At 42.9% G+C, this 57,671-nt stretch carries 57 protein-coding genes and 3 pseudogenes (2 of these 60 cut by a window edge); 38 read left to right on the top strand and 22 right to left on the bottom strand.

What is annotated here, in order from left to right:
* The 16 genes from ACFODW_RS05015 to ACFODW_RS05090 all read left to right on the top strand — a co-directional run.
* On the top strand, window positions 1-775 hold the 3' portion of the coding sequence (locus ACFODW_RS05015; RefSeq protein WP_390303898.1) for a lipopolysaccharide biosynthesis protein. The gene continues 557 nt to the left of window position 1, outside the view; only the last 775 of its 1,332 coding nucleotides appear in the window; its start codon lies off the left edge, out of view; it ends in the stop codon at window positions 773-775.
* A complete protein-coding gene (locus tag ACFODW_RS05020) occupies window positions 772-2,067 on the top strand; it encodes an oligosaccharide repeat unit polymerase (RefSeq protein ID WP_390303900.1) in 1,296 nt (431 codons plus the stop codon). Before ACFODW_RS05015 ends, ACFODW_RS05020 begins: the two co-directional genes overlap by 4 nt.
* A complete protein-coding gene (locus ACFODW_RS05025; RefSeq protein ID WP_390303902.1) occupies window positions 2,067-3,173 on the top strand; it encodes a glycosyltransferase family 4 protein in 1,107 nt (368 codons plus the stop codon). Before ACFODW_RS05020 ends, ACFODW_RS05025 begins: the two co-directional genes overlap by 1 nt.
* A gap of 14 nt (window positions 3,174-3,187) precedes the next feature.
* A complete protein-coding gene (locus ACFODW_RS05030) occupies window positions 3,188-4,324 on the top strand; it encodes a DegT/DnrJ/EryC1/StrS family aminotransferase (protein ID WP_390303904.1) in 1,137 nt (378 codons plus the stop codon).
* 8 nt (window positions 4,325-4,332) lie between these two features.
* Complete coding sequence (gene wecB / locus ACFODW_RS05035; protein ID WP_390303906.1) at window positions 4,333-5,442, top strand: non-hydrolyzing UDP-N-acetylglucosamine 2-epimerase; 1,110 nt, start codon at window positions 4,333-4,335, stop codon at window positions 5,440-5,442.
* Window positions 5,424-6,140 carry an N-acetyltransferase gene (locus ACFODW_RS05040; RefSeq protein ID WP_390303908.1) on the top strand — a complete coding sequence of 239 codons (717 nt, stop codon included), beginning with the start codon at window positions 5,424-5,426 and terminating at the stop codon, window positions 6,138-6,140. The genes wecB and ACFODW_RS05040 overlap by 19 nt, the downstream gene beginning before the upstream one ends.
* A 6-nt stretch (window positions 6,141-6,146) precedes the next feature.
* Complete coding sequence (locus ACFODW_RS05045; RefSeq protein ID WP_390303910.1) at window positions 6,147-7,388, top strand: glycosyltransferase family 4 protein; 1,242 nt, start codon at window positions 6,147-6,149, stop codon at window positions 7,386-7,388.
* An 18-nt stretch (window positions 7,389-7,406) separates the two neighbouring features.
* Window positions 7,407-8,021 carry a sugar transferase gene (locus tag ACFODW_RS05050; protein WP_390303912.1) on the top strand — a complete coding sequence of 205 codons (615 nt, stop codon included), beginning with the start codon at window positions 7,407-7,409 and terminating at the stop codon, window positions 8,019-8,021.
* A complete protein-coding gene (locus ACFODW_RS05055; protein ID WP_390303914.1) occupies window positions 8,014-8,640 on the top strand; it encodes an acetyltransferase in 627 nt (208 codons plus the stop codon). The genes ACFODW_RS05050 and ACFODW_RS05055 overlap by 8 nt, the downstream gene beginning before the upstream one ends.
* A gap of 74 nt (window positions 8,641-8,714) precedes the next feature.
* Window positions 8,715-9,878: a hypothetical protein gene (locus ACFODW_RS05060; protein WP_390303916.1), complete on the top strand. Its 1,164-nt coding sequence runs from the start codon at window positions 8,715-8,717 to the stop codon at window positions 9,876-9,878.
* Window positions 9,879-9,917: 39 nt separating this feature from the next.
* Entirely contained in the window at window positions 9,918-11,063 is a 1,146-nt protein-coding gene (locus ACFODW_RS05065) for an aminotransferase class I/II-fold pyridoxal phosphate-dependent enzyme (RefSeq protein WP_390303918.1), read from the top strand.
* A 142-nt stretch (window positions 11,064-11,205) separates the two neighbouring features.
* Complete coding sequence (locus ACFODW_RS05070) at window positions 11,206-11,364, top strand: hypothetical protein (RefSeq protein WP_390303920.1); 159 nt, start codon at window positions 11,206-11,208, stop codon at window positions 11,362-11,364.
* Between the two features lie 37 nt (window positions 11,365-11,401).
* A complete protein-coding gene (locus ACFODW_RS05075; RefSeq protein ID WP_390303922.1) occupies window positions 11,402-12,760 on the top strand; it encodes a glycosyltransferase family 2 protein in 1,359 nt (452 codons plus the stop codon).
* 65 nt (window positions 12,761-12,825) lie between these two features.
* On the top strand, window positions 12,826-13,773 hold the full coding sequence (locus tag ACFODW_RS05080) for an LCP family glycopolymer transferase (protein ID WP_390303924.1): 948 nt from the start codon (window positions 12,826-12,828) through the stop codon (window positions 13,771-13,773).
* 94 nt (window positions 13,774-13,867) lie between these two features.
* Window positions 13,868-14,014: a hypothetical protein gene (locus ACFODW_RS05085; RefSeq protein WP_390304016.1), complete on the top strand. Its 147-nt coding sequence runs from the start codon at window positions 13,868-13,870 to the stop codon at window positions 14,012-14,014.
* Window positions 14,015-14,591: 577 nt separating this feature from the next.
* On the top strand, window positions 14,592-15,554 hold the full coding sequence (locus tag ACFODW_RS05090) for a polysaccharide deacetylase family protein (RefSeq protein WP_390303926.1): 963 nt from the start codon (window positions 14,592-14,594) through the stop codon (window positions 15,552-15,554).
* Between the two features lie 278 nt (window positions 15,555-15,832).
* Here the strand turns inward: ACFODW_RS05090 and ACFODW_RS18325 are convergent.
* The 3 genes and pseudogenes from ACFODW_RS18325 to ACFODW_RS05100 all read right to left on the bottom strand — a co-directional run.
* Window positions 15,833-16,107 (bottom strand): annotated as a pseudogene (locus ACFODW_RS18325) (IS5/IS1182 family transposase); the annotation flags it as partial.
* A gap of 300 nt (window positions 16,108-16,407) precedes the next feature.
* A pseudogene (gene istB, locus ACFODW_RS05095) lies at window positions 16,408-17,127 on the bottom strand (IS21-like element helper ATPase IstB).
* Complete coding sequence (locus ACFODW_RS05100; protein WP_390303928.1) at window positions 17,120-17,644, bottom strand: hypothetical protein; 525 nt, start codon at window positions 17,642-17,644, stop codon at window positions 17,120-17,122. Before ACFODW_RS05100 ends, istB (ACFODW_RS05095) begins: the two are co-directional and overlap by 8 nt.
* A 169-nt stretch (window positions 17,645-17,813) precedes the next feature.
* On the opposite strand from ACFODW_RS05100, the gene ACFODW_RS05105 reads away from it, so the two are divergent.
* Together ACFODW_RS05105 and istB (ACFODW_RS05110) are read left to right on the top strand one after the other, a co-directional pair.
* Window positions 17,814-18,263, top strand: coding sequence for a Mu transposase domain-containing protein (locus ACFODW_RS05105; protein WP_390303930.1), 450 nt, complete (start codon window positions 17,814-17,816; stop codon window positions 18,261-18,263).
* 2 nt (window positions 18,264-18,265) lie between these two features.
* Window positions 18,266-19,087 (top strand): IS21-like element helper ATPase IstB, encoded by an 822-nt coding sequence (istB, locus tag ACFODW_RS05110; RefSeq protein ID WP_390303932.1) that lies wholly within the window; start codon window positions 18,266-18,268, stop codon window positions 19,085-19,087.
* A 55-nt stretch (window positions 19,088-19,142) separates the two neighbouring features.
* Here istB (ACFODW_RS05110) and ACFODW_RS05115 read toward each other — a convergent pair whose 3' ends face one another.
* The 3 genes from ACFODW_RS05115 to secA2 form a co-directional block, all read right to left on the bottom strand.
* Window positions 19,143-20,591: an O-antigen ligase family protein gene (locus ACFODW_RS05115; RefSeq protein ID WP_390303934.1), complete on the bottom strand. Its 1,449-nt coding sequence runs from the start codon at window positions 20,589-20,591 to the stop codon at window positions 19,143-19,145.
* 111 nt (window positions 20,592-20,702) lie between these two features.
* The gene (locus ACFODW_RS05120; protein WP_390303936.1) at window positions 20,703-21,581 is read right to left on the bottom strand and encodes an accessory Sec system S-layer assembly protein; all 879 of its coding nucleotides are present in this window, start codon (window positions 21,579-21,581) and stop codon (window positions 20,703-20,705) included.
* Between the two features lies 1 nt (window position 21,582).
* Window positions 21,583-23,967 carry an accessory Sec system translocase SecA2 gene (gene secA2, locus ACFODW_RS05125; protein WP_390303939.1) on the bottom strand — a complete coding sequence of 795 codons (2,385 nt, stop codon included), beginning with the start codon at window positions 23,965-23,967 and terminating at the stop codon, window positions 21,583-21,585.
* A gap of 211 nt (window positions 23,968-24,178) precedes the next feature.
* On the opposite strand from secA2, the gene ACFODW_RS05130 reads away from it, so the two are divergent.
* From ACFODW_RS05130 to galU, 3 genes are all read left to right on the top strand, one after another.
* Window positions 24,179-26,413: a polysaccharide pyruvyl transferase family protein gene (locus ACFODW_RS05130; RefSeq protein ID WP_390303942.1), complete on the top strand. Its 2,235-nt coding sequence runs from the start codon at window positions 24,179-24,181 to the stop codon at window positions 26,411-26,413.
* 20 nt (window positions 26,414-26,433) lie between these two features.
* Complete coding sequence (gene murJ, locus ACFODW_RS05135; RefSeq protein ID WP_390304013.1) at window positions 26,434-27,882, top strand: murein biosynthesis integral membrane protein MurJ; 1,449 nt, start codon at window positions 26,434-26,436, stop codon at window positions 27,880-27,882.
* A 221-nt stretch (window positions 27,883-28,103) separates the two neighbouring features.
* The gene (gene galU / locus ACFODW_RS05140; RefSeq protein WP_390303944.1) at window positions 28,104-29,015 is read left to right on the top strand and encodes a UTP--glucose-1-phosphate uridylyltransferase GalU; all 912 of its coding nucleotides are present in this window, start codon (window positions 28,104-28,106) and stop codon (window positions 29,013-29,015) included.
* 58 nt (window positions 29,016-29,073) lie between these two features.
* On the opposite strand, the gene ACFODW_RS05145 is transcribed toward galU, so the two are convergent.
* On the bottom strand, window positions 29,074-30,129 hold the full coding sequence (locus tag ACFODW_RS05145; protein ID WP_390303946.1) for an LCP family protein: 1,056 nt from the start codon (window positions 30,127-30,129) through the stop codon (window positions 29,074-29,076).
* A gap of 291 nt (window positions 30,130-30,420) precedes the next feature.
* The gene (locus ACFODW_RS05150) at window positions 30,421-31,437 is read right to left on the bottom strand and encodes an LCP family protein (RefSeq protein WP_390303948.1); all 1,017 of its coding nucleotides are present in this window, start codon (window positions 31,435-31,437) and stop codon (window positions 30,421-30,423) included.
* 153 nt (window positions 31,438-31,590) lie between these two features.
* Here ACFODW_RS05150 and ACFODW_RS05155 point away from each other — a divergent pair, with 153 nt between their 5' ends.
* The 3 genes and pseudogenes from ACFODW_RS05155 to ACFODW_RS05165 form a co-directional block, all read left to right on the top strand.
* Window positions 31,591-31,812, top strand: a complete 222-nt coding sequence (locus ACFODW_RS05155; RefSeq protein ID WP_390303950.1) for a DUF1659 domain-containing protein — start codon at window positions 31,591-31,593, stop codon at window positions 31,810-31,812.
* 38 nt (window positions 31,813-31,850) lie between these two features.
* Complete coding sequence (locus tag ACFODW_RS05160; protein WP_390303952.1) at window positions 31,851-32,069, top strand: DUF2922 domain-containing protein; 219 nt, start codon at window positions 31,851-31,853, stop codon at window positions 32,067-32,069.
* A gap of 169 nt (window positions 32,070-32,238) precedes the next feature.
* Window positions 32,239-32,370 (top strand): annotated as a pseudogene (locus tag ACFODW_RS05165) (YvrJ family protein); the annotation flags it as partial.
* Between the two features lie 828 nt (window positions 32,371-33,198).
* Here ACFODW_RS05165 and ACFODW_RS05170 read toward each other — a convergent pair.
* Together ACFODW_RS05170 and ACFODW_RS05175 are read right to left on the bottom strand one after the other, a co-directional pair.
* Window positions 33,199-33,555 (bottom strand): DUF2512 family protein, encoded by a 357-nt coding sequence (locus tag ACFODW_RS05170; protein ID WP_390303954.1) that lies wholly within the window; start codon window positions 33,553-33,555, stop codon window positions 33,199-33,201.
* A 57-nt stretch (window positions 33,556-33,612) separates the two neighbouring features.
* Entirely contained in the window at window positions 33,613-34,311 is a 699-nt protein-coding gene (locus tag ACFODW_RS05175) for a YetF domain-containing protein (protein WP_390303956.1), read from the bottom strand.
* Between the two features lie 235 nt (window positions 34,312-34,546).
* On the opposite strand from ACFODW_RS05175, the gene ACFODW_RS05180 reads away from it, so the two are divergent.
* From ACFODW_RS05180 to ACFODW_RS05190, 3 genes are all read left to right on the top strand, one after another.
* The gene (locus ACFODW_RS05180) at window positions 34,547-34,762 is read left to right on the top strand and encodes a hypothetical protein (RefSeq protein WP_390303958.1); all 216 of its coding nucleotides are present in this window, start codon (window positions 34,547-34,549) and stop codon (window positions 34,760-34,762) included.
* A gap of 463 nt (window positions 34,763-35,225) precedes the next feature.
* Complete coding sequence (locus tag ACFODW_RS05185) at window positions 35,226-35,636, top strand: MerR family transcriptional regulator (RefSeq protein ID WP_390303960.1); 411 nt, start codon at window positions 35,226-35,228, stop codon at window positions 35,634-35,636.
* A gap of 41 nt (window positions 35,637-35,677) precedes the next feature.
* Window positions 35,678-36,985, top strand: a complete 1,308-nt coding sequence (locus tag ACFODW_RS05190; protein WP_390303962.1) for a hemolysin family protein — start codon at window positions 35,678-35,680, stop codon at window positions 36,983-36,985.
* 76 nt (window positions 36,986-37,061) lie between these two features.
* Here ACFODW_RS05190 and ACFODW_RS05195 read toward each other — a convergent pair whose 3' ends face one another.
* Window positions 37,062-38,273 carry an NAD-dependent epimerase/dehydratase family protein gene (locus ACFODW_RS05195; RefSeq protein ID WP_390303965.1) on the bottom strand — a complete coding sequence of 404 codons (1,212 nt, stop codon included), beginning with the start codon at window positions 38,271-38,273 and terminating at the stop codon, window positions 37,062-37,064.
* Between the two features lie 479 nt (window positions 38,274-38,752).
* On the opposite strand from ACFODW_RS05195, the gene ACFODW_RS05200 reads away from it, so the two are divergent.
* Window positions 38,753-38,974 carry a hypothetical protein gene (locus ACFODW_RS05200; RefSeq protein WP_390303967.1) on the top strand — a complete coding sequence of 74 codons (222 nt, stop codon included), beginning with the start codon at window positions 38,753-38,755 and terminating at the stop codon, window positions 38,972-38,974.
* Between the two features lie 131 nt (window positions 38,975-39,105).
* On the opposite strand, the gene ACFODW_RS05205 is transcribed toward ACFODW_RS05200, so the two are convergent.
* Window positions 39,106-40,179, bottom strand: a complete 1,074-nt coding sequence (locus tag ACFODW_RS05205; RefSeq protein WP_390303969.1) for an SDR family oxidoreductase — start codon at window positions 40,177-40,179, stop codon at window positions 39,106-39,108.
* 228 nt (window positions 40,180-40,407) lie between these two features.
* Between ACFODW_RS05205 and ACFODW_RS05210 the strand changes: the two genes are divergently transcribed.
* Window positions 40,408-40,641, top strand: a complete 234-nt coding sequence (locus tag ACFODW_RS05210; RefSeq protein WP_390303971.1) for a hypothetical protein — start codon at window positions 40,408-40,410, stop codon at window positions 40,639-40,641.
* Window positions 40,642-40,706: 65 nt separating this feature from the next.
* Here the strand turns inward: ACFODW_RS05210 and ACFODW_RS05215 are convergent, their stop codons facing one another.
* The gene (locus tag ACFODW_RS05215; protein WP_390303973.1) at window positions 40,707-41,048 is read right to left on the bottom strand and encodes a DUF3953 domain-containing protein; all 342 of its coding nucleotides are present in this window, start codon (window positions 41,046-41,048) and stop codon (window positions 40,707-40,709) included.
* Between the two features lie 385 nt (window positions 41,049-41,433).
* Between ACFODW_RS05215 and ACFODW_RS05220 the strand changes: the two genes are divergently transcribed.
* Window positions 41,434-42,090 (top strand): DUF4396 domain-containing protein, encoded by a 657-nt coding sequence (locus tag ACFODW_RS05220; protein ID WP_390303975.1) that lies wholly within the window; start codon window positions 41,434-41,436, stop codon window positions 42,088-42,090.
* 389 nt (window positions 42,091-42,479) lie between these two features.
* Here ACFODW_RS05220 and ACFODW_RS05225 read toward each other — a convergent pair whose 3' ends face one another.
* The 4 genes from ACFODW_RS05225 to ACFODW_RS05240 form a co-directional block, all read right to left on the bottom strand.
* Entirely contained in the window at window positions 42,480-43,361 is an 882-nt protein-coding gene (locus tag ACFODW_RS05225) for an ABC transporter permease (protein ID WP_390303977.1), read from the bottom strand.
* Complete coding sequence (locus ACFODW_RS05230) at window positions 43,351-44,055, bottom strand: ABC transporter ATP-binding protein (protein WP_390303979.1); 705 nt, start codon at window positions 44,053-44,055, stop codon at window positions 43,351-43,353. The genes ACFODW_RS05225 and ACFODW_RS05230 overlap by 11 nt, the downstream gene beginning before the upstream one ends.
* A 540-nt stretch (window positions 44,056-44,595) precedes the next feature.
* The gene (locus ACFODW_RS05235; protein ID WP_390303981.1) at window positions 44,596-45,354 is read right to left on the bottom strand and encodes a hypothetical protein; all 759 of its coding nucleotides are present in this window, start codon (window positions 45,352-45,354) and stop codon (window positions 44,596-44,598) included.
* A gap of 312 nt (window positions 45,355-45,666) precedes the next feature.
* Window positions 45,667-46,071 (bottom strand): secondary thiamine-phosphate synthase enzyme YjbQ, encoded by a 405-nt coding sequence (locus ACFODW_RS05240; protein WP_390303983.1) that lies wholly within the window; start codon window positions 46,069-46,071, stop codon window positions 45,667-45,669.
* A gap of 223 nt (window positions 46,072-46,294) precedes the next feature.
* Between ACFODW_RS05240 and ACFODW_RS05245 the strand changes: the two genes are divergently transcribed.
* Together ACFODW_RS05245 and ACFODW_RS05250 are read left to right on the top strand one after the other, a co-directional pair.
* Window positions 46,295-47,233: a DMT family transporter gene (locus tag ACFODW_RS05245; RefSeq protein WP_390303985.1), complete on the top strand. Its 939-nt coding sequence runs from the start codon at window positions 46,295-46,297 to the stop codon at window positions 47,231-47,233.
* 313 nt (window positions 47,234-47,546) lie between these two features.
* Window positions 47,547-48,170, top strand: a complete 624-nt coding sequence (locus tag ACFODW_RS05250) for an SGNH/GDSL hydrolase family protein (RefSeq protein WP_390303987.1) — start codon at window positions 47,547-47,549, stop codon at window positions 48,168-48,170.
* A gap of 129 nt (window positions 48,171-48,299) precedes the next feature.
* Here the strand turns inward: ACFODW_RS05250 and panD are convergent, their stop codons facing one another.
* The 5 genes from panD to ACFODW_RS05275 form a co-directional block, all read right to left on the bottom strand.
* A complete protein-coding gene (gene panD / locus ACFODW_RS05255) occupies window positions 48,300-48,719 on the bottom strand; it encodes an aspartate 1-decarboxylase (RefSeq protein WP_390303989.1) in 420 nt (139 codons plus the stop codon).
* 25 nt (window positions 48,720-48,744) lie between these two features.
* Window positions 48,745-49,587 carry a pantoate--beta-alanine ligase gene (gene panC / locus ACFODW_RS05260; protein WP_390303991.1) on the bottom strand — a complete coding sequence of 281 codons (843 nt, stop codon included), beginning with the start codon at window positions 49,585-49,587 and terminating at the stop codon, window positions 48,745-48,747.
* A gap of 21 nt (window positions 49,588-49,608) precedes the next feature.
* Window positions 49,609-50,436: a 3-methyl-2-oxobutanoate hydroxymethyltransferase gene (panB, locus tag ACFODW_RS05265; RefSeq protein WP_390303993.1), complete on the bottom strand. Its 828-nt coding sequence runs from the start codon at window positions 50,434-50,436 to the stop codon at window positions 49,609-49,611.
* Window positions 50,433-51,275 carry a Rossmann-like and DUF2520 domain-containing protein gene (locus ACFODW_RS05270; protein WP_390303995.1) on the bottom strand — a complete coding sequence of 281 codons (843 nt, stop codon included), beginning with the start codon at window positions 51,273-51,275 and terminating at the stop codon, window positions 50,433-50,435. The genes panB and ACFODW_RS05270 overlap by 4 nt, the downstream gene beginning before the upstream one ends.
* 344 nt (window positions 51,276-51,619) lie before the next feature.
* A complete protein-coding gene (locus ACFODW_RS05275; protein ID WP_390303997.1) occupies window positions 51,620-52,066 on the bottom strand; it encodes a DUF6376 family protein in 447 nt (148 codons plus the stop codon).
* 445 nt (window positions 52,067-52,511) lie between these two features.
* Between ACFODW_RS05275 and ACFODW_RS05280 the strand changes: the two genes are divergently transcribed.
* The 6 genes from ACFODW_RS05280 to ACFODW_RS05305 all read left to right on the top strand — a co-directional run.
* On the top strand, window positions 52,512-52,709 hold the full coding sequence (locus tag ACFODW_RS05280) for a cold-shock protein (protein ID WP_390303999.1): 198 nt from the start codon (window positions 52,512-52,514) through the stop codon (window positions 52,707-52,709).
* Between the two features lie 682 nt (window positions 52,710-53,391).
* The gene (locus tag ACFODW_RS05285) at window positions 53,392-54,783 is read left to right on the top strand and encodes an MFS transporter (protein ID WP_390304001.1); all 1,392 of its coding nucleotides are present in this window, start codon (window positions 53,392-53,394) and stop codon (window positions 54,781-54,783) included.
* A 56-nt stretch (window positions 54,784-54,839) separates the two neighbouring features.
* Window positions 54,840-55,406: a DUF4256 domain-containing protein gene (locus ACFODW_RS05290; RefSeq protein WP_390304003.1), complete on the top strand. Its 567-nt coding sequence runs from the start codon at window positions 54,840-54,842 to the stop codon at window positions 55,404-55,406.
* 223 nt (window positions 55,407-55,629) lie between these two features.
* Entirely contained in the window at window positions 55,630-56,718 is a 1,089-nt protein-coding gene (locus ACFODW_RS05295) for a DUF4236 domain-containing protein (protein WP_390304005.1), read from the top strand.
* A gap of 110 nt (window positions 56,719-56,828) precedes the next feature.
* Window positions 56,829-57,389, top strand: a complete 561-nt coding sequence (locus ACFODW_RS05300) for a sugar O-acetyltransferase (protein ID WP_390304007.1) — start codon at window positions 56,829-56,831, stop codon at window positions 57,387-57,389.
* Between the two features lie 167 nt (window positions 57,390-57,556).
* Window positions 57,557-57,671: the start of an SDR family NAD(P)-dependent oxidoreductase gene (locus ACFODW_RS05305; protein WP_390304009.1), read on the top strand. The gene runs 632 nt beyond the window's last position; the window shows 115 of its 747 coding nt (coding positions 1-115); it begins with the start codon at window positions 57,557-57,559; its stop codon lies off the right edge, out of view.

Consider the following 57,671-nt stretch of genomic DNA (forward strand, 5'->3'; position numbering starts at 1 on the left):
TGGGGATAGTTTAGGGAGATTTATTGGGAACCTTCTGGGATTTTATTTAATGATAAAAAGCAATCTGCTTCGAAGCTATCAAGAAGCGAAGTCACTTTTATCGGTGGAGACCATGAAACGGACAGCTGTTTATTTTAAAAAGTTCCCGTTATATTCCATGCCGGCTGGACTAATAAATAGCTTGTCTTCCCATTTGACACCCATTGTTTTAACTTTTGCTTATGATCCAGTAGTTGCAGGTTTTTACTCATTGACTCAACGGGTTCTGGGCATGCCCAGTTCCTTAGTGAGTCAATCCATTTCGCAGGTTTATTTAAATGAAGCGCCCAAGCTCTTAGAAAAAGATATATCACTGGTGAAGAAGTTATATTTGAAAGTCACTAAAAATTTATTGCTTTTTGGTGGTATACCGATTGTATTGCTGGCGGTATTCGGCGAGGGCCTTTTCTCTATGGTATTTGGTGAGAAATGGTCTGACTCCGGTATTTATCTACAGGCATTGGCATTAATGTTTATCGGGCAGTTTACGGTGGTGCCCTTATCACAGACACTGAATATATTGAACAGGCAAAATATTCAATTGCTGTGGGATATCGGAAGGGTGGTTCTATCCATAATCACCATTATTGTTTCGGCTAAATTTTTGCATTTAGGTCCGGCATTAACGTTATTTATTTACTCTGTAAGTATGTTTTTGCTATATGTCGTTCTATATTTTATCTCTCTCTATTTTTTAAATAACAACCAAGTGGCTAGTAAAGAGGAAATAAGATGATTAGTATCTTTGAAATGAAAAAAAAGTATATATTTACCATTATTTTCACAATGGTGTTTAAGGGATTATTGGAGTATGGATACTTTGTGTTTGTACACCCGCTATTTGAATACTCGGGGTTTACGCTGGATGTTTCGGTAGCCAAAATGATTGAATCCTATGTGATTGTACTCATTGTATCGTACCTTTTAGCGATATTGGATGACTATGATAAACCAAGTAAAATCGTCGTTTACATATTATTCTTAAATTTATATTTGCCTATATCTTCACTGTATTGGCTGCAGAATAATTCCCGTGAGTATTACTTGGTAATTTCACTCGCATTTTTACTTATGTATTTCATTATAAGTAAGTCCAAACCGATTGCAATTTTTCGTCTTAAAGAGGGTAGTAACCTTGCACTTATTATTCTTGCAGCCATTACTGTTGTGGTGTATGGCTATTTAATTGCTACCGGCGGTCTACAGAGAATGAATCTAAACCTGTTGAATGTTTACAGCACAAGGGAAGGCTACGCTGAAAGCAGCAACACACTTATCGCTTATTTACTGCCATGGCAGGCACATGTGGTAAATTTATCTCTATTAACATTTGGGTTAATAAAAAATAATAAATACATTGTCTTCGCTATGCTATTTCTACAGGTGTTTATGTTCTCCATGACAAATTTCAAAAGTTTTCTCTTCGCACCGGTAGTCGTAGTTGGATTATTTTTTATAATCAAACAAGGCTATAAGAACTGTTTACTGTTCCTGATGTCGTTTTTGTTATCGTTCTTAATGGTTGTGATGCTTATTCTTTACAAAATAAATGGCGGCATCGTGCTGTTATCCATTTTTTTGAGGAGATTATTCTTTGCACCTGCTGATCTTCATTTTATATTTTATGAGTATTTTGCTCAAATTGATAAATATAAATTGTCTCACTCCATACTATCTTCTGTATTTAATAATCCGTATGGAGTCAGCCCAGTAGTATTAGTAGCAAAAAATGTTTACGAAACTGACTTCAGTCCAAATGTTGGAATCTTCGGAGATGCTTTTTTGAATTTTGGATTAATAGGTATTCTTATCTTTTCAGCTATTCTAGGTCTTGTACTTGTATTCTTTGACAGTGTAGCAAAGCTTGCTCCATTTATTCTTCCAATTTCAATTATCGCAATTCCGTCCATGTCTTTAGTAAATTCTGCAATGTTTACTAGTTTTGCAACACACGGGATATTATTCGCCATATTTGTTACATGGCTTACGAGCTCACTATTTAAGGAACGAGAAAGGAATATAAACTGATGAAAATTTGTCATTTAACTTCTGTACATTCATACACTGATATCCGCATTTCCATTAAAGAATGTACTTCATTAGTTAAAGCCGGATTTGAAGTACATTTGATTGCACCGAATACACAGGAAGAAAATCTTAATGGAATCCACGTCCACGGTGTAATGAATACCTATAAAGGCAGGATAAACAGGGTTAAAAATTTCACAAACGACATCTATCAGAAGGCACTGGAAGTTGATGCAGAAATCTACCATTTTCATGACCCGGAGTTGATTCCCAGCGGATTGAAATTGAAAAAAAAAGGAAAAAAGGTAATTTACGATGTTCATGAAGATGTTCCAAGACAGATAGCTTCCAAACACTGGATACCGAAGTATTTAAGGAAGAGCATTTCTATTGGCTTTGAAAAGTATGAAAACAGGTCGGTAAAAAAATTAGATGCCTTGGTTACAGCCACACCGCATATCGAACAAAGATTTTTAAGCTATTCCTCCAATATTAAGAATGTGAATAATTATCCGGTCATGGAGGAACTTTATATACCCGATTCTGAAACATTATTACGGAAAGAAAAAAGTGTCATCTATGTAGGTGGGATATCCAAAGACCGTGGAAGTGTAAATACGGTTAAAGCTATTGGTAATACGGATGCCACGCTAAAGCTGGCTGGAAGGTTTGCAAATCAAAATGAGAAGGCGATATTGGAAGAGCTTGATGAATGGGAAAATGTGAATTTTCTCGGATTTATTGACCGTAAGGAGATTAAAAGTGAACTGGAGACCTCTATGGTCGGAATAGTAGTTCTGGAGCCAAGAGTCAATTATATCGATTCCCTGCCAATAAAAATGTTTGAGTATATGGCAACCGGGTTACCGGTGATTGCATCTAACTTCCCTTTATGGAAGGAGATCATTGAAGGGAATAATTGTGGAATATGTGTTGATCCGTTAAATGTCGAGGAAATCAGTAAAGCTATCCAGTGGATTATTGATCATCCGGTACAAGCAAAAGAAATGGGGCAAAACGGAAGAAAAGCTGTCGAAACCCAGTATAACTGGGAATCTGAAAGCAGGAAACTCTTAAACTTATATGAGAAATTATCTGAACAATAAAAGGAGCTATGACAATGAAAAGTGAAACTTCGACTATGAAACGCGTTAAAATGCTGGACCTATCGGAGCAATATAAAGAAATGCGAAAAGAAGTGCTGGAAACGATTGATGAAGTGATAAGTTCCTCACAGTTCATTTTAGGAAAGAATGTAAAAAAGCTCGAAAAGGATATAGCTGAATTTAGCAATGTTTCACATGGTATTGGAGTTGGAAATGGTTCGGATGCGATACATATTGCTTTACAGGCAGCAGGAGTAAAAGAGGGAGATGAGGTCATTACAACACCGTTTACTTTTTTTGCAACTGGCGGTGCCATTGCCCGAACAGGTGCAACTCCTGTATTTGTAGATATTGATCCTATTACATTTAATATCGATGCAAAAGCGATTGAACAGGCAATCACAGATAAGACAAAAGCCATCATTCCAGTTCATTTATACGGTCAAATGGCAGATATGCACCAAATCAAGGAAATTTCCGATAAGCACCACCTGGTCATTGTTGAGGATGCTGCTCAGGCAATTGGAGCAGCGTGTCAAGGAAAGAAGCCAGGTGAGTTAGGAACTGCTGCTACTTACAGCTTCTTTCCAACGAAAAATTTAGGAGCATATGGAGATGGAGGTATGATTGTTACTTCAAATGAAGAACTTGCAGAAAAAAGCAGAGTTATTCGTGTCCATGGAAGTAAACCAAAGTACTATCATCATGTATTAGGCTATAACAGCAGACTGGATGAACTACAGGCCGCAGTTTTAAATGTAAAGTTTAAGAAACTACAAGAATTCAGTGAACGGAGAAGGGAAAAAGCCAATTTCTATTCTGAAAAATTGACAGAATTGGTTTCAGACCATGTAACTGTTCCTGTGGAAAAAGATGGGAATTATCATGTTTATCATCAATACACTATACGCGCAAAAAGTAGAGATGAGTTAAAAGATTATCTAAAAGAAAATGGAATAGATTCGATGATTTATTATCCAATGCCGTTACACCTTCAACCGGTTTTTGAACATCTTGGATATAAAATAGACGAATTCCAACATACAGAAAAAGCTACAGTTGAAGCATTATCACTGCCAATGTATCCGGAACTGAAGCAGGAAGATCAAGAATACGTGATTGAAAAAATAGTTGAATTCTATAAAAAGTAGGTGATTCTTTGAAAATATTAACGATTGCAGGAACACGTCCCCAGTTGGTAAAGGTTGCAGCCGTATCACGAGAGTTAAGAAAGCATTTTACTGAAGTGCTGGTCAATACCGGGCAGCATTATGATTATAATATGGCTGGTGTCTTTTTTGAAGAGTTGCAGATTCCCAAACCGGATTATGATTTGGGTGTCGGATCTATGTCACACGGCAGACAGACAGGCAATATGATAATCAAAGTGGAAGAAGTAGTCGAAAAAGAACAGCCTGACGCTATTGTCGTATATGGCGATACGAATTCAACCTTGGCTGGTGCTCTTGTTGCCAGTAAACTACACATTCCTGTCGTGCATATTGAAGCAGGTTTGCGAAGCGCCAATAAAGAAATGCCGGAGGAAATTAATCGTGTCATGACCGACCATGTGTCAGAAATATTATTCGCCCCAACGGACCGGGCGGTGGAAAACCTGAAAAAAGAGAACATTACCAACGGTGTCCATCTGATTGGTGACGTGATGTATGATGCGGTTCTTTACAATATGCGTTTGGCCGAAGAAAGCCATTCATTAAGTGATTATCAGCTGACATCCAAATCATATATCCTAGCTACCATTCACCGTGCCGAAAATACGGATGACAGGGAACGTATGAATGCTATCGTGAATGCCTTTCTGGAACTGGATTCAAAGTTGTTTCTGCCATTGCACCCGAGAACCAGAAAAAAACTGGAATCATTTGGCTTAATGGAAAAACTGAAGGGTGCTTCTAATGTTATTCTTTCCGAACCAATTTCCTATCTGGAAATGCTGTTAATGGAAAAACATGCTGCTGCTATTGTGACAGATTCTGGTGGGGTGCAAAAGGAAGCCTATTTTGCAAAAGTACCATGCTTTACATTACGGAACGAAACAGAATGGGTGGAAACGGTAGAAACCGGTTGGAATCAACTGGTTAACCCTCTACAAGATAATTTAGTAGAAAGGATTTATTCCTTCCAACTAAAAGAATATAGAGAGAATCTTTATGGTGATGGCAATGCGGGCAAAAGGATAACCCTGCTGATAAAAGAATATTTCTCACGGGCTATGGAAGGAGAAGAACTATGGGCAATCCAAAAGTAGGACAAAACGTTATTATTGAAGATGATGTTACCTTCGGCGAGAATGTGACAATTGGACATAATGTGGTTATTTATTCTGGAACAGTGATTGGCAGTGATGTCATCATTCAGGATAATGCAATAATTGGAAAGCAGCCGACAAGAGCTAAAGCATCCATCCTGCCCGATGCGACGAAGCTGCCGGCAGCAAAGGTCGGATCTGAGGTGACTATTGGAACATCCTCTATCATCTATGCAAACTGTGAGCTTGGGGATCAAGTGTTTGTTGCGGACCTTGCAACTATCCGGGAACGAGTGAAGATTGGCGAGTATACCATTGTCGGACGAGGAGTGTCTGTAGAGAACGATTGCACAGTCGGAACACGATGCAAGTTGGAAACAAATTGTTATATCACTGCCTATTCCGAGCTTGGTGATTATGTATTTGTTGCTCCATGTGTGGTAACAACCAATGATAATTATATGGCGAGAAGTAAAGAACGGTTCGATAAGTTTCAAGGTGTAACAATTAAAACGGGTGGCAGAATTGGAGCCAATGCGACGATTCTGCCTGGTAAAGTAGTAGAAGAAGATGGAACGGCTGCTGCGGCAAGTGTCGTAACAAAAGATATAAAGAAAGCCGAATTGGTTATAGGATCTCCAGCAAAAAAATATAAAGATGTAGATGAAAAGCAGCTGCTTCAAAATCAGGAGAGGTAGATTTCAGTGAATATATGGATTTTTAATCACTATGCCGTAGGGCCTAACTCAAGTGGTGGGACAAGACATTATGATTTATCAAAAGAACTTGTCAAGAAGGGGCATTCCGTTACAATCTTCGCTTCCTCATTCAATCATCAAATGTTGAGGGAGGAACATTTACTGCAATCCCGTTCAAAATATAAAGAGTCTAATTATGATGGTGTCAAGTTTATCTGGATAAAAACTACTCCATATAAGAAGAATGACCATAGACGAGTGTCCAATATGCTGAGTTATTCAGATAAGGCATTAAAAATTGCCAAAAGGCAATCAGAACAGCCGGATATTGTAATCGGATCATTGGTACATCCCTTTGCAGCATATACGGGTTATCGGGTGGCCAAACATTTTAATAGCATTTTCTACTTTGAAGAGCGCGACCTCTGGCCACAGACATTAATTGACTTAGGGAAACTGTCAGAAAAGAACCCAATGATTTTTGTTCTAGGGAAAATGGAAAGCTTCCTATTTAATAAAGCAAAAAGGACCATTGTTCTATTTGATAAGGCTGTTGGCTATGTGGAGTCAAAAGGGATTGCTAGGGAAAAGGTGCTTTACCTGCCAAATGGATTTGATACAGGAAGAACAGCGAATGCATTAAGCCCCGCATCCGAGGTAAGTTCCGTATTCGATCAGCTGTCCAATCAGACCGTAGCGATTTATACGGGTGCACATGGAAAAGCAAATAACCTGGATGTCATTCTGAATGCAGCAAAGACAATAAGGAAAAAGGAAATCCCTGTATCCTTCGTCTTGATTGGCAATGGGCCTGAGAAGGAAAGGCTAATGAAACGGGCTTTTGATGAAAACATACAAAATGTATATTTCCTTGATCCCGTAAAGAAAGAAATGATTCCGGAGCTCCTGAAAAGAGCAGATGTTGGATTATTGCCACTATCCAATTCACCTGTTTTTAAATGGGGCATCAGTCCAAATAAGCTCTTTGACTATATGGGTGCTTCCTTACCGGTTCTGCTCCTATGTGATCTGGACGGAACCCCAGTGGAACTGGCGAATGGCGGAAAAGTTATCAAAAATAATTTTGAAGAAGAAATGGTAGCATTCTTTGAAACTACTGAGAAGGATGATTTAATCAAGCTTGGAGCAAACGCAAGGGAATATGTGGAAGAGAATCATGCATGGGAAAAGCTTGCTTTGAAATTGGAAGAGAAAATGACAGAAGACTTACATACTAAATCGATGTAGGCCAAGGAGCAGATGATCATGAAGAGAATATTCGATGTTATGGTTTCCACTATCTGTTTGATAATAGCTTTACCTGTTTTGCTCATCACCTCTGTCGTTATACGAATGAAATTAGGTTCACCAGTCATTTTTAGACAACAGCGTCCTGGCTTGTATGGTAAGCCGTTTAATATTTATAAGTTTCGAACGATGACAGATCAGCGGGATAAAAGCGGGGAACTTTTACCCGATCATGTTCGTCTGACCAAGACAGGGAAAATCATCCGTAAACTTAGCCTGGATGAATTGCCCCAGTTGTTTAATGTTTTAAAGGGTGATATCAGCCTGGTTGGTCCCCGGCCGCTCCTGATGGAATATCTGGACTTATATACAACTGAACAAGCAAGACGGCATGATGTAAGGCCGGGGATAACCGGCTGGGCTCAAGTTAATGGCCGCAATGCTATCAGCTGGGAGGAGAAATTTCAGCTCGATATTTGGTATGTGGACCATCAATCGTTTTGGCTTGATATGAAAATACTGTTTCTAACGGTACTAAAAGTTTTTAAGTCTGAAGGTATCCAGCAGGATGGACAAACTACCATGGAAAAATTTAAAGGCACATCCGAAGAGAAGGTTTCAAGAAATGGATAAATTAATCTTAATAGGTGCAGGTGGCCATAGCAAAGTTATTCAGGATATAGCTAATGCAAGTAATGAATTTGAAACATTTGCAGTGGTCGATGATGCGATCGATGGAACAAATCAAACCGACGGTATCATCTATGCAAATACCAGTTTTATAGACAGCCTGCAGGTAGAACATTTTAAATTTTGCATTGCTATTGGAAATAATGCTACACGAAGGGAAATATTTGCTACATTGGGAATACCTATCGAACAGTACGCAGTATTAATTCACCCAACTGCTGTAGTCAGTAAGTCAGCTGAAATTGGAAATGGTACGGTTGTCATGCCAAATGCAGTTGTGAATGCTGATTCTATTATTGGGAAACATTGCATTGTTAATACAGCTGCAGTTGTGGAGCATGATAATAGAATGGAAGATTATGTTCACATTTCGCCTAATGTGACTCTGTCCGGAATAGTAAGTATTGGGGAAGGTACACATGTTGGTTCTGGAGCTACCGTTATACCGGGAAAAATCATTGGTTGCTGGTGTACGATTGGCGCGGGTGCGGTTGTTGTTGGAAATATAGGTAAACATGTAACAGCAGCCGGCGTCCCGGCTAAAAAGATAGTAAAGAACTAGTGTTACTTTGGGGAAGTGGAGAATTGAAAAAGTGTTTAATAATAGCGTTAGCCTGTGTGTTGTTTATAGGAAGTATGTTGTTTTTAATAAATAGGTCTTCAGAAAAAAAAGCTATACAGGAATTGTATGATAAGTGGTATGCCGAACAGCCCACATGGTCAATTTCTCAATTTCCAACTACATCGTCTGATTACAGTGCAGATAGTTATGCCTGGGGTTGGAGCTACACAGGAAATTCCCTGGTAAATATGTATAGGGCCACAGGTGATGAAAAGTATCTTGAAATATTTGTCGAACAAGCAGAATATATTCTTTCCCGGACAGATGACCAACTTGGGATTGAAAGCTTTACAGGTACTGGTTTATCGTTACCTGCATGGTCGGACAGGGGCAATTATACTTCCAATAAATTCAACTATATTTACCCCGTTCACACAGGTATGATCACGGTGCCGATATTACGGTTTATTGATACGGTGTATGCTGAGGATTTAAAAAAATATCAAAATAAAGCTGATAAATTTTTATCAGCAAGCGGCGAAGCATTAGCAATTCATAACCAGGATAGTATGTGGGTGGATTTTTCTGAAACAGAGGGATTTTATATAGGACATCCATATGGCAAAGGGATTGTTTCCGAAGCGGGCAAAATTGGAGTACCAAATCGAATAAGCGTTTATTTGGCAGCAGTCGGCTTATATGACAAGCTTAATGGAAGCAGCATTTATACGGAGCGTATTGAAAAAAGCCTGAATTATTTTAAATACTCCCTATTTAAATATGATGAAGAATTTGATTCCTATTATTGGAGTTATTGGGAAGAGCTAAAGTTGGAAAAGCCATGGGAAGATATTAGTCATGCTTCACTTACTGCCTACGGAATATTTTTACTTCATGAGGAGGCCGGATTCGATGTGTTTACAGACGAAGACCTTAAAAAAATAGCAAACAATGTCTATAAAATTATTGACGAAGAAAGTTCACCTCCAAATATGAGAAAGTATATTCATAAAAGGGATGAAGAGGAGCAGGCGTATTATTCCAATGTTGAGAACCCATATTATTATGATGTACTAAGATGGTCTTTTCTAGGTGTATATGATGAAAATATTCTAGATATGCTGGAAAAAATTTATAGAGAAATAGACACAGAAGAGATGCTTCCACAAACCAAACTGAGCAGTATAGCATCCTTCTTATATGCAAAGGAAAAAACGAAGGATTTTGACTTATGGTAAAAGTTGCCTACAAAAAATAATGAAAAGGGAGACAGTGTTATGACAAGACAAGATCGTATCTTCCTCTCGTCCCCGCATATGAGTGAAAATGAACAAAAATACATCAAGGAAGCTTTCGACCTGAACTGGATAGCACCAATGGGCAGCAATGTTGATGGGTTGGAGCAGGATATTGCGGAATACAACGATGTTAAGGATGCAGCTGTTGTAGTATCAGGAACAGCAGCTATCCATTTAGCGCTGAAACTATTGGCGGTTGGTCCGGAAGACATTGTTTTTTGTTCAACCCTCACTTTTGTCGCCAGTGTAAACCCTATTCTCTATCAAGGTGCTGAACCAGTCTTGATTGATTCAGAAATGGATACATGGAATATGTCGCCCGTGGCGCTGGAACGTGCCATGGCTGAAGCAAAGGATAATGGAAAGCTGCCCAAAGCAGTAATCATTGTTAATTTATATGGCCAGAGTGCCCAGATGGATGAGCTAACTGAGATTTGCAGTACCTATGGAGTACCAATAATTGAAGATGCAGCCGAATCGTTAGGAAGTACGTATAAAGGGAAGAAAAGCGGTACTTTTGGGAGATTCGGTATTTATTCGTTTAATGGAAATAAAATTATTACTACTTCTGGAGGTGGAGCACTCGTTTCGCATGATGAGGAATCATTAAAGAGGGCCAGATTCCTGGCAACCCAGGCACGTGACCAGGCAATCCATTATCAGCACAGTCAGGTAGGCTACAATTATAGAATGAGTAATATTGTCGCTGGAATTGGCCGTGGGCAAATGGAAGTTTTGGACGAGCGAGTTCAGCAGCGCCGGGCAGTTTTTGAACGTTATTTCGAAGCTTTTGGGGATATTCCGGGAGTCAAGTTTCAGCCAGAACTGGAAGGAACAATGTCTAATCGCTGGTTGACCGCACTGACTATCAAACCCGATGCGGCGGGATGCTCAAATCAAGAAATAATTGATCAGCTCGCTGACGAAAATATTGAAGCCCGTCCGGTATGGAAGCCGATGCACTTGCAGCCACTTTTTAAGGATGTGAAGTATTATCCGCACGGAGAAGATAGTGTTTCAGATTACTTGTTTAAATATGGTTTATGTCTGCCAAGTGGTTCAAACATGACTGTTCAGGATCAGGAGCGGGTTATCGCTGTTATCAGCCGGATTTTGAGAAAATAAGAATTTAAAATAAAATTTAGCAGGTGGAGAATCTTCTTTTGTATGATCCTTTTTACAAGATAGTAATTTGAAAGGATAACGGCATTTAGATTTCCCAGTGTTTGGCAATTTAAAATATTAAATGTGTAAAGGCGGTAATGTGATGGAAGAGCAGGAAAAATATAAAAGAATGTTAATTAGAGTTATTGAGGAGACATACAGCCATAAAATCCAAAGCCTAGAAGAGGTCATCCGTATTTTAGTTAATGAGATAACTGAGGATATAGAGTTGGAGGAAGAATTGTATTCTATAACCGATTAATTAAACATCAAGTATTTTCAGAGAGGAGATTCTGCTCTTGGAACTATTTCTTATAGTTTTGTTCTACCTATGCTTGTTTTTTCCTGTACTTCACCTATTACATTGCTTACCCTGGTTTGCGGTACAAGAAGAAAAAGAAAAAAACAATCCAGACAAGGAAAAGGGAATAAGCATTTTAATTCCTTGTTACAATGAAGCTGGGATTATTGAAACTTCCGTTAACAGTATGAAATCTTTGGCCTACCAAAATTTTGAGGTGATTTATGTCAATGATGGTTCCACAGATAGTACATTTAAGCTTCTAAACAAGTTTTTGAATCTGGAAAAGTGCTGGAGAATGCCACTTAACAAGTTGGATCACCAAGAAGTGGAAAGTATATACCAATCCAAGATTTGCCCGAATATTTTTGTTGTTAATAAAGTAAATGGGGGAAAAGCAGATGCACTGAATGCTGGTATTGAATTTTCCTCAAAAGAAATTGTCATTACATTGGATGCCGACACAGTATTAACAGAGTCAGCCTTAACTACCGTAAACGATAAATTTGATGATGAGAATGTTGTTGCTGCAGGTGGTATGGTACATGTTCTGCAAACAAAGACAAAGAATCCATTAAGCCGGCTTTCTATATCGCGAGCAAATATACTTGTCCGGGTGCAAATGCTGGATTTTCTTAAAGCATTTTACATAACAAAAATATCTCTTGCTCGTTTCCAAGGATTGGCTATTATATCTGGGGCCTTTGGAATATTTAATAAAAATTTGCTTATTGAGGTCGGGGGCTATCGCTCTTCTGTAGGGGAAGATATCGACATTACACTGAAGATTCAAAGGTATATTTCTAAAAAGAAAAATAAAAAGAAAAGAGTTATCTTAATTGATGACGCAATTGGTTATACCGAGTTACCCGAGACCTGGAGGGATTTATTTAAACAGCGAATACGCTGGCAAAAGGGATATGTTGATTGCTTGATCTATTTCCTTCCCTTTTTGGTAAGAACATTGTTTACAAGGTCGGTTTCATTTTTCTACATTATTGAGTCATTTACAGTTGCAGTTTTTGCTGGCTATGTAACATTAGGTATCTTTATTTATAGTGCGGTAATAAATTTTTCTCTTACTTTACTCAGTTTTATAATTCTTTACCTGCTATATATTGTGTTATTTAATTTCATATACGATTTGCTGGTACTTAAACAGGTAAAACGATATGGCTTTTCATTTCATAAAAAAGACCGGTTTCGTTTATTTATAACTATTGTGTATGATATTTTCGTCCATCGTTTTGTTACTATGTATTTTGTTATGTTTGGGAGTATTGCTTATTTCTTTAATAAAGACTGGAAAAAAGTTGCAAGAACAGGCAGAAACTACGGAACGGATGTTGCTTCATAGTTAGAGAATCAGTTTTAAATTTAACCAACAACGGAACCTAAACTAAAGCTATAGGTGAGGATGAAATGAATAAAAATAAGCTAAAAAAGATTTTGCTTATTGCCATAACTGTTATAGGTGTTGGTATTGTGGCAACTGGCAGTTATGCTTGGCAGGTATTTACATCAGCCATAACAAATATTCAGGAAGAAATTGAATATAAAAAGACAGAAAAAAGGATGGAAGAAATTAATTTAGCAGAAGGTGATCCTATTACCGTATTGCTTATGGGGATTGATGAACCAGAAGATGAGGAAGATATTTATCAACGCTCAGATACACTTATTCTTCTAACTCTAAACCCACACGAACAGACAACACATATGGTAAGCATTCCTCGTGATACTTATACAGAAATCATCGGACAAGGCACGAAAGAGAAAATTAATCATGCATATGCATATGGTGGTACGGAAATGACTATTCGTACATTAGAAACATTTCTGGATGTCCCAGTTGATTACTTTGTAAAGATTAATATGGATGGTTTCAAAGACATTGTAGACGCAGTTGATGGAATCGAAGTAAATAATGATTTTGCATTTACTTATGGGGGAGTAGAATTTAAGGAAGGTTACAATCAATTAAATGGAAAAGAAGCATTGCTATATGCCCGTATGAGACAGGATGACCCCCGGGGAGATTTTGGTCGCCAAGAGCGGCAGCGTCAAGTCATTGAAGGTGTAGTTGATAAAGGAACTACTTTAAAAGGGATAACATCTTCTGTTTCTAATTTTAAGGAAGTTATTGAGGCTGTTGAAGGCAATGTCAGAACAAACTTGGATGTACAGGAAATGTGGAAGATTCAATCTAATTACCGAGGGGCTTTCAATAATGTAATAGAACATGAAATCCTAGGGGAAGAAACGGAAATTAACGAAACCTATTATTTCGTGCCAAATGAAGAAAAAGTCCAAGAACTATCCGAAGAACTAAATGGGCAACTCAAAGAGCAATACGGTAAGCAACAGTGAAGTATGGGAAGGGTTCTCTTGCTTTTTTCCATCTTGGGTTTGCTTTACTATGCAGGCTAGAGCCAACTAATTTGCTTAGTCAGGAGGTCTAACTTTGATGGATGTTGATAAGTTACCTAAGTCAGTAAAAAAAGCAGTGAGATATATAAAACAAGATGCACCCGATGAAAAATTACTGCAAATTAAAAAGGTAATTGACAAAGCATTTGACTACCGGGAAAGGCAGTCTGAAAAAAACTGAAGGAAACATAAGGTTTTATTGCTTAATGGTTTTTCTCTAAGACAGCTAAATGGACACGTACCTGTGTCCGTGGTCCTTCCTTCTTTGAAAATTTACGCTAGCTATTTAAGAAATGTTTGGGGGTGGAGTTAAAACTCCAGCCCCTTTATCCTAATCGTTCAACCACTCGTTTGGCTGTTCAACCCTTCAATAAACCCATGATTATAACCAAAGGTAAGTCTGTTCAGGGCCACGGATTGGCAGTACTGATAGGGTCTGGATCACTTTGATGAGCTCTTCCCTCCTTGACTGCACTACCCGATATTCCTCCATGGTTTCCTTAAATAACGAAATAGTTTGTTGAGAGGAACTATCAAATAAAATGCTAGGAATTAGAAATGAAAGCTAAATCCTGGTGTTTCCCCCAGTTGGATAGACGTCGTATGCTTTTCTTAAAAAATGGACTTCTTTAATGAGTCCAAGTACATTCAGTTATTAAATCAGGATGTGGGTACCATATTGGAAGTACAGCAGTCAAAATTCAAGTGCAACAATTATTGATATGCTATTGAAATTATTTCAGGAGGAAGTGAATATTATGCTTAAAACGGCTATCATTATAATTACACTTATCTTAGTTTGTCTTCCTATGTTTGACAAACCTGCTATGGCTGAGACTTACATAGTTCAACCGGGGGATAGCCTTTCGGAAATTTCCGACAAGTATGGAGTATCAGTAGAAAAGATTGTTAATCTGAACAAATTGCTATCTACTATAATTGAACCAGGTCAATACTTAGAAATTCCTAAGACGTATACAGTTAGTGAAGGGGACACGCTTTATAAAATTTCTACTAAACTTGGAGTCTCTTTACTTGAGTTATTAGTAGCTAACCCTACAATTGAAAGTCCCAATTGGATTTACCCTGAACAAATAATCAATGTTCCAATAAAAAATGGTATGACTTATATGGGGAACCCCGATAATAAAAGAATCGCCCTGACTTTTGACGACGGTCCAGAAGATATTTATACTCCACAAATTTTAGAAATCTTAAAGCAAAAGGGTGTAAAGGCTACCTTTTTTGTGGTAGGAGAAAGAGCCCAGAAGTATGCAGAACAACTAAGACAAATTTATCAAGAAGGACATGCTATTGGCAACCATACTTGGGATCACCCGCATTTACCTGAGCTCACGGATCAACAATTTAACGAAAACATAGAGTCCACTTCTGCAGAAATTGAGGAAATTCTAGGGTTCAAACCCGATCTATTCCGACCGCCATTTGGAGAAATTGAAGATCAACAGGTAGAAATGCTTAATAGACAAGGCTACCGTTCGATCATGTGGACGGCAGATACAAAGGACTGGAGTGGTGTAACTGCAGAAGAAATAGTATCAAGAGTGAAGCAAGATGCCAGCCCTGGGGTTATAGTCCTTCAACATAATTACCATGCATCCGGGCAATTTGAAACTGTTGAGGCATTGCCTCAAATCATTGACGAATTACGCGCACAGGGGTATGAGTTTGTTACAATCCCAACACTCTTAGATAATTAGAAACTAGACGTATTTAAAATACATATTAAAAACTAGGCACTTTAGAGCAAAAAGCACTGATTAATCCTAAAGTGTGTTTATAATAAGTTGTTAAAATACGCCAGCAATATTATTCCATTAAAAGGCTCGATGCTGAAACATGTTGGGATTTTACGGAAAATATGTACCCCCACATAAGGGAAGGAATTGAACAGCCGTTACTTTATAATATCATCTAGCTATCTTAGGACCATTGACCAAGAGTATGGTGATTGTTCTTTTATCTTGAAAAGGAATTTATGATAGATGGAAATGTAGTTTCCATTTGGGCAGATAAACGTATCATCTTCCTCGTTATACTCCCAATTGGCACAGTGAAATTCATTTCGCTTTGTGCCTCCTTTTCTTCTTTTCATACTGGTTATATATTATAAGCGGGGTGCGTTTTCGATGGTTGCTGACATCTTCGTAATTTTGTTCATTACCGTAGCCAGCATCCGCAACAATATAAGTAGGTAATTCAAAGAAATCTGTCTCTATGTAATCCCAGAAAAGAGATAAACGTACGTGTGTCTTCGTCCGGTATATCTCCACTACATCATTGACAGCATAGGCTATGTCATTATCTTGAATTTTAAGTCCAAATAACTTGATTCATGTTATAATGTTTAGACACCTACGATTCTGTTTTGATGTGGTTACTTTAACTTTATCAGAATCCTTTTGTGTACATAATTGTATGAATTTATTAAGAAAGAGTGGTGCTCGCCAGTTTATTGGAGAGCACCACTCTTTTTAATTACCTGGTGTATTTTGCAAGAGAAAATCTGATAGAAATTCAAAAGAAATTCGAGAACGTTGCCAGCCCCAATTTTTATGATGGGTAATTCGATAGTGCGTGTGTGACACGATAACTGTCGCCAGTAAAACTTAGAATATGCGCATGGTGAATCACGCGGTCCACCAATGCAGCTGTTAATCTCGCATCGACGAAGATGCGGTTCCATTGGCTGAATTCCAGATTGGATGTGATAATAAGGCTTTTCTGTTCATACCAGTCTGTAACCAGTTGGAACAGGAGTTCAGCACCATCTTTATATATAGCCCATTTCATCCAGGAGGATGAGATCCACCTTCTTGAACCTGTTCCTGAAGCTCTGCAATTTACCCTCACTCCATGCCCTTTCCAGAAGGTCCACCAAATCCGCTACGCGATCGAAACGCACTTCATATCCTTGCCGGCATGCTTTCCTCCCAATCCTGTTGCGATGTGTGTCTTCCCAGTACCGGGGGATCCTGTCAGGATGACATTTTCCTTCCGGGAAATGAAGTCCAAGCCTTCCAGGCTTTCACGATTGATTAGTGGCGGGAATTTCACCTGGCCACCCCACTGGAAACTGTCTAACTCCTTGTCGCTCATAAACCTGGCTTTCTTTATGAGACGTTCTCCCTTCGCTGTATCGCGAAGTTCGAATTCCTGCTGGAACAAGGCTTCCAGATATTGACCGGGATCCTCGAAGGGGACTTTTTCATAAATATCTGCCACATAAGCCAAACGCAGTGATTTACACATTTTTCTCAATCTATCACTCATGGATGGTCGCCTCCCCCTTAGATACGGGTTCCGTTGGACGCAAGGAGTCATACATGTCCCAGGTCACTTCATATGGATGAATTTCAGACCCTGGATTCTCATTGTCTTTGGTGGGAAGCAATTCATAAAATCGCTCATTGTTTTCATTCATGTTATAGGTGACAATTAGTCCCATTAACCATTCAATATATTCTTTCTGGATCACAGGGGACTCGATACTTAAATAACTGGCTATACTTCCGGGCAAATAAGGGAAGTACCTGGAATGGGACACGGAACGTGGTTTCATTCTCCACATTCCCAATACGGATGCCCACGGCAGTTCCCGGGATTTATTCATATATGGTCGTGGACCTTCACCCAATACCTCACCGTTCGGTGAGACCACCTTGTAGGAATCCCAATAAGTAATCAGATACAATTGGCTATAGTGATAACTGGTGGGAATATGGATGGATACACTATCAATGATGATCTCTCCATATTTATTGGACGATACTTTTTCCTTGCTGAACACCGGGTAATCACTTTCCGGCAGAGCCAGGCAGTACTTCTTCTCTTCCTCGATAAGACCTTACCGACCATAAACGAAAGGGAAAGTAGAAAATGTTGTTGGATATTTAAAGAAAAACTTTTTACAGCGTAAGCATGAACCAACGCTAAAAGCGCTAAATGAAGATGTGAGAGTGTGGTTAGATCAGACAGCGAACCATAAGGTTCATCAAACAACGCTCGAATCACCTCATACTCGCTTCCTGCATGAACAAAAGCATTTGATGACATCAAATACGAAACCAGTGTTCCCTATACACCATTGGGAAATTAGAAAAGTGAGTAAGAATTGCTTTATTTCATATCAAGGTAAAAGGTATTCTGTACCTTTTCGGTACGTTGGACAAGAATTGAAGATAAAAGAAACACTAAATCACCATTTAGAGATTTATGACAACTATGAATGTATAGCTAAGCACCCTATTATGACTGGGAAAGCAAGAGATCATATAAACCTTGAACATTATAAAGGACTGCAAACGACTACTGATGGTTTGCCGACCCACAGCCGTTTACAGTCCCCTGATATTGAAGTAGAACAACGTTCTCTTCAAATTTATGAGCAACTAGAAGGAGGTGATTAATCATGACCACAAACCTTTTAGTTGAACGCTTAGAAGAAATCGGTTGGCATTACACCGCCGATCAAATTGATGGTCTGCTTGAACACGCATCTAAAAATAATGTACCATATTCGGATTTCTTAATCACGCTATCATCACAAGAAATCGAACAGAAGGAAAAGGCAGCTATAGATAAACATCTAAAAAAGGCGAAGCTTCCCTACATTAAAAGCATTCATGATTTCGATTTTAGCTTTCAACCGAGTATAGACGAGCGAAGAGTTAAAGAAGTGTTATCGGGTAGGTATATTCATAATGGAGATAACATCTTACTCCTGGGACCGCCAGGGGTAGGAAAGACACATTTAGCTATTTCCATGGCTTTTGAAGCTATTACCAACGGAAATCAAGCACTTTTTATTACAGCCAATGATTTTATAGCTGAGTGCCAGAAGGCAGAGAAACAAGGGTTAATCCGACGGATTATTAAAAGATATAGTCGTCCAGAATTATTAATTATAGATGAACTAGGTTATTTTAGCTTCGATGAACTAAGCGCACACACACTTTTTCAAATTATATCAAGAAGATACGAACATGGCGCAATGATTATTACTTCAAATAAATCATATGTGGAGTGGGGTAAGATCTTTGGAGATGAAGTATTAGCAACGGCCATACTGGATCGTCTAATCCATCACTCCACTACCTTTAATATTAAGGGAGATTCCTATCGTCTGAGGGAAAAGAAAAAGGCAGGCATCCAGCCAGCCAAAATTCGTCTGATAATAGGGAATTTGATTCCGTTGAAAACAGGGAATTTTAAACCGTTGTTGACACAGTAAGTAGCTCAACATTAAACCCCCTACTCATAAAGAGAGGGGGGTGAGTTGTGACATATCATTGTCCGGATAGTTCTTCTAAATCCGGCTGATACAGGTTGTACAGCAGCAGTACAAAAGCCAGACTGAAGTAGATGCTTACCGATGGAGCAAACCAGACATGGCCTGCAATAAGCGCAATTCCGTTCCCTAGCATAATCGAAGTGATCAGGAAGATATTTTCCGGATTCAGCACCTGCTTGAAGTCACTGAACAGCTTTCTGATGATAGCGACGGTTACCATGATAAGCGGTAAGAAAATCAGTATGGCACCGAATACACCAAAGGAGAAGAAGATGTCAAGGAAATCCATTTCAATGGTCTTCCGTACCTCTGTATAATTTCCGGCATATCCCATGCCGAATAACTGCTGATAGATATGGGCATCTATATAGTAATGATATTGCCGAGTAAAGTAGAAATGCCGTGCACTGAGGATTTTATTTACAATCTCCGAGTCCAAATAGGCTGGCAGTTCACGAATTTCTCCGTCTTCATCCCTCATGGCTTCTTCTTCCTGCCGTTGTCTTTCTTCTGCTTCTTCCATACTCTCCCCGTCTTCTCCGCTATCAGGACCGGTCGCAATATTATCCTTCTCCGGGATAGGCATATCCACGGAAAGGTTGGTTACAGATGGAGTGGTTGGTGCAATAACACCAAATAGAATTGCCATGACTACAGCTAACAGGGTGGAAATCATATAACGGTTTTTCATGCCGTTTTTCCTGGTTTCCACTAGCCAATGAAGGATAAGGATGACCACTCCGATGGCCAGCGTGCCGACCATGGCAAACAAACCAACCTTGGTGCCAAGCAGGACCCCGGTAACTAGCAGAGCAAAAAGCGGCAGCCAGTTTAAGGAGTCTTTCCAGGTATTCGTCTTCTTATAGGCAAAGATAAACAGAAGCGGTGCAGTAATCGCAATGATGGCTCCCAGTTCATTTCCGGAATAGAACCATCCTTTATACCCATCCTTCACCCACTCGTAAGTATTGGTCGAAGTGTTGGTGAGAATAGATAAAAGGATCGAAGCCACCACGATGCTCGCCGCAATATAAACGGCAGACAAAAGCTTCATCTTAACCGCCCGGTAGCTCTCCTTGGAAGTGAACACCAAAACAAAGGCACAGAACATGACAATGAAATAGACGACTTTCGCAATCCATTGGGTTTCCAAAAAGAAATTAAATGTCGGTTTAAGGAATATGTTCCCCAAGAATCCAAGGCCAAGTACAGCCAAGAGAAGGATCAGATATCCTATGACATATTTTTTATATGGACTGTCGTTGCCAAAGAATATATAGACGAAAGATAACAGCATAAACAGCATTCGGAAGACAATACCTACCGTAATGCTTAAATCGATGAAATAAATGGATAAAAGTGTAAGTATGTCCAGAACGGGCTGGAAGATGATGAACCATTTTAGGATGTCTGTATACATAACACTATTAAATTTTCCCGTCATAACTAAACTCCTTGTAAATTCGCATGTTTTATAAAAGAATATCATATCATGCAGGGTCATGCTCTACAATCCATAATCGGTTTTAGCGGTATGTATCCTGCTGATATGAAGTTATTGGATAGGGTAGACCTTCCAACTGGAGAGGTTCGGCTGCTCTTTCTGGATCATGGAAGCAGGAAAGACGAAGGACCACGGTTTGCTTGTATTGGCCTTGATCGTAAGGCTGTTGACCTTGAAGCTTCCCTTTGCAATTTCCTCACCGTCTGCATCCTGTACACCAAGCGGTACCTGCTCTAGCGTAATATTTTTACTGGTGCCGTTCCGGAGCAGAATGGTCACGACCAGGTCAGCGTTCTCATTCCTCTTTGCTTCAAGTCCCATGAAGTTCATTTCGCCCGGCTTCAATGGAGCGGCATTCTCCACGATTTTCTGCAGATTCTTCTTTGTGTCGTCTGCGATGGATTTCTCCCACGAAGCCTCGAGGTCCAGCTGATGTTTCTTCTTCACTTCAAATGCAAGTGACCAGCCATGAGAAGGGATCTCCATGCCAGCTGTCATCTCTTCACGAGTAAAAATGAACTTCCATGGTCGTGCCGCTTTAGGGGGAATTGAACCTGCCCGGGATAGATCGAATTCCTTTCTCGCCAGCACTTCCTTGCCAGGTCCAAGCAGTAGGATGGTTGTATTGCCGAACTTCACTGGCTTTTCCACGGAGCTTCGGATCAGGCCGGTTGCGGAGATGCTTCCGTTGCGCAGTTCGGTGAGCTCCACCCCGTAGAGGGAGAGCTGGTTCGGCTTCAACTTCGGGCTCTGGCTGTTATGGAAGGCATAGATATATCTGTCCTCGTGGGCAATTTCCCTGTTATCAGGGATGTAGAGCTCTGTTTCTATGCCATCTTCGCCCGTGGTCTCTGCAGTTTCTCCCAGTACGTCTTGGGCATCAATGGCTTCACTCTCTCGCTTCTTATCTTTTTTGGAAAATCCAAACATATTATCTTCCTTTCTTCACATTGGTTACCGCTTGCTGCTGTTTCTGCAACTGTTTTTTGAAGGACATGTTCATCCGGACCGCCAGTTCATATTCGAGATCGGCATAAGTGCTTTTAAACAGCTTATAGCCCTCCTGCTGGAAGAGTTCCACTGGATTGCGCTGCTGGTACTGGCGGATGCCGATCCCTTCCTTCAGCTGATTCATGGCGTCCAGATGCTTCTTCCAGAGCCGGTCGATCGTCAATAGACCGATGCTGCAGCTGGTCATCTGCATATCCTCGTGTTCTTCAAATCGTTCGATAATTGCTGTATGCTCTTCTCGCGCCGGTTTGACCTGTTCTTTTACTTCCCCTTTATCCTTGAAATCCTCATCCTTCAGGGATACGTCAGGGAGTAGGATTTTATCGAGCTCCCGTTCAAGCTTTTCCAACTCCCACTCCTCAGGAAGAAGGTCATCCGGACAGAAACTGTCGATATAATCATCCGGGAGGTGATCGACCTGATGCTGGATAAACCGGATCGGATTATCGGTCTTTAGCAGTTTGTCGCGCAGCTCATAGATGACGCCGCGCTGGTCGTTGATCACGTTTTCGAGATTCAAGTTGTAGTCGCGGAATTGATAATGGACCCCTTCACTGATTTTCTGAGCCGTTTCCACGAACTTATGGACATTTTTGGAAGTGATCATTCCACTACTGTTAGTTTTGAATTTCGGGCGTGCCCGTTCCAATTCATCAGCGGCATAGCGAATGAACAGATAGTCCTCCAGGGAAAGAATGAATTGGGTCGAACCAGGGTCACCTTGGCGTGCAGAACGTCCTTTCAGCTGATTGTCGATCCGTCTGCTCTCATTCCGTTCCGTCCCAATGACATGCAGCCCGCCCAATTCGGCAACACCTTCACCAAGCATGATGTCGGTTCCGCGGCCGGCCATGTTGGTAGCTATGGTGATCTGGCCTTTCTGACCTGCCATGGCAATCAGGTTGGCTTCCTGCTGGACACTCTTCGCATTCAGCAGATGGTAGGGGAGGTTTGCCTTATCAAGCTCTGCCGCAACCTCCTCCGACTGCAGGATGGAGGTTGTGCCGATCAGGATTGGCTGCCCCTTTTCATGGCGTTCCTTTACCTCTTTCAGGAGGTGGGCGAATTTCTGCTGCTTGGTCTCGAAGACTTTGTCCGGATGATCGATACGCTGGTTCGGCTTATTCGTCGGAATCTGGACGACTTCCATGCCATAGATCTTGCTTAGTTCTGCCTCTTCCGTCTTGGCAGTGCCAGTCATACCGGAAATGGTTGGATACATGCGGTAATAATTCTGGATGGTAATGGAAGCATTGGTCTTATTCTCATCCGTATTGACCAGGCCTTCCTTGGATTCGATGGCCTGATGGAGTCCGTCACTGAGGCTGCGGCCTTCCATGATCCTTCCTGTATTCATGTCGACGAGCTTCACTTCGCCGTCCTCGACAATATAATCGACATCCCGCTGGTAGAGGACGCGTGCCCTTAATGCCTGTAGAAGGGAATGGAAAAGGGATCCATGCTCCAGGTCGAATAAGTTGTCGACGCCGAAGATTTTTTCACATTTATTCAAGCCTTTTTCGGTAAAATTGACGACTTTCAATTCCATGTCGAAAGTGTAATCCTCTTCTTCTTTGAGTCCCTTGATCACACTGGCGCACACCCCGTAGAGACGTTCGCTCGGCTTATCCTTGCCAGCAAGGATAAGCGGGGTTTTTGCTTCGTCGATCAGTACACTGTCCACTTCATCAATGATCGCGAAATGATAGGCACGCTGAACCTTTTGGGTGAGAGATTGGACGGTATTGTCACGTAAAAAATCAAATCCGAATTCCGTACCGACACCATAAGTGATGTCGGCGCGATAGGCCGCCTGCTTATCGGCAGGGCTGATACCGTGAATATTCAAGCCGACCGTCAGGCCAAGGAACTCATGGATCTGGCCAATTAGCTCCTTATCCCTTTTTGCCAGATAGTCATTGACCGTGATGATATGTACACCTTTTCCCTCGAGGGCAACCAAATAGCTTGCCAAGGATGCCACCAGGGTTTTACCTTCCCCTGTTGCCATCTCGGCGATATCCCCGTTGAGCAGGACGAGACCACCGACTAACTGCACATCGAAATGCCGCAGTCCCAGAATTCTCCTCGATGCCTCTCGGACTGTAGCGAAGGCTTCCGGTGCAAGGTCCTGAACGGTTTCTCCGTTTTCCAGCCTTTCCTTGAATACATTGGTTTTTTCTTGAAGCTGTTCATCGGAGAGCTGCTGGTAGCCCGCTTCTAAACTGTTAATCTTTTCTACTGTTTTATAATAATTGTTCCAACCACGCTTGGCGGAATTTGTTTTTAAACCGAGAATACCCATCCATTAAAACTCCTTAGCTGTTGTTGAATATATCGGTATTATAACATGAATCGGCCATTTTCAGCAGTGGAATCCCCAGCGTACCCGAAACTTTCGACAATGTTATTTCTTATCCTTCAGGTTTCATGTTAAAATAATAGAATGTATCCGCGCTTATACTAGATATTGACTAGATTTTAAATGGAAATAGATAAAGAAGGATTGAAAAAATATGGCAATCGGGATTGTAGGGAATTATGGGAATAATAACCAAGGGGATGAAGCGATTCTCGAGGGTATTCTCATCCAGTTAAAGAAAGTGCATCAGATTGAGCGGCAGGACATCATTGTATTTTCCAACCAGCCGGAAAGAACTAGTGAGAAATACGGTGTCAAATCTGTCAAACTCTATTATAAAAAGAATAATGCCCCGCTGACCCTGTTCCGTACTCTCAAAAAGAACAGTTCGATCATCCGTGACCTGGATCTTCTTATTATAGGGGGCGGTGGAATTTTTATGGACCTTTACGGCAGGGAAGCCTTCATCTTTGGCATGTACGGATGGCTGGCCAAGCTCTCCCGGACCCCCGTCGTCCTTTACGGAGTTGGAGCAGGCCCTATACTCACCCGAATTGGCAAGGTGATTCTCCGGTCGTTGGCTCACCTGTCCAAGGTTATAACAGTAAGAGATCCTAAATCGAAGGAACTACTGGAGTCGATTGGCGTGAAATCGTCCATCCATGTCATCGGAGATCCGGCATTTCAGGTGAACCCGCCGGAACGGGAAGGATCCAAGCAGGATGACGCCATCAACATTGGTGTAACTGCTGTACCTTTTCATCACATTAGCTATTGGCCGAAAGAAGATAAGGTTAAATACCGGGCATACATAGAAGGGATGGCTCAAAATCTGGACCATTTGGTAGACTATTACCCAAACGCAAGAATCAACTTCTTCTCCACCAAGCATCCCCAAGATACGATGGTCACCAAGGAAATAAGGGAGCTGATGACACATAAGGACCAATGCTCGATTGCTGACCGTCCGATGGATCATCAGGAGATTACAGACTTTGCCTCCAAGCAGGACCTGGTCATCGGGACGCGTCTTCATTCCCTGATCCTAGCCCTGGTATCGGCTACACCGGTGATTGCAGTATCCTACCATCATAAAGTCGAGGATTTTATGGGGATGATCGGCTGTGAGGAGTACACGATACCGATCGACCAGCTGGATTCTACACCCATGTATTTCTTGGACTCCTGCCGGGCTATGTTCGCGGAATGGGATGGAACATTACAACGCTTCGCCGGCATATCCGGCCGTATGCGGGGAGAGGCACTCAAGGGGATGGACTTGGTGAAGCGGTCCCTGGAGAATGACGAGCAAGACCAGCTGCTAGTGTTGAGTAATATGTACCCTTCCGAGCATTCACGCACATTTGGGCTGTTTGTCAAGAACCAGGTAGAGCTGCTTCGTGATAGGGGGCTTGCTGTGGATGTAGTGGCGATCGATGACCCGAGGAAGGGGAAAATCCAGCTGCTGAAAAAATATACATCCTTCTTTTTCGGAAGCCTCGGAAAGCTGGTGACAAGGGGAAGTTCCTATCAGGCCGTCCATGCCCATTATATTTTTCCGACTGGACTGGCAGGTCTCCTATTCAAAAAGCTGCTCGGAAGGAAGCTGATTGTGACCTCTCATGGTGGTGATATTGACCAGATGAGCAAAAAAAGCTCGATTGTCCAGAAACTGACCGGAAAAATCCTTCACGAGGCGGACCATATAATTGCTGTAGGGGAAGGATTGAAACAGGATATCCACGAGAACTTCTCGATTTCCGATGACAAAATTTCTGTCATCAATATGGGGGTGAACCGGAATGTCTTCCACGAACACAGCAAGGAAGAAATCCGTAAGAAACTGGGGGTCGACCAGGAGGAAAAAATGCTCTTGTTCGTCGGCAACCTGATCCGGGCAAAGGGGCTGGATGAACTGACAGCCGCCTATCGCACGCTTACGAAAGAGGACCCATCAATCACTCTGCACCTGATCGGAGAACCGAAGGACGAAGCGTATTTCCAGGAATTATCGGAAAAGACGGATGCATTGGAAGGGGGGACCATCCATGGAGGTATGGCGCAGACAGACGTCGCTGAATGGATGGCCGCTTCCGACGTATTTGTCCTTCCATCCCATATTGAAGGATTTGGATTAGTGGCATTAGAAGCAATGGCCTGCGGGCTGCCGGTCGTCGGCACGGATGTCGGCGGCTTGAGTTATCTGCTGGCAGAGGGAGCTGGAGTGAAAACAGAGGCAAAGAATCCGGAGGCACTCACGAAAGGCATCCGGAAAGTGCTCACCGATCCTTCTCTAAAGGAAACTCTGATTGCCAATGGTCGCAAAAAGGCGGATGAATACGACCAGGATCGGTTGATCACCTCCGTCCTGGCCCTGTACGAGTCATAGGGAGGGATTGTCAATTGCGGATGCGTTTATTTAAAATACTGGGAGCTGTGGCATTAATCAATATTATTGCCCGGCTCCTTGGTTTTGCCAGGGAAGTCGTCATCGGTTACCAGTACGGAACCAGTTATCAGGCAGACAGCATCATTACCGCCTTCACGGTCCCGAATTTCATCTATATTGTGGTGGGCGGTGCCATCACTACGGCATTCATCTCTGTCTATACCAAATTGGAAAAAGGGGCCAGGGAACAGTTTTTCCAGACCATTTTCACCTTGCTTATTCTGATTACAGGTTCGATAACGGTTCTATTCCTCTTGTTTCCAGTATTCTGGATGAATCTGTTTTTCTCAGGGATGTCCGAAGAAGCCATGCAGCTGACGAGTGAGCTGTTCGTCTGGATGGCGCCGGCCACGGTATTTCTGGTGATTGCCATGCTGTTCAGCGGCCTGCATAATATCAATGAAAACTACCGGCTGTCTAGCATGGCGACATTGGTATTCAATGGATTGTTCCTGCTGGTCGGCGTAGGCCTCACGCCGTTTTTGATGGAATATTCTTATGGACTCGGGGCATTGCTCGGCTCGTTGTTCATGGCGGCCATGCTAATGTACACGATACATAGCCGGTCCAAGATGCCTTTGAAGCTCCGCGTAACCCTCCAGCCGGAGGTGAAGCGCTTCGCCAAGCTCGCACTGCCGATTTTGTTCGGCGGGGCGACCATCCAGTTCTATTTCATCATTCAGCGGATCTATGCATCCAGTCTGGATGAGGGAGCCATCTCAGCATTGAATTATGCTTCCAAGATGACCCAGTTTCCCCAAGCGGTGTTGATGACCAGTGTAACAACAGTCATCTATCCATTAATGGCCAAGGCGGTCGGGGAGAAGGACGAAAGAAAGGTCACCAGTGCATATAGAAAGGGGTTCCGCATGCTGACCATTCTGCTGCTTCCGGCGACCGTCTTCATGATTTTATATGCGGAAGAAGTCATCCGGTTCATTTTTGAATATGGATCCTTTGGAAGCCAGTCGACCAACACGACTTATCCATTGTTGCAGATATTCTCCCTGTCCATTTTCAGCCTTGCATTGAATGCCTATGTCACTAGGTTTTTCTATGCCATGGAGAAGTCCTATCTTCCTGTCACCCTGAATATCCTCTCGGTATTTGGGGTGAACATACTGGTCATCCATCTGTTAATTGATCAGCTTGGGGTGGATGCAGTTGCATGGGGAACGGTTGCCGGCACGACCGCGAACATGCTATTGCTGCTGGTTGCGGCCAAGTGGAAACTGGAGCTTTCGGTGAGCAGCATCAGTTATATTGTGAAGCTGCTGATTTTTGTGTTGATCGCTGGTGCAGCGATATGGCTGACAACCCTTCCAGAATTGCCGCCCCTCTTCTCTCTTGCATTGGGTGGAGTTGCAACCGCCTTGTTTATTCTAGTGGGACTAAAAATAGTGAAATAGAGGGAAGCCATGCTGTTACTTGCAGCATGGCTTACTTTATAAGTAAAAAAGTAAACTTTTAATTGTTTTATCCATTTGTAGGAGGAATAGCTACAACTCTTTTCTTCCTATTAAAAGAACTTCTCAATGAGGTGGCTCCTTTTATCCTAATAAAAGTATTTATGATAAACTACTGATAGATGGAACTTAACGTTGAACCCTAATAAAAGGAGCTAAACATAATGCGAGTGAAAAAAGCGATCATTCCGGCAGCAGGGCTCGGTACACGTTTCCTGCCTGCAACTAAAGCGCAGCCCAAGGAAATGCTGCCCATTGTCGATAAACCTACCATTCAATATATTGTCGAGGAAGCAGTCGATTCTGGCATCGAAGATATCATCATCATTTCCGGACGGGGGAAGCGGGCGATCGAGGATCATTTCGATGTGTCCTATGAACTTGAGGAAAAGCTGACCCAAAAAGGGAAAATGGATATGCTGGAAATGGTCCAGTCGATTTCCAATCTTGCTAACATTCATTATATACGCCAGAAGGAGCCTAGAGGCCTCGGCCATGCCATCTGCTGTGCGGAGAGCTTTATTGGTAATGAACCATTCGCCGTGCTGCTTGGGGATGATATTGTAAAAGCAGAAAAACCCTGCTTGCGACAGCTTTTAGATGTTTATGAAATGTACGGGCATTCTGTAGTCGGTGTCCAGGGAGTGCCCTGGGAAGACGTCTCCAAATACGGCATCATCCGACCGTCCAGGGCAAATGGGTATGCAAGCGGGGTTCAAGAGGTTGAATCCCTTGTGGAGAAGCCGGACAGGGAGCATGCACCATCCAATCTCGGCATCATGGGCCGCTATGTGCTTTCACCGCAAATTTTCAGCACCTTAAAGGACCAGCAACCCGGAAAAGACGGAGAAATCCAGCTGACCGATGGGATTGAAGCCTTGAAACAACAGGAGAAAGTTTTGGCCTATAATTTTGCCGGAAAGCGCTATGATATTGGTGGCAAGCTCGGCTTTGTACAGGCGACCCTCGATTTTGCGCTGAACCGGGACGATCTGCACGATGACATACTTGACTATATGAACGGGAAACTTCACACGCTCAACGAATCAAGGGCAGGAATATTACAGGATAAATAAATGGGCCCCATCTCTCCCGGCATGAAGCCGGTTTGGATGGTGCCCTTTAGTATGATAGTTAATAGCTTCCACTGCCGCCGGAGGCCGGTTCGGCATGCTGATGGGCGGAAGAGCTTTCCTCAGCTAACTGGTTATTGATTTCCAGATGACTCTGGAGGAGGGACCTGGTCTCATTCAGTGATTCTTCATCCAAGGCCCAGTAATAGGTTCCGGATGGCTTATAATCATATCCTTTTAGTGTATGCGTATTTACATCCAGGTTGGTACCGCCTGTCCCATAACTGATGAATGTCTTCATATCACTGAATCTCATATTTGTTGTCATATTATCACCGACGGCTTCCAGAATGTCATCATAACTGAGTATCGAATTCAGGTTCGTTGCTTTCTGAAGGGCTGCTTTTACAATTTCCTGCTGCCGTTTCCCACGTTCGATATCATTATCCAGTTTCCTGGTACGGGCAAGGGCTAATGCTTCCTCGCCATTCAGCTGCTGTTCACCAGCCGTCAAATGCACAGCACCTTTATTGTCCGTGGAATCCTGTTCCGTAAATTCATACGGCACATCCACAGTGATGCCGCCCAATGCATCCACGACATCTACAAATGCATGGAAATTAAGCTTTACAAAATAATCAACAGGAATGTCGAGCAGGTTCTCGACTGTTTCCACGGTTGCCGAGGGCCCGCCGTATGCGTGGGCATGCGTGATTTTGTCCTCATAGCCTACTTCTGGGATGTGGACAAGCGAATCACGGGGAATGCTTAACAGGTTGACACTTTTTTCATCTTTGTTGAAAGTGGCCAGCATCAAAGCATCTGTCCGAGCGTTCTCGGCATTCCCGCGTTGCTTATTCTCATCCACTCCCATAATCAGCACGGAGACATTATCAATACTGGGATCGACTTCAGCATCTCTCAGCGGGGATTTCTCCCGTTCATCTCCAACATAGGAATCAGATAATACACTGCCTGCTTTCACATATAGATAACCAGCATAGCCCGCCAGCAGGAAGAACGCAAAAAGCGGAATGAGGATGAAATAAGCGCGCTTCCGAAGTCTCCTCTTTTTTCTGCGGACCAGCCGGGTCTGGGTCTCGTTCTTTTTAGTCATACAAATAAACTCCTTTAGTTAAATCAGCCGTTCTGTTAACAGACGACTTTCTTGGATAGCAAATCACTACCTATTTTACTATGATTCGACATATTAGTAAATTGCATTTTGATTTCATTTATGAAATTTTATGTAATAAATAGATTAATAAGGTTCAAATGGGGGAATAGAAAATAATTTACCCCTATGGATACCATCATAATTATAATTATACTACGCTTGTCGGATCTATTCGTGGAAGATGTCTTCACAGTAAAAAACGCCCTGGACCTGTTTGGCCCCGAACGTCGATTACCTCTCGCTCTTATTTGATTGGGCAAGTTCACTGGTTTGGCTCTCCGATTCAAGCTCCAGGTGATTTTGCAGTGTCTGCTGTATTTCTTTTTTACTTTTTTCATTTACATAGTAATACCAAGCACCGCTGTCACCGTAACCCCCAGTACCATCCAGCTGCATGGTGTCGACTTTCACATTCTCATCAAGCCCGTAGGAGACAAATCCCCTCATCTCTGGAAAGGTCAGATTCGTTTTCATATTATCGCCGACCGACTCTATCAGCTCGTCTATTTTGAAAACAGTCGAGGCTGATGTCGCTTTATCAGCGATGGCCTTGAGGATTTCCTGCTGTCGCTGCCCGCGGGCCAGGTCGCTGTCATACTTCCGGGTCCTGGCCAAGGCGAGGGCTTCCTCACCATTCAACCTTTGGACACCCGGGTAGAGATGGATGGCATTTCGTTCATCATCTGAATTGAATTCTTTCAATTCATAGGGAACGTCATAGGTAATGCCGCCGATGGTATTCACCACCTCAACAAAGCCATCGAAGTTCATCTTTACATAGTAGTCGACAGGAACCTTCAGGAACCGTTCAACCGTTTCAATAGTAGCCTGGGTCCCACCGAATGCATGGGCATGGTTGATCTTCGTGCTGTAGCCGACTTCCGGGATATAGACATAGGAATCGCGGGGAATGCTCAGCAGCTTGACGGATTTTTTTTCCTTATTAAAGGTCGCTAAAATGAGCGCATCCGTTCGGCTCGGTGCCTCATCCCGCTGTTCGCTGTCATCAATCCCCATAAACAGTACGGATACATTATCCTCCACCGGATCGACCGGCTCCTCCCGAAGAGGGGACTGTTCATTCACTCGTCCGCTTGATTCATGGGACTGTTCTACCATATCGGAAGTCGAGTCATAGAGGTACAGGGCATAGCCGGCTCCGGCCCCCAAGATGAGAAGCAGAAGGAACCCGGCTGCCGAAATTATATTTTTTACGGAAAATAAGCTTGCTCGACGCTTGTTGGCCATAGGGCGAACTCCTTATGACAAGATTTGTGTTGATTCTGCCTGATCTGCTTATGAAAAGCATTGGCTAAATCGCTACCTTTTAAAACTTATATAGAACCATACCCCTTTTTGCCTATATTCATTCGATTATAGAGGTGAAAGGGGGGATACAACATGGCAACAGCCAATAAAGTCGATAAAACGCTCCGCCTCATCCTTCATGGAGGAGTCGATGCGGAGACCGGCAAAGACATCTATCGGACCAAAAGCTTCAACGGCGTCAAAATTGATGCAACACCGGATCAGCTCTTTCTGATCGCCAACGCATTGATTGCCTTGCAACAGCTGCCGCTTTACCTGATGGAAATCCGTGATACTTCATTGTTAGCGGAGTAACAGGAGCATAGTGGAAAACAAAGAAAGGAGGACAGCCCATGAAAAAGCTGGAATTGAAATTTAAAAGTGCAATGGGGAAAATCGTCACCTACTCCCTGGACCACCCAGTCGAGCCCGCTGATCCATTAGCCGTCAATGCTGCCATGGATCAGATTATCGCCCAGAATGCATTCATCTCAACCGGCGGCGACCTCATCGAAAAACACAGCGCCCGCGTCGTCGAGCGTAATACCGTAGACATCGACCTCGGCATTTAATAATGATTACAGAGCCAGCGGACAGCGCACCAGCACTGTCCGCTGGTTTTTGGTTAGGGAGAGGTGGTAGAGCAGCGGCCGGGCGCCGGGTGCAGTCACTCGGTCGCCAGGCGTAGCCACTCGGGCCACACATGCATGCGCACAACAACTAGAAAGGAGGCACTTATCCATGGAATCCTTCATTCCATTCGTCACAGAGGTCGGCTTTCCCATCGCGGTGACATTTTATCTGCTTCACCGTATCGAGGGAAAGCTCAATCTGCTGATCGAATCGATCCATGCATTGCCGGAGAGAATGAAATCCGCCTCGGGCAGTCATGCAGACTATCCCCAAGATGGATTGAATAAAGTGCATAATGGTTAAAGAAAGGAGCAGCGCTGATTAGCACTGCTCCTATTTATGTGAATTTCAAGGCAAGAAAAAGCTCTGCTTTTTACCCAGCAGCGCTTTTCACTGTCAGTTATCTCTGACATTCTTGTGGTTCGGGATGAAAAAGAACGATAAAAACGAAACAATAAAGAAGCCAATATATACGTCAAAAGAGACGGGATATTGCCAGATCAGTTTTCCTAGAACTGCATACAAGAAAAGAAAGATAACAAGTGCAGCTATTAATGGTCTTACTATTTTCATATGTATCTATTCACCTCAGAAGAAAAGATTGTGCCCGTATTCCCTTATGCTAGATTCTATCTGATATTATCTAATTGTATCGAATCCTCCGCCTTACTTCAACACTTAATTGAATATATTTCCTGTGATAGAGTGGGGAGCGGGTGTTTATCGGCAGTATGCGCGGGATATCAGCAGGAGCGCAAATTTATCAGTAGCACACGCGGGAAATCAGCTGGAGCTTGGATTAATCGGCAGCACGCACGGGAAATCGGCCGGAGCACAAATTTATCAGCAGCACGCACAACATATCTTCCGGAGCACAAATTTGTTAGCAACACACGCGGGATATCATCCGGAGCACGAGTTTATCAGTAGTTCGCGCAGCATATCAGCTGGAGCGCTAATATATCAGCAGTACACGGGGGATATCATCCGCAGCACAAATTTATCAGCCTCACGCAGCCCCAACCGAATCCACAACCCCACAGTAAAGGCCGGGCTAGCCCGGCCTTGTTATGCGGGAGATTTTTTGGTTTTCCCGCTTTGGATCAGATAGCGATGCTGGAAAATCTCGGTGATCGTAAGCAGAATTCCGGTAAGTACGGCACCAATGAAGGTGACCTCGGCGCCAGCCAAGAATTGAGAGACGAAATATACGATGAGGGTTGCTGCCCCAAAGTCCATCACGGTGCTTACCCAGAGTGTACCGTCTTTCAATAGGAACATTTCCATCACATGGGCTGCGACTGCCAGGATTAATCCGACAAGGACAGGCTGCCAGAGGGCTGCATATGCCACGTTAGGAAAAATGAAGGACGCCAAGGTGACAGTAATTGGACAAATGATTAATTTCATGATTAGTCCTGTCAAGGAACTCACCCCCTGATACATAGGTTTTACCAAAGGGGAAAAGTTATACTTTTCTACTTACTGCAGGGTATCATTCTTCTTATCAATGTACAGAGTGCCGTCCCTTTGTACCTCTGCGTAAAAAACGTCCGAGATGGAAGTGATCCCTGATAAATTCAATTGCTCCTCCACCCATTCCTGATCGAGTTTCAGTTTATCCAGATTGGAGTTGACTATCTCGCCATCACTGATAATCTGTGTGGAAGCCGGATATAGGATGGGTGTATTTTGCTGGATGGCAAAATCAGATTTGGTTACCGATTGGTATGGCTGCTTCTTTCTTACGGAAAGTTTCCCGCTGGTTTCAAAAACAGCATAGTCTACCTCTGCCAGGGAAAATACATTTTTCTGCCGTAGTAAAGCATTTAGCGCATCGACATCCAACCGAACTTTGCGCATCTCATCTTCCATGATCTGTCCTTCCTTGACAAGGACTCTCGGCTGGCCTTCAATAGCTAACCGGACCGGTTTCGACTTGATATCAATGAATCCCAGCACAATCGTTATGATAGTCCAGCCTATAAGAGCGATCAGGCCGTTTCGGATGCTTAAGGTGGAATCCACCGCAAGCGAAGCACCGATAGTACCGAGCGATATTCCGGATACGAAGTTAAAGAAGGTCATCTGGGAGATTTCTTTCCTTCCCATTATTCTGGTCAGAGCCAGCAGAGTGAGAAAAGCGAGCACAATCCGCAGCAATAACTCCTGTATAGTCATATTTATTTACTCCTTTAGATGATTTATATGGTTATTCTTGCCCTTGTACCATGTTAGATATACACACGGGTAAAGGCGGAGGAGGACCTCACTAATACGGCTCTTGTTTCCCGGCAATTTGTGAACAATTTTAGACAATCGCAAAGCTGGGAGATTTTCATGGTTGAATCGAAATAAATCGGGGTAATTAGCGATTATGGAAAGAAGCGAAAATGGAAAAGGAAGTGGGAAAGGTATGTTTGTACTTATAAGGAAAAAAGAAGATGAAATGGAGATATTAACGAAGCCGCAAAGTCAAATGCCTAAGATGTTCCCTAATTCCGATGCGGCAGCCCTGTTTGCGCAGGGCCTGAATGCCGATATTCCATCTGATCAGAAATGGATCGTGACCCAGGCACCACCCAAGGAGAGTAAGATAGGAAGTAAAGAGATTGTCAGGAGGATTTCTTGATCAGCACTGTTTTGAAAAAAGCAGGCAGTAGAAACCGTTCCATAGGGAGGAGCCTTTAAGTGGCACTTCCTTCGCCGCCCTGACGAAAGCGACTCCAGGTATCCGCTTCCGAAAAAGGGAAGTCTACCAGTCCCCCCACACTCCCCCAAATAGATACACCAATTTCCGTCCTCCTTCATACGTTGATGTTATAGGAAAGCAGAACATCCACACCAAGCACCATTCGCCCTTCATTCGGAAGGACGAGATTCTTCCTTCCACCAGCATGCTAAACATGCCAAAACTCTGGAAATCCTAAAAATCAGCCGAACCATACATAGTGAAATGTCCATAGAAACTTCAGCAAGAATCAGCTTCCTCTTCATGTCAAGCATCAATCCTCTTTGCCAAGCATAACGTAGAACTGTACAGTATGGCCTGCTTGGATTATAATAGGGGATACAGAGGTGATTTCATTGGGAAGTTGTTGAAAATTGGAGAGTTAGCTTCATTAAGCAATGTATCAAAAAGGACAATCGATTACTATACAAAAATGGGCCTTCTGGAATGTGAACGGTCGGAATCGAATTACCGTTATTATCCGGAAGATGCTGTCGAAGACTTAAAATTCATTGAGCAATGCAAACAAATGCAGATGACGTTGGAGCAGATCAAGCAGCGGAGAGACTTGATGAAAGCTGATCAGGTTGATAAACAGGTGATACAAAACCGAGCTGAATGGATTTCACATAAAATGGAACATTTACAGGCAGAAGTAGAAGAGATTTATGCTTCTGTCGAAAAGCTGGAACAGGAAGAACAGGCGAAAATTCTGAACACCCTCAAACCCAAGACATCCACGCTGATACAGTCCTTATCCGTATTTTCCAGTTGAAGCGGGTTTGAGTTTAAACCAACACAGGAGAGTGATATTTTTTGGACGACGTACCGCTTAGTTTGATCATTTTATTGGCTTCTCTGATTCTCTTATCTGCCTTCTTTTCATCGGCGGAATCTGCTTACTCGAGTGTAAACAAAATCAGGTTGAAAAGCTTTGCAGGGGAAAGCCTCAGGGGCAGTAAAAAGGCCCTTTATATCGCCGAGAACTTTGACAAGGCATTGACGACCATTCAAGTCGGGAATAATATCGTCAACATAGCAGCCGTGAGCATATTCGCGACACTGGCCGCCATGATTTTCGGCGGGAACACCGGGCTGATCGTCAGTACGGTGGCGATGACCATCCTGATCCTTGTTTTTGGCGAGATCCTGCCCAAATCCTTGGCCAAGGAGCATGCGGAGGCCTATGCGCTCGCTATTTCGCCGGTCATGTATTTTCTGATGAGTTTGCTGACACCGGTCAACTTCTTTTTCATTCGGCTGAAGAACCTGGTAGGGACATATTTTGCCAAAAGAGTTCCAACGCCTTCGATTACCGAAGAAGAAATCAAGCATATGCTGGATATTAGTGAAGAAGAGGGTGTCATTGACAAAGGAGAAAGAGAGCTGATCCACCGGTCGATGGACTTCGATGACACGCTCGCCGAAGAGGTGCTGACACCACGGATTGATGTAGTGGCGGTGGAGATCAACCAGCCGATAGAAGAAATTAAGAAGGTATTCTTTGAAGAGCGATACTCAAGAATTCCTGTCTATGAGGAAACGATTGATAATATCGTCGGTGTCTTATCGGAAAGGGAATTCTTGACGCATTTGGTGAAGTATGACCAGGTGGATATCAAGGAATTATTGATGGAGCCTTTCTTTGTGGTGAAATCCAGGAAGATTTCCTCCCTATTGCCGCAACTCCAGCAGGAAAAAATCCATATGGCCATTGTGCTGGATGAATTCGGAGGAACCGCCGGGATTGTGACACTGGAAGATGTGCTGGAGGAAATTGTCGGGGAAATCTGGGATGAACAGGATATTAAGACCAATGCCGTCTCGAAAATAAACGAGAATGTGTATACGATTGATGCCCGCTATCAGCTGGATGAATTCGCAGACATCATGGATGTTCCCGACCCGGAAAGCTCTTATCACACACTCGGCGGATGGGTGATTGAAAATCTGAAACGAACCCCTAGCCTTGGGGACTCGTTCACCTATGAAAACCTGAAAGTGGTCGTCAACGAGGTGGCCAATCACCGGATCAAGAAGGTCAAGGTGGAAATCAGGGAATGGAAGGAAGAAGAGCAGACGGACGTGGTACTGCCTGACAGGCTGTTGGGAGAAATCTCCTGATAGGCGCAGGATAATAAAACGAAGGCATTCCGAGCAAGTGGAATGCCTTCGTTTTTTGTATTCATATAAAAACTGATTATTTCACCGGATCTTTCGGAACGCCGGGCTTCTGTTCCTTTGTCCATGTGCTTGTTGCCGGGATCTTGGAATGATCTGCGCGATAGGCGTATTTTTCGGCAATGCTGCTGACCTCACGGAGAAGCCCTTCTTCCAATGTTGTTGGATTCAAGCCCTTCGATAGGAAGAGGTCGTTTTTGACATGGAGCTCGTTTTCATCCGCTTCTTTCCGCGGGTTCGATACATAGGCGATCTCGCCGCCGGTCAGTTCGCTGACAAGATTGGCAAGGTCGCGGACGCGATGTGTTTCCGTCATCTGGTTAAAGATCATCACCCGTTCCTCAGGCTCGGGTGGATTTTCAATGGCCAGCTCGATGCAGCGGACGGAATCCTGGATATGGATGAATGCCCGGGTCTGACCGCCAGACCCATGGACCGTGATCGGATAGCCTACAGCCGCTTGCATGAGGAAACGGTTCAGCACTGTGCCATAGTCTCCGTCATAGTCAAACCGGTTGATCAGCCTCTCGTCCAGGTTGGTCTCTTTCGTGTGCGTACCCCAGACAATTCCTTGGTGGAGATCGGTGATCTGCAGCTGGTCATTTTTATTATAGTATTGGAAAAGCAATTGATCCTGCGACTTGGTCATATGGTAGATGGAGCCTGGGTTGGTCGGGTAAAGGATCTGCTGTTCGACCCGGTTTCCATCCTCGGTCTGCACTTCAATATCCAAATAGCCTTCGGGAATCTTCATCCCGGCTGTACCGTATCCATATACCCCCATCGTCCCGAGGTGGACCAGATGGATGTCCAGACCTGACTCGACAATCGCACACAGGATGTTATGGGTGGCATTGATATTGTTGTTGACCGTGTAGCGCTTATGCCTTGGTGATTTCATGGAATAAGGTGCGGCCCGCTGCTCGGCATAATGGACGATAGCGTCAGGCTTTTCCTCATTAATGATATTCAGCAATGCATCATAGTCAGCGGCTATATCCACATGGTGGTAGCCAATGCTTTTTCCTGAAACTTCCTTCCATGCCTTGATGCGCGTTTCTATTGGCTGGATAGGGGTCAACGACTCTGCGCCTAATTCTTCATCGATTTTACGCCTTGATAAGTTATCGAGGATCACTACTTCATGACCGGATTGAGATAGATGCAGACTTGCCGGCCAGCCGCAGAAGCCGTCTCCTCCCATGATTAAAATCTTCTTCTTATTCTTCATGTCTATCATCCTTTGTTTTAGAACTAAGAGCTTCTTCATCATTAGGTAAGAAAATATATGATTTCAAGCTATATTTCATGCATGCGGGAATATCCATCCAGCTCCAGTGCCGTTGATCTGCGTAAGTTTATGTATCTTACTGATTAGCAATAGGATATCCTCTTATTTCTATTATTGCAAATGGAGACGGAAAGGTAAACGATTTAAAAGCCGAAAAGGCAAAAGTAAGACCTTTTCCCCGCTCATCTACCCGATATGGGGCACGTTTAACCAGGTCAATTTTTGAAAATAAGAGGCAATGGCAAGACTCCAACCCGCAATGAAAGCCTGAACCGGACATGTTATGCAGCGTGGAAAGGTAATTTTTGGATGTAAGGAAACTTTTCAAATATATAACTCTCTTTACAAAAACTTAATGTTACAGCAACCATCAATTTGGTAAAATTATGAAAGAGAAAACATACAAGAAGTGAGGAAATATGACAAATTACTTAGAACTATCCAGAGAATACAATTTAGATTTGACAGAGGTTAGCGTACTTTGCCAACTTGACCAGAGATATCCCTGTGCGGTGACACTGGAGGAATTATCTGATGATGAACAGCTCCAGATGTATGGGGAAAGGATTATGAAAAGATTAATCGAAAAGGATCTTGCATACAAATGTGCAGGCGGGTATTTGAGGAAGAAGGAGCATTAACGGGAGGGCGGGGGAAGGATAATGATGTAAAAAGACCCCCTAATGCACACCTACAATCCAGTTTGTTGGAGAGGAGGTTTGCTCAGGGGACTTTTAATCTTTTTCCAGACGAAGTTCAGCCGGATCGCGGGCTAGTCCCGGCGGTTGATCCCCGCTGTGGCTAAGAGCAGTGCGCCTATTCCAATGGCGGCGGCAGCCACGACGCCCGGATATTTGGAAGCTTTCATATACATACTGCCGGAGCGGACATATCCGACGTTTGTTCCCCGTTCTTGCAGGCCATATCCCGGCTGGTAGAGGGCATTGGATTCCGGTGATTCTACTGGGATATTCTTATGCTGCGTGCGCGACAAGTAGGTTTCCACTACCTTGTCAGTCAGTCTTGGTGCAAGTGTGCCAAGCAGGGAAGCAATCCTCGCCTGCGAGCCGACATACATATCCCGCTTCGGATGCTCCGCCGCATGGAGAATGGCCTCGGCAATCGCATCAGGCGGATAGATCATTCCGCCATGTGCCGGGTGCTCTTCCAGGTAGTTCCCCGCATGCTCGTTATACGGCGTATCAATTCTACCAGGGTGGACAAGGGTGACGGAGACCGGAGCATTTTCCGCTTCCAGCTCCATCCTCAGGCTGTTTGTCCATCCATGGACCGCATGCTTGGCAGCAGCATACGTCGATTGGATGACGGTCCCGACATCGCCAAAAATGCTCCCGATATTGATCAGCGCACCAGCCGAACCCCGCTCTTTAAAATGCTTCACGGCAGCGCGGGAGCCGTACACCACACCCCAGAAAGTAGTATCGAACATCCGCCTGATGTCCCCATCACTGACATCCATCGCGTTGCCAAAAATCGTAATTCCCGCATTGTTCACCCATGTATCAAAGCCGCCAAACGCCTCTTTCGCCGTATCAGCAATTCTTTGGACGTCCAGCTCTTTGCCGACATCAGCCTTTACCCAGACGGCTTCATGGCCGAGCCTATTCAGCTCATCCGCCAATTGCTTCAGCGCATCCTCATTCCTGGCGGCAAGAACCACCTTCGCACCTTGGGCGGCCGCTTTTCTTGCAGTAACCAGGCCGACGCCGCTTGATGCCCCGGTAATGACGATTACCTGATCTTTCAGTTTCTTGAGAATAACCTGTTTTCCAAAAGGGATGCCGTCCGTTTTCCAGTCATATGATTGACTCTCATTAAATTCCATCGCTCCAAACCTCCTTGTTTAACCTGTAACACTTGGTATAATCCAAGTTTTAGACTTCCCTAACCGCAGGAAAATACACCATGCTCAATTGAAAAAGTGCAACAGCCGGCACTGGCAGAGGACCTGAAAAATATACGGACAAAATTGGGGAATTCAACGAATAATAGCGGGAAGAAACGCGGAAAGTAACCAAGGTAACACGCAAGTTAAATTGAGGGAGGAAATCATATGTCCACACAACAGGCACAACAAACTCTTCAACAAATCGGCCAAATCGCACAGCAGCTGGCACAGCAAGAACAGCAAAATGCACAGCAGCTGCAGCAACAGGCACAAAACCAAGTCGGTACCCAAATGGGGACACAGCAACAGCAATTAGGCCAGCGTGAACAGCAGGCTGCCCAGCAATTACAGCAAATCCAGCAGCTTGTCCAACAGTGCCAACAGCAAATGACTCAGTAATCTGGGATTGAGAAAGCCCCCATCATGTGGATGGGGGGTTTCTGATTAACGTAGTCTTTTTTAACTCATTGAAATGACAGTGATAATAATAACAAAAAAACGACTATGCTAATCCAACCATAACCTTTTCGTCCTTTTTGAAATTCATCTAATCCCATGACCAGCATCATTAAACCTAAGAAAAACATCATATATGAGTGGAGCGCAAAGTTCTCAGTAACCCATTCATATCCTGCTATGAAAACAACAATTACTGCTAGAATAACTCTTAAAATTTTGAGCGGTTTAAAACCACTTCCTGTTTTTCCCTCATGTTTATCTGAACGTGTATTTCTTCTATTGAATAAAGAAGCAATTCCCATAAGTAAAGCAATAATAGTGATGAAAAAAATTAGTTGAAAAATCATATCTCCTACGTGTAACCCATCAAAAAAAATAATAAATCCCCCCATCTGGATTTAGTGCAAGTATCTCTCCCTGAATAATCTTGCCCTTAGGAGGGCTGCCAAATAGGCGATTTGCTTTATTTTGTTAGAGCACCAGATAAAGGCAAAACGCTGACTTGGGTGCATTCTAATTAGGTCAATGCTTTTAGTTTGAAGACCTGATTCCAGCTAACTTAAAAAAGTTAAGCTACCTTCATTATTTATTGGCATAGGATTTTCTTCAATCTCTTGTTTACGGGGATGCCCACGCTTACATCCTCCCCTTTCCTATAGAAAGAATAATACTTTAAGTTTTCATTATATGGCATAACGGGTACTCCTTTAAATAGCAGGAAGGAGTGACTCTATGTTAACTACTATATCGTGGATAGCCTTATCTATCGGGTTAATATGCACTATAATTATTGCAATTGATATCATCAGACATCCCCAAATGATGAAAATAATGAATGTTGTCTGGCCAATCAATGGTTGGTTCTTTGGCCCATTTGCTGTGTGGGCGTATTACAAATGGGGTCGTTTGAAAGCTAAAGATGCGGATGAAGAAGATGATCGGAAAAAAACCGCCAAAGTTTTTGTTTCCACCAGTCACTGTGCAGGCGGATGTACATTCGGAGATATAGTAGGTGTCCCTATTGTCGCGATGACAGGGATCGCGGTCGCAGGATCCACCTTGTTTGCCCACTATCTGGTGGAATTCATTTTAGCCTATCTGTTCGGTATTGCTTTCCAATTTTTTGCGATTTATCCAATGAATAAGGGTCAAGGAGTGATCCAATCCTTTAAGGCATCCATTAAGGCAGATACCTTATCAGTCATCACATTCCAAATTGGTATGTTCGGCTGGATGGCAATCGTACACTATCTACTGTTTACCCAGCCTCCCAAACCCCATGAACCTACGTACTGGTTTATGATGCAAATAGCCATGATTATCGGTTTCTTGGTTAGTTATCCTCCTAATTGGTGGCTGGTAAGAAAAGGTATAAAAGAGGCTATGTAGCTCCTAACTGGTCAGGGGCTGCTTTCCTCTCATACCTTACATATTGCTGAAAAGACGTACCTGTTTATTCAATTACCACAAAACCTGAGGTGCTTTTCTTAGAGATAGGCAAGCCATGGTTGACGAGTGATCCTACTATTAAAAGATGGTAAGTAATACAGTAAATATTCCCACCAATGCAATAGGTGGGATAGCAAGGATCCTTTTGAAACGACCCTTTACCAATTCGGAGAGCTCCTGATCATAGGGAATGACATCAAAAAACTGGTTTGCGGACATTTTTCTATACAATAGACCCAACTAGGAGTTTATAAAGAAAATAAAACTTACGAAGACGACCCATTTCAGCCAAACAGGCAAAAATAGAACAGCGATGCCTGTAACAAGTATCAGTTGGGTATACAGGTTAACAGCCTTTTATCACGTAGGAATGATTTCAAAAGCACTTCCAGCAAACCATTCAATTTATTCCGGGTTTTAAAAATGCGCTTGGAATCCGGAAATAAGAAAAATGGTTTATTATTTTGGCTGTTTTTTATGGGCTCTACATGAACATCATTGGAGAAGGTCAACAGAAATTTAATATACTTCATGCGCTCCGCTTTCTCGATTTCCACTTCTTTTAGGAAAAGGCGATTGGTGATTGTCATGACGGTATAATGGTAGATATAAATCAAAGAGAAAGCCACGATACTTCCAACCCCATAGAGCCATGGACTTGTAAATAAAGCAAATAAGTACACCAATATGAATGCAGCCACTAAAATGATCCATTTAGTCAGAGCACGAGAGGCAGCCTTTTTGACGGTGGCCGCAAAAAAGCGAAACGTGCATAACAATAGGGCCAATAACAAGGCATCTACCAATGAAAAGTTGTAGATAAGCATCAAAATTGGGAGAAATATAACCCCAATAAAAGCTGTCTCTACAAGTAACTGTAAGGCTGTATACAGCAGGCCATACCGCTTTAACTGAACAAACGTTGGCTTTTGCTGGATGAGATGAAGCAAATCGGCTTCCATGGCAAATGTTCGGATCTTTCCCTTTAGACAAAAAAGAAGCAATGCGAATAACAGAACAGTAAAAGGAATGCTGTCACTCCAATAGAGATGGGTAAGATTCCATGCCTCCATATAGATGAAAGGAGCTATAAGTATAAGAGGGAGGACAGCATATAGGATGATAGACCAATCCAATATGGAACGAATAACACTCCATTGAAATTTATACTCCCGTACAAGCCTGCGAATAAATATCTGTTTACCAGACATGAGGGTCCCTCTCGGTGAGGATATCAAAACAGTCTAAAAGAGAACCTTGGTCTAACCCGCTACTCTCCCTGATCTCTTCAAATGTTCCTTGCGTGATCAGTTTTCCATCCGAAATGAGCACAAAACGGTCACAAATTTTCTCAGCAGTATCCAAGACATGTGTGGACATTAAGATCCCTGCACCCTTAACCTTTTCCGCTCCTATCAGCTGCAACAATCTCTTTATTGCTTTTGGATCCAATCCCATAAATGGTTCGTCGATGATGTACAGATCCGGTTGTTTCAAGAAGGCAAGAACTAACATGACTTTTTGCTGCATCCCTTTTGAAAAACTGTCCGGATACTGATGGGCAACCTGGGGTAAGTTGAAGAGTTTCAACAACTCCTCAGCCTTTGCATTAAATTGCTTCTCATCAACATCTAAGGTTGATAAAAGAAAATCAATGTGTTCCCACACCGTCAATCTTTCATATAATATCGGCCGTTCTGGTATGTAAGCATAGTTGCTTATGTCAATATCGCCTTTTACATGATTGATTATTCCGATAATTGATTTTATAGTTGTACTTTTACCTGCTCCATTTGGCCCGATGATTCCCACTAGCTCTCCTGGATGAATGGAAAATTTAATATCCTTCAGTACGGGTGATTCAAGGGAATATCCTGCTTCTTTAATTTCCACGTGTAATACCAATTAACGTTCTCCCCCAGTATCCTCAAAAATTTAACACACCTGTTTGCTTCTCATACCTTTGTTTTGAGATTAAGAATCTGTTTATCCAATTTTACCAGCTCTGGTGTTAGTATACTTGATATTCAGTAAAATCGGTATTGGCTATTTATAGGAATGTAATATTTTTCCATTTAGGTCGCCCGGTAGGATTGACGGGTTTCGTTATCTCTAAAGAACCCTTAAGGATTCAGGAAGCATGCATGGAACGGGACATTCCTAGGGGGGAAATGGTGTATTTAGAAGCAGGATGCAAACGAATGCGACCAATGCCAACACTCTGGAAAGCTCTGAGGTGACAGTGGAGTTGAATGATCAGACGGAAGCCTTTATGCTACATCCAGGGTAGGAAGCAGATGGAAAACTTTTCTGGCAGGGGAAGGGGTACTTATAAAGATCCAGGGATTTAGGGCATTAATCTAATTGGCCAACGACAACAAAGCCCAGCAGTTATTCTGGGCGTTTGAAAGGAACAAACGTTATTGAGTAGAAGAAAACTGCCTCTTACAAGCCCCGCAGTTTCGTTTCATGCTCAATCGACCTCAGCGCCAGTGTTTCCATCAGCTTTTCCTGCCGTTCTGTTCTATTGATGATATTGTCCAGCTTTTTGGCATTCTCGGAAATCTGGTGGGAGTTACGGTCCAATTTATCAGCATGTTCCTTCAGCTGTTTCTGATTCTCACTGATTTGTTCGCTGTGATGGTCAAGTTTCATGGTGACTTGCTTGATGGAAGTGCATTGTTGCTCTGGTTGGTGTGAGTTATGCTGGATTTGCTGGTAGTTGCGGTTAATTAGTTCGGAGTTTGTTTCGGCCAGTTTTGTATTTTTATCGATTTGATCGGAGTTTCTCTCAATTAGTTTTTCATTTCGGGCAATTTTTTCGGAGTTTCTTTCAACCAGTTGGGAGTTACGATTAATTTCTTCATAGTTTCTCGCAATCTGGCCTGAGTTTCTGTCAATCAGCCCAGAATTTCTGTCGAGTTGATCCGAGTTTCTGTCAATTTTACCCTCGAGTCGGAGGATATCATTTTTTGTAGCCATATTGCTGATGTCGCTTTTGGTAGCCATGCCTTTGAAGTCGTCTTTAGTAGCCATATTGCTGATATCGCTTTTGGTAGCCATGCCTTTGAGATCGTCTTTAGTAGCCATATTACTGATGTCACTCTTGGTAGCCATATCCTGTATGTCTTCCTTTGTAGCTATGGTGTTCTTTATGAAACTAATCTCTGCAAGAATCTCTCTTAAAACCTTTTCGGTATCCATTCTTTCCCTCCTTTCATCCCGTATTAACTTACTAAAAATATACCACGCATCCTGATATCCCGCAATTTGACATAAAGCCATTTCCATTTGGGATAATTCGAGTTTATCTTCTGATACAAGAGTTTTAGCCCTGCCATATGGAATGAAAAGTAAATATTTCCTAGAAGGAGACGGAGAAAGTGAATCTTCTGCTGGCTCTTATACTACAGTTCGCGTGGAAATATAAAATCCGTCATTTCCCGGGAAATATGACGGATTTTTATCTCCTTTATTTTTTATCTAGCAATTGTTGATAGGATTCGAGTGAATCTATTAACCTTCCATCAATTTAACGACATACTTGCGGTTTGAGCGCGGGCCATCGAACTCGCAGAAATAGACGCCTTGCCAGGTGCCGAGAACCAGGTCGCCACCTGAAACGATCAATGTCTGGGCATGGCCGACTGTACTGACTTTGAGGTGGGAAGCGGTATTTCCCTCCATATGCCTGTCCTTTGGATGGTCCCATGGATAAACTTCATCTAACCTCATCAGCATATCTGTTTTGACATCCGGATCGGCATTTTCATTAACGGTGATGCCGGCGGTCGTATGCAGGGAAGAAACGACAGCAATCCCATCCTTCATACCTTGTTCCTGGATGAATTTTTCAATATTACGGGTAATATCGATCATCTGTGAATGGTTGTTGGTGTCGATATGGAATGTTTTCTGCATTAAAATCATCCTTTCAGCAATGTTTTCTCCATTGTACTAAAAAAGAGGTGGTTATTGCACATGATGCGGGGGATGCTTGATAGGGGAAGTCCAGTCCATACATCACTAGGATTTTAAACAGGAAAAGGGGCGAATTGTCAGTATAAGCCGCTTGGTTTGCTTATCGGCCTCTCTTCCCATAAGATATATTTTATTATGAACACAGCTTAGGAGATGACTCAAAGTGAAAAGTATATTTGAAAATAAATGGGCGGTCATTGGGATTGCCGTTTTTTGTTCTATCTTGTGGGGGAGTGCATTCCCTGTTTTGAAAATCAGCTATGAGGAGATGCAGATGGCGCCGGATGATCCGGTAGCAAAAATCGTGTTTGCCGGGATCCGCTTCCTGCTGGCGGGACTGATTCTTTTGGCGGGATTGCTAGTCACCAGCCGCAGGCATCTATTGGTAACCCGCAAACAGGTGCCGGTGCTGGTTCTGTTCGGAATCATGCAGACATCGATTCAATACTATTTCTTCTATAATGGACTGGCCCAGGTATCCGGTATGCAGGGGGCAATTCTGTCTGCAAGCGGCACTTTCTTCACCGTCATGCTTGCACACTTTTTTTATACAAACGACCGTTTAAACTTTAAAAAGCTGCTTGGCCTTGTTGCCGGATTCTCAGGAATTGTGCTGGCAAATTGGGGCCAAGAACTACAAATAAGTTTCACATTCACCGGAGAAGGGTATATGCTACTTGCGGCACTTACCGGAGCGATTGCCACCATCATGGGGAAGGAGTTGGCAGTCGGCATCCATCCATTTGCGCTGACCGGCTGGCAGCTGACGATTGGAGCGGCGCTCATGCTGATGATCGGCCTGCCGCAAATGGAAGAGAATGCGATTGTCTTCACTCCCTTCGGCTGGGGGCTTCTTATCTACTCGGCATTGCTCTCTGCTGTGGCATTCGCTCTGTGGTATTCTATTCTGAAGTATAACAAAGCAGGAGAAATAAGCATGTATAAATTCATCGTCCCGGTTTCGGGCACCGTCCTGTCCGCCATGTTCATCCCGGGCGAACGTCTGAATATATACATCTTCGCCGCCATCGCATTGGTGGCTGTAGGAATCATCGCCATCAACTACCGCGGCAGAACATTGCCGAAAAAAGATATGGCATAGATGGAGTGGGTGGGCTGGCTCGGGCGCCAGCAAGTGTCACTCGGGCCTCGCACCCATGAGCTCGGGCGCCAACAAGTGCCACTCGGGTCGTGCACCCATGAACTCAGGCGCCGGCAAGCGCCACTCGGGCCCCACGCCCATAAACTCGGGCGTCAGCACATCCACCACAGACGCCAACCAGCTCCGCTTGCACTGCTTCAGCAACACATCGTACTAAACTACTATAAAGCAACATTGCAGCAAGAAATTCTACTATTATATGCACTTACGCATAAAATTCTAATTATACTTATAAAAAAAATGAGGTGATCGTATGACAGCCAAGCGAGTGGTTTTTATAGGAGACAGTATTACGGATGCGGGGAGGCGTACGGATCCGGATCAGATAGGGACTGGGTATGTTCAGCTGGTGCATGATTATCTGCTGACTTCCTATCCGGACAAGGACTGGGAGATTCTCAACCGCGGAGTCGGCGGTGACCGGATCATTGATTTACGGGAGCGCTGGCAGGAGGATGTGCTCGATCTGAAGCCGGATGTCTTGTCCATTTCGATCGGAATCAATGATGTATGGCGCCAGCTGGATGAGCCGAACATCGAGCATGTGACACCTGAGCAATTTGAGCAGATTTACGGGGAATTGCTGGGCAAAGTGAAAGAAGAGACGGATGCGAAAATCATACTAATGGAGCCGACGGTCATTGAGGAGGATCCATTTGCCACAGGAAATGAGAAGCTGAAGCCTTATGTAGATGCCGTCCAGCGAACAGCTGAGAAATTCGACACGGTGCTCGTGCCGACTCATGATGCATTTATCCATTACTTGGGTGCTGAGAATGGCGAGAAGCTGACAACTGACGGCGTGCATATGAACCAGCTCGGTAATATGCTGATGGCTACGACGTGGATCAAAGCCGTTAAAGAATTTATTATGTAAGTTTGAACCAATGTTACAGGATTACTGTGCGCTATTTAAGAGCACATGAAACATTACAACAAAAGGCTGGGACTTTTCCCAGCCTTTTGTTATTTGCGGCTTGTATGCCAATTTTGATACCGGACTTGATCATCTTTCTACATTTTCTACCAAGCCATCTTTCATATCCATTAGTTTACCGTGTTTTTCATAATTATTAACAGATGCTATTCGGTTGTCTTCATGAACGAATACAACTTTTGGTCTATGTTCTTTAGCTGTTTCTGGTGCCATCTCGGCATATGCCATAATGATAATCTTATCATTTACACTCACACAACGTGCAGCAGCTCCATTTAAACAAATTAATCCGCTTCCACGTTCTCCTGCAATTGTATATGTCTCAAAACGCTCGCCATTGTTGATATCTACAATCTGTACTTTTTCATATTCTAAAATCCCTGCAGCATCCAGTAAGTCTTCATCAATAGTAATACTGCCAACGTAATCCAGTTCGGCTTGTACAACCGTGGCGCGATGAATTTTACTTTTTAACATATGTATATTCATCGTTGTTAAGCTCCTTTCTAAAAAATTATTCTACGATAAAATTATCAATCAGTCTTGTCTTTCCAATATATACAGCTATTGCAACTAATGTCTGAGGTTTAATGATGGAGACTTGCCTCATGGAGAGGCCATCGACTGCTTTTACATATTCAATCTTAGCCATTGGTTCTGTTTCAATAGTTGCTTTCATGGCTGCAATCAGCTTTTGGGCATCTGTTTCTCCTTCTTTTACTATGTTTTCCCCCATAAAAATGGTTTTACTTACAATCCGTGCTGCTTTTCTCTCTTCAGCAGAAAGGTAATTATTACGGGAGCTTTTTGCCAAACCGTCTTCTTCCCGTACAATTGGACAACCGATGACCTCTACATTCATGCTTAAATCTTTTACCATTTGTTTGATAACAGCAAGTTGTTGTGCATCTTTCTGTCCAAAATAAGCGTGATCCGGCTGTACAATATTAAACAGCTTGTTGACTACCGTGCATACACCTCGAAAATGGCCTGGACGATTTAATCCGCAAAGTTCTTCCGTTAAAATAGGCATATCAACATGGGTATAGAAATCATTTGGATACATCTCTTCTGGTGTAGGGTGGAAAATCAGATCGGCGCCAAGGTTTTCGCAAATACTACGGTCTCTTTCTAAATCATGTGGATAGCTGTCATAATCCTCTGTTGGTCCAAACTGCTTTGGATTTACAAAAATACTGACAACCACTTTGCTATTATCTTGCCTTGCAGCCGAAATGAGGCTCCCGTGGCCCTCGTGTAAATATCCCATCGTTGGTACAAAACCAATCGTTTGATCTTCACTTTTCCACTGTTTTACCAGGTCTTTTACTTCTTTGATCGTTGATACCATCTGCATGTTCCATTTAGCTCCTTTAAACTAGTACAATTTATCAATAATCTCATCTGAAATGGCATAGGTATGCTCTTCAGCAGGAAACGATCCTTCTTTTACTTCGGTTTTATAATCCTGAAATGCTTGTTTCATGATTTCACCTACATTTGCAAACTGTTTGACAAACTTTGGTTTGAAATCAGAAAAGATTGCCAACATATCTTGATATACCAGTACTTGACCATCACAACTCGCACCAGCGCCAATTCCGATGGTCGGAATGTTTATTTCTTTGGAAACTCGTTCTGCCAGTTTTGCAGGCACACCTTCTAGAACAATCATAAATGCTCCTGCTGCCTCTACTGCTTTTGCATCCTCGATTAACTGTCTGGCAGCTTCTTCGGTCTTTCCCTGTACCTTGAACCCGCCAAATGCATTTACAGACTGTGGTGTTAGACCGATATGGGCACAAACTGGAATGGATGCTTCTACAATGGCTTTGATCTGCGGACACACATTAACGCCGCCTTCCAATTTAACACCATTTGCCCGGCCTTCTTTCATCATTCTGCAAGCATTGAATACGGCATCATAAATGGAAGCTTGATAGGACATAAATGGCAAATCAACTAGAACAAAAGCATTGTCCGCTCCTCTGCTGACAGCCCTTGAATGGTGAATCATATCATCCATGGTAACTGACAATGTATCTTCATATCCAAGGACGACTTGTGCAAGAGAATCCCCGACTAATAGCATGTTAATTTCAGCTTCATCCATTAACTTTGCCATTGAATAATCGTAGCAAGTAAGCATCGTAATTTTATCGCCTTCGTTTTTTTGTTTCTGTAATGATGTCACTGTATTTTTCATTCTTTTATAACCCCTCCGATTTCTTCAAAATCTCTGTCTTTATGTTTCTCTTTCGCTATATTTAGAACTTGTCTGGATAGAGCTTTATAAACTTCCTTTTCCTGTGGATCTAATACCCGCAAATGATTTAAAATTGTAAAAAGATCATTTCTCTCAATTGGTCCTGTTAGCGCGTCCCTTGGCCCGTATGAAAGAATATTGTTGGTATTTTCTTGAATCAAAGGAATCAATGCCTGATGGGCGTTGTCTGGTGTAAAACCACAATCTATCAGCATTTTCTCACCCAAGGAAACGAGCCCTACATATAGATTGCTGACCATAGCTGCAGATGCATGGTAACGGATTTTGTCTTCTGCTTGAATAACTGCTACCTGGTTCCCAAAACTTTCAAATAGACGGGACAGATGGTTTAGATATTTTTCATGGCCTTCTATGGTAAAAAAAGATTTTGACAGCTCTTTGTAGGAATGATACTTATCATTAATCGCAAAGAGAGGATGGATGGAATAACCGAATGCATGGGATCGGCTGATATCTGAAAACACAGTCGAACTTAAAGAGCCGCTAAAATGGCTAATTATTTTATTTTCGATTGGAAGCATTTTCAACTGCCCCCATACCTTCTCAATCATCCCATCCGGAACGGTTAAAAATATGGCATCACTATCTTTAACCAGATATTCGACTTTTTCATATGCCCTTGTGTTCGTAAATTCTGCTGCTTTTATCGATGATGTTAAAGTTTTGCTGTAATATCCTGTCACATGTACGTTCCGCTCGGTTAAATACTTTCCAAGGGAAACTCCTACTTTTCCTGCCCCAATAAACCCAATTTTCATAAATACCCCCTAAATCACCTTAGTCTCCGATATAAGATAATAAGCCTTACTCTCCAAAGAAAATCGTTGCTAGCTTGAAATTGTAATCACTATTACTATAACAGAATTATTAAAAATGGGAAAATTCAAAAATGGTGTAAGGTCGGACTTTTCTTTCAGCCAATTTTGATAGAAGATGAGGACATCAATAGAACTCCTTCGTACAGTTTTATAGCTACTTGGTGGGTTTGGACGGGCGTTAACGGGAGGCGAGAGTTTGCGGACATAATAACTAAAAACACTGATTCATATTATGCTGCCAAATAAAAAAACACCCTTTTTAAAAGAGTGTCGTGACGGCCAGCTTATTCGCCCAATTGTTTAATTTGATCAAGCGTATTGGTAATCTCACTTAGCGATTGAAATATTTCTGTATTTTCAATGGCAGAGGTGTCCAGTTTTCCATTTTCCATGTTGTTTAAATACACGTCTATTCCTTCAAGTGCTTGTTTGTTTCGATCCACTACTTGCTGATGAAGGCCTGCTCCCACGGCTGGTTCTTCCATTTCGTTAAATTCAGTGATCGTCAGCTTCATGTCCTCCAGACGTGCTTCTAAGTCTTTGGCGGCCTGCTCATCTGTTGCAGCTTGTTCAGCAAGTGAAGGGACTTCATTAACAAATGTGCTTACTTCATTGGCGTAGTCTGTAGCTTCATCTGCATAATTCAAGGTGTTGTTGATCCCTTCCAGCATCGAACAACCGCTAAGCAAGACCGTGACCAACATCAAAAATGCGATACCTGTTGTTTTCAATGGCAATCCTCCTACTCATTCGTATACTCACACCCTTTATTATAGCATGGATGTATAGCCCCTTTTTTAACAATGCCTACGTTTAAAGGCATGAGAAAGAAATTCATTCTTTAAAATAAAAGAGATGCATCATCGATTTGACACGATTGAAGCAGCTTATATACCTGATCAGCAATAAAAACCAGGTCATGGAAGTTTACTCTTTTTCGAGCTGGAATGAAACAGTAAGTATGGTGCACTAACTGAACAAGAAGACCATCTGTCTAATAGTAGACAGATAAGGTATCTTTTTTGAGTGACACGTGTTATACTATGAATAACTTAATTGTTCGTGCTAGCAATACAAGATCTATGTCATAACCTTACAATGTATATCATCGTCTTGAATTATTATCAGAACAACCAAAGTAATACACGTGCACTATGCACAACGGAGGAATTTCATATGAACACAGGTTCAGTAAAATGGTTTAACGCAGATAAAGGTTTTGGATTTATCGAAGTTGAAGGTGGAGACGACGTATTCGTACACTTCTCAGCAATTCAAGGCGAAGGTTTCAAAACATTGGATGAAGGTCAATCAGTTTCTTTCGACATCGAAGAAGGTAACCGTGGACCACAGGCAGCTAACGTTGTTAAATAATATTTTATAATTGGTAAAGAGTCCTTCTCTCACAGAAGGGCTCTTTATTTTTTTCGTTTAAATAGAAAACGAACTCCCGTAATAATTGAAAAATTTTAAGAAAAAGAATGGGTTTTCTGACAGTGATAAAGGGGAAACTTGGTAAATCAGTCACGATCAGACGGGTGCACCTCTTAGGTAGACAGGAACGCTTTTTCACGATGCAGCAGGTTAGCCCTTAAACTATACTCATTAAGCCCTCGTCGATTATGATGAGGGCTTTATTAACTTTTATAAAAAATATTAGCTTTAATAATAAGGGAGCCTTGTTGTAAACTCTTTATATAAAAATATAGCGAAAATTTTGAATTAAAAACTATAGATTGGTAAAATGAATAGGATAGTAGCCTCACATAATGCTTAGGATTAGATGGTAAGCAGAAGGATGAGCGATGGTTGGAGGGATCAGGCCAGGGAGGCAGAAACTCCCGTGGCCATTGGATACCATTTAAAAATCAACAGAATTTACCAATCTATGTGAATTTGCTATATTACGAAATCAACGAAGATTAGACTGGAAATCTCTATTATATATTTAGCTTCTTTTATACCAATGCAATATACTACAAAGATTATCATATGACCTGTACAGAGGTACATAATGGATGGGTTCATGATGGTAGTGGGAGAAGAAGGTGTCTACATGAAACATTGGAGTAAAAGCAGGGGGCTGTTTTTATCGTCCGTGGCGACAGGAGCGATGTTGAATCCACTTAATTCCTCGATGGTTGCTCTGGCGATTCCTGCTATACAAAAGGATTTTGGCCTGTCATTTTTAACGGTTTCTTGGGTCATTTCTTCCTTTTACTTAGCGAGTGCTGTGACGCAGCCCATTGCTGGAAGACTGGGTGATTTGATTGGCAGAAGGAAAATGTTTCTGGGAGGTCTCCTATTGGTGGCTGTCTCCGCGATGGGCGCGCCTCTTGCGCCGGTATTTGCGGTGCTGATCATCATGCGATTATTTCAAGCAGTTGGCAGCGGAGCCATCTATCCTGCGGGAATCGGAATGCTCCGTGACCATATTCAGGAAAGGCAGGGAGCTGCGCTTGGTTTCATTTCGTTGACGATGTCGGCGATGGCGGCACTAGGACCTACGATTGGCGGGTTCCTCATCGCCTGGGGAGATTGGCCGGCAATCTTTCTCATCAATATACCTGTTCTTTTGGTATGCTTTATCCTTGGATGGATCGTATTGCCGAAAGATGAAGTGCGAAAGAAATTAACGATGCAAGAATTGATCCGGAAAATGGATCTGTTGGGAATTGTGTTATTTTCGGTCGGGGTCGTCGGCCTTCTTGTGTTTTTATTATCCCTTGAAAGAACGGTGAATGTTGCAGCAGGGATGATAGGCGTGGTCTCCTTCCTTTTATTTGTCTGGCATGAGCTGAGAACTAGGATTCCATTTATCGATATTCGATTATTTCGTTCGAATCGGAAGCTGTCATTGGTATATTTACAATATATTGTACTTAATTTCATCTATTACAGCTTATTTTTGGGATTGCCGAGCTATTTTCAAAACGGCCCGAATTTAAGTGTGGGGGACAGCGGCTTGTTAATGCTTTTAGTGTCAGGAATGGGAATCATCACGGCACCATTGATCGGCCGTTGGATCGATAAATCAGGCGTAAACATCCCAATTTTGGCGGGGAATTCATTGATCGTCATCGGTGCTCTATTACTTTGGGTATTCTTTGGCCATGCCCCGCTGCTGGTCACGGTATTGATCATATCGCTCATCGCGGCGGGATGCAGTTTTGGCAATGTCACCTTACAAGCGGCCATGCTTGAAGCAAGCCCGGCTGAGATTGTGGGGGTATCGACAGGATTATATCAAACATGCCGGCATTTCGGCTCAATTCTTGCTGCCGTCTCACTTGGTCTGATATTCGGCCCTCAATTTGATCCAGATCATTTTACCACCCTGATATTAGTCATGATGGTGGCAGGTATTATCGTTGTGCTCTTGGGTGTGATGTATACGGCAATCAAACCTGAACCGGCAAAAGCAACCGATCTAATCCATAATAATTAAGCCGCTTTACATACTTCAACCAGCAATTAAATAGAACGAAAACGGGAGGAAAAGAAATGACAGAGATGAAGAAGGAACTGACATCCGAACAACAGGAAGAACTGCTCGAGACGCTGAAGGCCCGGTTTGAGAAAAATATGGACAGGCATGAAGGGCTGGAATGGGAGGAAGTACAGGCCAAGCTTGAAGCGGCCCCGGAAAAAATAGCATCCCTTTATAATATGGAAGAAACCGGCGGGGAACCGGATGTGGTCGGGTATGACGAACAGGCAGATGCATATATTTTCTATGATTGTTGTGCGGAAAGCCCTAAAGGTCGCAGAAAGGTTTGCTACGACCGTGAAGCACAGGAGTCAAGGAAGAAGAACAAACCAGAAAACAATGTGCAAGATATGGCAACTTCCATGGGCATCGAGCTGTTGACCGAGGAACAATACCGGGATCTTCAGCAGCTTGGGGAGTTTGACAAGAAGACATCGAGTTGGGTGCAGACACCTGCTCCTATCAGGAAACTTGGCGGGGCCCTCTCTTGTGACCGTCGCTATGACACGGTTTTTGTGTACCATAATGGAGCGGAATCCTATTATAGTGCAAGAGGGTTCCGTGGCTGCTTGAGAGTCTGAGCCTTTTGAGGATGTGGAATAGCTTGTCATGGTAACCCCCGTATCTCATAGGATATGGGGGTTTTTTTGGGACATATGAATTGTTGCCTCCTCATAATGCTATTTGGAAAAAGGTGGGATTCCCTATAAAACGGGGAACAAAGCAAAATCTGGATATGGTATAATCAATTTGAAATGTTTCCCAAATGATTAGCTTAATTAAAGGAAAGAGGAGAATAATAACGTGGGATTTGGATTCCGTAAAAGCGTAAATCTTGGCGGCGGAGTGAGAATGAATTTCAGCAAAAAAGGTGTGGGGCTTAGTGCCGGGACCAAAGGCGCAAGAGTAAGTGTGGGACCAAGTGGTACCAGAGCAAGAGCTTCCGTACCTGGGACAGGTATATATTATAACCAGAAACTAGGAGCCTCGAAAACATCGACGAGGAATTCAGCATATACAGAGCAACAACGGCAGAAGCAGTTGGAGAAAGAACAGCAGCTGGAGTTGGCACAAAATGAAGTGAAAGCTTTCGAGGACCATTTGGATTATTTGACCTCGATGCATAAAGAGGCAACGGAAAATTTCGATTGGAACCATATCATCGCAAACCCTCCGTTTGCCGCAGGGGAAGTGGGGCCCAACGAACAGGAAGCAATCGAGAACCTGGAGAACTATCAGCCTACTTTTCTGGAAAAGCTGTTCAGACGGACAGAAGCCCGGAAGAACGTGTTGAGAGAAGAAATACAGCAGGCAGCAGAAGAAGATCATCAATTACGTGAAAACTGGGAAAGCCTTAAGCAGCTAGGTGAACAGGTAATTGCAGGAGAAACCAGCTCCTATCAAAAAGTCCTGGATGATCTAGCGCCATTTGCAGATATGAAAGATTTGGGGAGTGATTTTGATTATGCATTCCCTGATGCAAATACGGTGGAATTCCGGTTGTACGTTCATTCAGAGAAGGTCATTCCAGAAAAAGAGCTTTCATTGACCAAAACGGGGAAAGTTTCCCGGAAGAAGATGACGAAAACGAATTTCTATGCCCTTTATCAAGACTATGTCGCCAGCTGCGTATTGAGGATTGCAAGGGAACTCTTTGCGTTGCTGCCGGTGGAACATGTCTATATCCATGCGATCGGCGAAATGTTCGACTCCAGTATTGGCAAAGAAGTAGAAGGTACGGTACTATCGGTCCGGGTTGATCGGGAGACATTGAAGGAGCTGAATTTGGACCGCATTGACTGTTCTGATTCGCTGGTCAATTTTGAGCACAATATGAAGTTCAGGAAAACAAAAGGTTTTGCCTTTGTGGATCAGTTGGTGGTAAAAGATTAATATGACCGTATGATATTTAAAATGGAGAGTGCTAAATTGGCACTCTTTTTATATATCTTGATAGATGATAAACTCCCATTGAGCATATAAGTGCAAAAGGAGATATAGGGATGAAGACGGAAAAAGAGAAAATGCTGGCTGGAGAAATGTATGACCCGGAGGACCCGGTGCTTCTGAAGGAACGGGAGGAAGCTCGGCGGAAAGTCCGGATCTATAACCAGACAACCGAATCAGAAGGGGAGAAGCGGTCAGAATTGCTCAAGGACTTGCTCGGTTCCACAGGAGAAAATATCTCCATGGAGCCGAATATCCGTTTCGACTATGGCTATAACACCCATGTCGGTGAAAACTTCTACGCAAACTTTGACTGTACCATCCTGGATGTCTGTGAAGTGAGATTCGGCGACAATTGCCTGCTGGCACCTGGCGTGCAGATCTATACGGCGACACACCCGCTCGACCCGGCGGAGCGGAACTCGGGGAAAGAATATGCAAAACCGATCACATTCGGGGACAATGTATGGATTGGTGGGAGTGCCATAATAAACCCAGGCGTGACAATCGGAGACAATGTTGTTATTGCGTCAGGTTCCGTCGTTACGAAAGATGTGCCGGACAATGTGGTTGTTGGTGGCAATCCGGCAAAAGTGATTAAAGAGATAGATATCTAAGGTAAGGTGGGGCATCGTGATTACCCATTTGAAGCAGGGGAACGTCTGATTATCAAGTACTCATCTAGAGGGAACTTGGACGAACGGTTAGAGAAGCCCTTAAATTTTTAGGTTATTATCGTATGAATGGAACAGATTAGAAATACAGACAAGTCGGGAGGAATTTCATGCCAAATTTAAAGGATCAAGTCATTCTGGTAACAGGAGCTAATCGAGGCCAGGGTAAAGCGATTGCTGAGCATCTAATGGAGGTAGGTGCTAACGTAGTCGTAGGTGCCCGTC

Origin of the sequence: Virgibacillus sediminis (genome assembly GCF_042643265.1) — a bacterium.
GTDB classification, from domain to species: Bacteria; Bacillota; Bacilli; order Bacillales; family Amphibacillaceae; genus Virgibacillus_O; species Virgibacillus_O sediminis.

Bases quoted from the DNA above. Each gene is read 5' to 3' on its own strand.
- ACFODW_RS05020 (WP_390303900.1), top strand. From the start codon at position 772: ATGATTAGTATCTTTGAAATGAAAAAAAAGTATATATTTACCATTATT.
- ACFODW_RS05025 (WP_390303902.1), top strand. From the start codon at position 2,067: ATGAAAATTTGTCATTTAACTTCTGTACATTCATACACTGATATCCGC.
- ACFODW_RS05030 (WP_390303904.1), top strand. From the start codon at position 3,188: ATGAAAAGTGAAACTTCGACTATGAAACGCGTTAAAATGCTGGACCTA.
- ACFODW_RS05040 (WP_390303908.1), top strand. From the start codon at position 5,424: ATGGGCAATCCAAAAGTAGGACAAAACGTTATTATTGAAGATGATGTT.
- ACFODW_RS05050 (WP_390303912.1), top strand. From the start codon at position 7,407: ATGAAGAGAATATTCGATGTTATGGTTTCCACTATCTGTTTGATAATA.
- ACFODW_RS05055 (WP_390303914.1), top strand. From the start codon at position 8,014: ATGGATAAATTAATCTTAATAGGTGCAGGTGGCCATAGCAAAGTTATT.
- ACFODW_RS05060 (WP_390303916.1), top strand. From the start codon at position 8,715: ATGTTGTTTTTAATAAATAGGTCTTCAGAAAAAAAAGCTATACAGGAA.
- ACFODW_RS05065 (WP_390303918.1), top strand. From the start codon at position 9,918: ATGACAAGACAAGATCGTATCTTCCTCTCGTCCCCGCATATGAGTGAA.
- ACFODW_RS05070 (WP_390303920.1), top strand. From the start codon at position 11,206: ATGGAAGAGCAGGAAAAATATAAAAGAATGTTAATTAGAGTTATTGAG.
- ACFODW_RS05080 (WP_390303924.1), top strand. From the start codon at position 12,826: ATGAATAAAAATAAGCTAAAAAAGATTTTGCTTATTGCCATAACTGTT.
- ACFODW_RS05090 (WP_390303926.1), top strand. From the start codon at position 14,592: ATGCTTAAAACGGCTATCATTATAATTACACTTATCTTAGTTTGTCTT.
- istB (WP_390303932.1), top strand. From the start codon at position 18,266: ATGACCACAAACCTTTTAGTTGAACGCTTAGAAGAAATCGGTTGGCAT.
- ACFODW_RS05115 (WP_390303934.1), bottom strand. From the start codon at position 20,591: ATGACGGGAAAATTTAATAGTGTTATGTATACAGACATCCTAAAATGG.
- ACFODW_RS05120 (WP_390303936.1), bottom strand. From the start codon at position 21,581: ATGTTTGGATTTTCCAAAAAAGATAAGAAGCGAGAGAGTGAAGCCATT.
- secA2 (WP_390303939.1), bottom strand. From the start codon at position 23,967: ATGGGTATTCTCGGTTTAAAAACAAATTCCGCCAAGCGTGGTTGGAAC.
- ACFODW_RS05130 (WP_390303942.1), top strand. From the start codon at position 24,179: ATGGCAATCGGGATTGTAGGGAATTATGGGAATAATAACCAAGGGGAT.
- murJ (WP_390304013.1), top strand. From the start codon at position 26,434: ATGCGTTTATTTAAAATACTGGGAGCTGTGGCATTAATCAATATTATT.
- galU (WP_390303944.1), top strand. From the start codon at position 28,104: ATGCGAGTGAAAAAAGCGATCATTCCGGCAGCAGGGCTCGGTACACGT.
- ACFODW_RS05145 (WP_390303946.1), bottom strand. From the start codon at position 30,129: ATGACTAAAAAGAACGAGACCCAGACCCGGCTGGTCCGCAGAAAAAAG.
- ACFODW_RS05150 (WP_390303948.1), bottom strand. From the start codon at position 31,437: ATGGCCAACAAGCGTCGAGCAAGCTTATTTTCCGTAAAAAATATAATT.
- ACFODW_RS05155 (WP_390303950.1), top strand. From the start codon at position 31,591: ATGGCAACAGCCAATAAAGTCGATAAAACGCTCCGCCTCATCCTTCAT.
- ACFODW_RS05160 (WP_390303952.1), top strand. From the start codon at position 31,851: ATGAAAAAGCTGGAATTGAAATTTAAAAGTGCAATGGGGAAAATCGTC.
- ACFODW_RS05175 (WP_390303956.1), bottom strand. From the start codon at position 34,311: ATGACTATACAGGAGTTATTGCTGCGGATTGTGCTCGCTTTTCTCACT.
- ACFODW_RS05180 (WP_390303958.1), top strand. From the start codon at position 34,547: ATGTTTGTACTTATAAGGAAAAAAGAAGATGAAATGGAGATATTAACG.
- ACFODW_RS05195 (WP_390303965.1), bottom strand. From the start codon at position 38,273: ATGAAGAATAAGAAGAAGATTTTAATCATGGGAGGAGACGGCTTCTGC.
- ACFODW_RS05200 (WP_390303967.1), top strand. From the start codon at position 38,753: ATGACAAATTACTTAGAACTATCCAGAGAATACAATTTAGATTTGACA.
- ACFODW_RS05205 (WP_390303969.1), bottom strand. From the start codon at position 40,179: ATGGAATTTAATGAGAGTCAATCATATGACTGGAAAACGGACGGCATC.
- ACFODW_RS05210 (WP_390303971.1), top strand. From the start codon at position 40,408: ATGTCCACACAACAGGCACAACAAACTCTTCAACAAATCGGCCAAATC.
- ACFODW_RS05215 (WP_390303973.1), bottom strand. From the start codon at position 41,048: ATGATTTTTCAACTAATTTTTTTCATCACTATTATTGCTTTACTTATG.
- ACFODW_RS05220 (WP_390303975.1), top strand. From the start codon at position 41,434: ATGTTAACTACTATATCGTGGATAGCCTTATCTATCGGGTTAATATGC.
- ACFODW_RS05225 (WP_390303977.1), bottom strand. From the start codon at position 43,361: ATGTCTGGTAAACAGATATTTATTCGCAGGCTTGTACGGGAGTATAAA.
- ACFODW_RS05235 (WP_390303981.1), bottom strand. From the start codon at position 45,354: ATGGATACCGAAAAGGTTTTAAGAGAGATTCTTGCAGAGATTAGTTTC.
- ACFODW_RS05240 (WP_390303983.1), bottom strand. From the start codon at position 46,071: ATGCAGAAAACATTCCATATCGACACCAACAACCATTCACAGATGATC.
- ACFODW_RS05250 (WP_390303987.1), top strand. From the start codon at position 47,547: ATGACAGCCAAGCGAGTGGTTTTTATAGGAGACAGTATTACGGATGCG.
- panD (WP_390303989.1), bottom strand. From the start codon at position 48,719: ATGAATATACATATGTTAAAAAGTAAAATTCATCGCGCCACGGTTGTA.
- panC (WP_390303991.1), bottom strand. From the start codon at position 49,587: ATGCAGATGGTATCAACGATCAAAGAAGTAAAAGACCTGGTAAAACAG.
- panB (WP_390303993.1), bottom strand. From the start codon at position 50,436: ATGAAAAATACAGTGACATCATTACAGAAACAAAAAAACGAAGGCGAT.
- ACFODW_RS05270 (WP_390303995.1), bottom strand. From the start codon at position 51,275: ATGAAAATTGGGTTTATTGGGGCAGGAAAAGTAGGAGTTTCCCTTGGA.
- ACFODW_RS05280 (WP_390303999.1), top strand. From the start codon at position 52,512: ATGAACACAGGTTCAGTAAAATGGTTTAACGCAGATAAAGGTTTTGGA.
- ACFODW_RS05285 (WP_390304001.1), top strand. From the start codon at position 53,392: ATGAAACATTGGAGTAAAAGCAGGGGGCTGTTTTTATCGTCCGTGGCG.
- ACFODW_RS05290 (WP_390304003.1), top strand. From the start codon at position 54,840: ATGACAGAGATGAAGAAGGAACTGACATCCGAACAACAGGAAGAACTG.
- ACFODW_RS05300 (WP_390304007.1), top strand. From the start codon at position 56,829: ATGAAGACGGAAAAAGAGAAAATGCTGGCTGGAGAAATGTATGACCCG.